A 57,671-nucleotide genomic window follows, 5' to 3' on the forward strand; every position below is an offset into this window, starting at 1 on the left:
TCAAGCTTTGGGAGGTTTTATGCGCTCATTTTTGATACTTAACGGTCCAAACCTGAACTTACTCGGGACACGCCAACCCGAGATTTATGGCCATACGACTTTATCGGACGTCGAAGACATGTGCCGGACACATGCCGAGAAAATCGGTGTCTCTGTCACCTGTGCCCAATCCAATCACGAAGGCGCGCTCGTCGACCTTGTTCAGGATGCGCGCGGCAAACATGACGGCATTATTTTGAATGCCGGTGCCTACACCCACACGTCGATTGCGCTGATGGATGCGATCAAAGGATGTGAGGCCAAAGTTGTGGAGCTTCACTTGTCCAATATACATGCCCGCGAAAGCTTTCGTCACACATCATTTATCTCGCCTGTGGCTATCGGTCTGATATGCGGGTTTGGTGCTCAGGGCTATATTTTGGCTATGGATGCCTTGAACAACGATTTGGAGGCTTGATCATGAAAGCCAATTTGCGTGTCTATCTGACCGAGCTTACCAATGTCGACAATGTCGAAGACCTTTGGGCGCTGCATTGTGAAAAAATGGCCGAGTTTGGTTTCGATCGTCTGATTTATGGATTTACACAATTCATGACCCCGACGTCTTTCGGCGATCCCAATGACTTCGTTGTTCTCAGCAATCATACACCTGAGTACCGCAAAGGGTTTGTCGAAGGTGGCTTGTATCGCAATGCACCTATGGTGCGTTGGGCCTTGGAAAATGAAGGCCACGCAAGTTGGCGTGTCATGGCAGAACAGATTTCGCGCGGGACATTGGACGAGAAAGTACAACAGGTCATTGCTTTCAACCTGACGCACAAGGTTCATGCTGGCTACACCGTGAGTTTTAAATCCGTTTCCAGCCGTGCCAAAGGGGCAATATCGCTCTGTGCGCGCGCGGACATCAATCAGGATCAGCTTGACGAAATGTGGGAAGACCATGGTGGTGACATCGTATTGATGAACAACCTTGTGCACCTCAAAATCATGACGCTACCAATTCCGTTGCAAAACCAAAACCTGACACCACGTCAGCGTGAGGCCTTGGAATGGGTTGGAGATGGCAAAACAATGCAAGACATTGCGCAAATCATGGGGCTCACTCAGGCCACGATTGAAAAACATCTGCGATTGGCGCGCGACACGTTGAATGTGGAAACCACTGCGCAAGCGGTCGCCAAAGCAGCGTTCCACAATCAAATGTATATTATCCACGCCTAACCCCCCTACCCCAACCGCACCTCAGGTCGCTTTTTTTCGTCCAAATGGCACCTAAACAGGAAGCACAGATTTCCGAGCTTACTTAAGGTCCGGAAAACCTGACTTCCGTTGCGGAAAGATACCTGCGAACGTGGTGGTGTTCCGTGAGTGGTGGCCGTTTAGGCCATGGAACATAAGGAAAAATACCCCGCCTATTGACGGGCTCTTCTTTTCTGACGCGGGTTGGTTAATCGATTTACGAAGCGCCAATCAGCACCCTTTCGGGGCCTCCGCCTTCATCCCCAATGTCTCTGGCGGAGGTCCCGATTTCCCCAACACCGTCATGTATTGGCCCAAACAAAAAAGGCCGCTCAAAGAGCAGCCTTTTCTACGTCTATGAAAGACAGATTAGCCTTGAACGGCTTTGGCAACTTCCGCTGCGAAATCTTCTTCTTTTTTCTCGATGCCTTCGCCAACCTGCATACGCACATAGCCAACGATCTCGGCACCGGCTTCTTTGGCAGCTTGCTCAACGGTCAGGTCAGTGTTCATGACGAACTGCTGGCCCAGCAAAGTGACTTCGGCCAGGAATTTCTTCATGCGGCCAACGATCATCTTTTCGATAACCTGCTCAGGTTTGCCGGATTCACGAGCGATGTCGATTTGAACCTGACGTTCTTTTTCAACAACAGCCGCGTCCAGATCCGCTTCGGAAAGCGACTGAGGATTGGCCGCTGCGATGTGCATGGCAACCTGCTTGCCGAACGCTTCGTCGCCGCCCTTAAGCGCAACCAGAACACCGATCTGGCCCATGCCAGTTGTCGCAGCGTTGTGGATATAGGATGTCACAACGTCGCCTTCGACGGTCGCCATGCGGCGGACCGACATGTTTTCACCGATGGTGGCGATTTTGTCGGTGATGGTGTCGGCAACTGTTTTGCCACCCAAATCGGCGGCGGTCAGCGCGTCAACATCGGCAACATTCAGAGCTGCGGCAGCAATGCCACCAACCATTTCCTGGAACTCGGCGTTCTTGGAAACGAAGTCGGTTTCGGAGTTCACTTCAACAGCAACACCTTTGCCACCGTCAACAGCCACGGCCACAAGACCTTCGGCGGCGGTACGGCCGGATTTTTTGGCGGCTTTCGCCAGACCTTTGGTACGCAGCCAGTCAATGGCGGCTTCCATGTCACCGTCGGTTGCTACCAACGCTTTTTTCGCGTCCATCATGCCCGCGGCAGTGATTTCGCGCAGTTCTTTTACCTGTGCAGCAGTGATCGCCATGATTTGGCTTCCTCTTCTGAAAATGCAATGCGGGTGGCTCTGCGCCACCCGTTTTGGTCATGCGCGCCCTGTTTCATCAGGTTTAGTGTCACCTTGATGACACCTGCGCATTAGCCGAGCGGCTTAAGCTTCGGCAGGAGCTTCTTCGGCAACAGCTTCTTCAGCTGGAGCTTCTTCCAAAGCACCCAGATCGATGCCTGCGGCTTCCATTTGGCCGGTCATACCGTCCAGAGCAGCGCGCGATGCCAGATCTGTGTAAAGGGCGATAGCGCGGGCCGCGTCATCGTTACCTGGGATGATGTAGTCAACGCCGTCAGGCGAGCAGTTGGTGTCAACGATCGCAACAACTGGAATACCCAGTTTGTTGGCTTCGGCAACGGCCAGTGCTTCTTTTTTAACGTCGATGACGAACAGCATGTCAGGAACGCCGCCCATTTCGCGGATACCGCCAAGCGATGCCTGCAGTTTGGTCTGGTCACGTTCCATGCCAAGACGCTCTTTCTTGGTCAGGCCTTCGGCGCCAGTTTCCATCAGCTCGTCAATGGTGCGCAGGCGCTGGATCGACTTGGAAACGGTCTGCCAGTTGGTCAGCGTGCCGCCGAGCCAACGGTGGTTCATGTAATACTGGGCGCATTTTTCAGCAGCATCTGCAACAGGCTGAGCTGCCTGACGCTTGGTGCCTACAAAAAGAACGCGGCCACCTTTGGCAACGCAATCGCGGATCGCTTTGAGCGCCTGGTCCAGCATGGGAACAGTTTGCGTCAGGTCCATGATGTGGATGCCATTGCGCGAGCCGTAGATGAACTCGCCCATACGGGGGTTCCAGCGCTGGGTTTGGTGACCAAAGTGAACGCCCGCTTCAAGCAGCTGACGCATGGTGAACTCAGGAAGAGCCATGTCTTTATCCTTTCCGGTTTCATATCCTCAGCGGGGGATCAAAGGGCATCAATGTGGCCTTCAACCGGTGGACTTTGAGGATGTCTCCCTCAAACGCCCGCCCCCGCCTGTGGGGTTCGTGGGCGCGCTTTACCCCGGCTGGCAACATCCTGCAAGAGCGAAAGGGCTAAAACGCTATATTTCTTTGATCATTGGTGGTGTGATCGAACACTCTGGTCATTGGGTTATCCCAGGGCATAGCCGGCACCACGGACCGTGCGCAGCGGATCGTCGCCGCCGTGTTGGCACAACGCTTTGCGCAAGCGACCGATATGAACGTCTACGGTGCGGGTATCAACATAGATGTCGCGGCCCCACACCCGGTCAAGTAGCTGATCACGAGACCACACCCTGCCCGGCTTTTCCATAAAGGTGCTGAGCAAGCGAAATTCGGTTGGGCCAAGTTTGAGCGCCGCACCGCTTCGCGTCACGCGATGGGTTTCAGGATCAAGCATAATATCCTGATAATCAAGCTGAACCCCGACGGCGGCCGGTCGCGTACGGCGCAATTGCGCGCGCACCCGCGCCATCAATTCGACCACGGAATAGGGTTTGACCACATAGTCATCGGCCCCGGTTTCAAGCCCCCTCACCCGATCAACCTCTTCGGATCGGGCCGAAAGCATGATAATTGGTACATTGCGGGTTTCGGGGCGTGTCTTAATTTGGCGACAGACTTCGATACCCGACACATTCGGCATCATCCAATCCAGCACAATGATGTCCGGGTTTTCCTCGGCCACAATCACCAGCGCCTCTTCGCCATTTTCGGCCCGGACAACCCGAAAGCCTTCGGCCTCAAGGTTGTAGGCTAAAATCTCGCGTTGCGCCGCCTCGTCTTCGACCACCAATACCGTTGGTTGCTCGCTGGACATGGTTAGGCTCCGTTACCTGCGTGCTGCGGCCCAAGTGTTGTCGAGGTCTTGTCCTTCTTCAACCGTGCTTCATCCGGTTTGCTTCCGGTCGCCAAAAACACCACCTGTTCGGCGATCGAGGTCACATGGTCGCCCATGCGTTCGATATTTTTGGCGATAAAGTGAAGGTGCATACAGGCGGTGATGTTGCTTGGATCTTCCAACATAAAGGTTAGGAATTCGCGGAACATGGTGTTGTGCATCTTGTCCACGTCTTCATCACGGGCAATCACATCAAGCGCCAGCGCCTCGTCACGTTGGATATAGGCATCCAGCGCATCCTTGAGCATCAGCTCAACCTCACGCGCCATGCGGCGCAATGAGGCTGGCGTGTCGCCCACCGGTGGCATTTGCACCAATACGCCGGTGCGTTTGGCGATGTTCTTGGACAGATCCCCAATGCGTTCCAGATTCGCCGACATCCGCATGACGGACAAAACAACCCGCAAATCCGTTGCCGTGGGCGAGCGCAGCGCAATCACCCGCGCCGCTTCTTCGTTCAGAACGTCTTCAAGATCATCAATGATTTTATCCCCGGCGCGGACTTTTTCGGCCAGTTCAATATCACGCGTCTCAAGCGAGGCTGCGGCGTCCATGATCGAGGCTTCGACCAAACCACCCATCTTCATGATCTGCGCCTGAATACCTTCCAGTTCCCGGTCAAAGGCACTGACAATGTGGTTGTTTAGATCGTTCATCAGCCAATCCGTCCTGTAATATAGCTCTCGGTACGCGGGTCTTCTGGGTTTGTGAAAATTTTGCCCGTTTCGCCAAATTCCACCAAATTACCAAGGTGGAAGAAGGCTGTTTTCTGGCTGACACGCGCAGCCTGCTGCATCGAGTGGGTCACGATAACCACCGAGTATTCTTGACGCAGCTCATCAATCAATTCTTCGACTTGAGCGGTCGCAATCGGGTCAAGCGCCGAACACGGTTCATCCATGAGTAAGACTTCGGGTTCTGTGGCAACCGCACGGGCGATGCAAAGGCGCTGTTGCTGACCACCGGACAAGCCGGTGCCGGGCGCATGCAGGCGATCTTTGACCTCATCCCAAATCGCACCGCGACGCAGGGATTTTTCGACGATCTCGTCTAGCTCGGCCTTGTTGCGGGCAAGTCCGTGGATGCGCGGCCCATAGGCGATATTATCATAGATCGACTTGGGGAATGGGTTGGGTTTCTGGAACACCATCCCAACCTTGGCGCGCAATTGCACCGGGTCGACACGCTTGTCATAGATATTGTCACCATCCAAGAGAATTTCCCCCTGAACCCGGCAAATATCAATAGTGTCATTCATCCGGTTCAAACAGCGCAGGAAGGTGGATTTGCCACACCCCGAGGGGCCGATAAATGCGGTGACACATTTGTCTTCGATCTCGACGTTCACATCTTTGATCGCGTGGGTGTCGCCATAATGAACCTGCACGTTATTTGCGCTGATTTTGATGTCGTTCACGATGAGGTCTTTCTCTGCGCGGTGTGTTTGTACGTCATACATGGTGTCTTACTCCCTCTTACCACCGGCGCTCAAAGCGGCGGCGCAGGATGATGGCGATGATGTTCATGGTCAAAAGGAACACCAATAGAATGATGATGCCGCCCCAGGCGCGTTCATAGTAGGCCGGGTCAGCGCGCTTTGCCCATTCATAGATTTGCGCCGGCATGGCCGAGTTTGGATCAAGGAAACCGGAGCCGATGCCGCTTGGGTAGTTGGTGGCAATATACCCCACCATCCCGATCAACAACAAAGGTGCGGTTTCGCCCAAGGCCTGAGCCACGCCAATGATAGTGCCGGTCAAGATGCCCGGCATCGCCAGCGGCAGCACATGGTGAAACACCGCCTGCATCTTTGAAGCCCCAATTCCAAGCGCCGCGTCACGAATGCTTGGCGGGACTGATTTTAGCGACGCGCGGGTCGAGATGATGATCGTCGGCAAGGTCATCAGGGTCAGAACAAGACCACCCACCAACGGGGCCGATTGTGGCAGATGCGCGAACTGGATGAACACAGCCAGACCCAGGATACCAAAGACAATCGAGGGAACCGCCGCCAGATTGGAGATGTTGACTTCGATCACATCGGTCCAGCGGTTTTGCGGGGCAAATTCCTCAAGGTAGATCGAGGCCGCGACGCCAATTGGCAAAGACAATCCCAACACAACCAGCATCATGAAGAACGACCCAAGGATCGACACGCCCATGCCCGCCTGTTCGGCCCGGCTTTCCGACGCATCTGCACCGATGATAAAGTCGATGTTGAACTGTTTTTGGATCACATCGGCTTTGGTCAAAGCGTCAACCAGATCGAGGTGCGTCGGCTTGATGTTTTTGTCGCGTGCCACGGAGTCGCGGGTGACGCGATCTTTGAGGTATCCGTCGACCCGAGATGAGGCGAGAATACGAAACGTAACGGTTTCACCGATCTGCATCGGGTTCGCGATCACATAGTCACGGACCTGCGCTGCGGCCGAGGCCGAAATCAGCGCCTTCATGTCCTTGCGCTTTTTCAACGGTGTCTCAACGCCAAGCTCGGCGACTTTGTCAAACAAGGCCTGTTGAACCAGAGGCGTATAGCCAAAGGTCGAAACCTTCTTGATGTTTTCAATCTGGCGCCCGCCCTTTTTGTCAAGCTTGGCCGGATCAAGGTACACATCCACCGAGATAAAGGTCTGTTGAAATGCCCCAACCCCGTTCGACAGGATCGCGCCCAGCAAAACCACCAGAAAGAAGACACCGGCGGCCACGGCGGCAATGCCATACATCCGAAAACGTGTTTCCGAGGCGTTGCGGCGTTTGGTGCGTGCATCCACTGTCATCAAGGATGACTTGGCGCGCGGCTCGTGCCCAGTGTTGGGCGTGTTTAGGCTTGCATCGGTCATTAGTCGTACTGCTCCCGATATTTGCGCACGATATATAGGGCAAAGACGTTCAATCCGAGCGTCAGAATGAATAGGGTCATGCCAAGGGCAAAGGCGACAAGCGCCTCGGGCGAGGCAAAGTCCGCGTCACCGGTCAGCTGGCTGACGATTTTTGCGGTCACGGTTGTCATGGCTTCAAAGGGGTTCAGGCTAAGACGGGCGGCGGCCCCTGCCCCAAGCACCACAATCATGGTTTCCCCAATGGCCCGCGAGGCCGCTAGCAAAACCGCCCCCACGATACCGGGCAAGGCAGCGGGCAAAACAACCTGTTTGATGGTTTCGGATTTGGTTGCGCCAAGCCCAAAGGACCCATCGCGCATCGCCTGCGGCACCGCATTGATGATGTCATCAGACAGCGAGCTCACAAAGGGGATCAACATGATGCCCATGACCAAACCGGCGGTCATCACCGCGGTTCCGGCCTGCATCCAGCCCAATCCTTCGTCTCCAAAGACACCAATCAAAAGTGGGCCAACAGTCAGCAAGGCAAACAGACCATACACAATGGTCGGGATGCCGGCCAAAACTTCGAGCATCGGCTTGGCAATCGAGCGGACCTTGGAGCCTGCATATTCAGACAAGTAAATCGCCGCAAACAACCCAATCGGTACGGCGACCAGCAAGGCAATCAGCGAGATGTACAACGTGCCCCAAAGCAAGGGCAAAATCCCGAGTTTGGACAGCGGGTTGCCATCACTATCAATCCCGCCACCAAAGCTTGGCAGCCAAGTCGGTTCAAAGAAAAACGCGGTGATCGGATAGAGGCGGAAGAACTCGACCGTATTAAATATCAGCGACAGGATAATTCCAACGGTGGTCAAAACCGCAATCGACGCCGCCGCAACAAGCAACATGCGGATCGATTTTTCGACGACGTTGCGGGCGCGGAAATCAGCTTGGGTTCCTCGCATTCCCCAAACCAATCCGGAGGCCGCAATGATCAATACCGCAATTGTCATATAAAGCGCACTCATACTTCTTAAGACGCGGTATTCTTGGGCGGCCAAAAGAATGGGCTGCGTGATGGTCGATGTCACGATCTGGCCCGCGTCCTTGAGGCGCGCCGTCATATCAGACACATCAGCGCGAGCGTTTCGCGCGTCATCTTCTGACATCACGCCCGCAGCGACGGCGTTGTCCAATCCATCGGCAGTTCGGCGCACCTCGGCCATAACAAGGCTTGCGCTTGATCCTTCGCGAATTTCGCTATCTGGGATCATTCCGATTACGCGACTGTCGACAACAAAAGGCTGCACAAGCAACCAAATCACCAACAGCAAAAGCGCGGGAACCACGGTTTTGATCGCGACGTTAGAGCCGTAATAAGACGGCAGTGAATGCAAGTGGCGGCTGTCGCCCCCTGCGTTTGCAAGCGCGCGTTGTCGACCAAAAACATAGCCGAGTGCCGCGAGCCCGAGCACGATCATAACAAGCCAGAAAACAGGCATCTGCCCCCCTGCGGGTTGGTTTAGGAAGAATTTGGAAAAGGTCCTAAAAGACAAATGGGGCGGCGAAATATGCCGCCCCGTCCGTAACGTAAGGCTTACATGCCTTCCATCATGGTTTTCTCATCGGCAACTGCCGCCTGAGTGGCTTCCAGCTCTGGGTCAGACACGAGGCCATACTCGGACAAAGGACCGTCGGAGCCAGCAATCTCTTCGGAAACGAAGAACTCAGCATATTCTTTCAGGCCAGGAATAACACCGATGTGGGCTTTCTTGACGTAGAAGAACAGTGGGCGAGACACAGGGTATTCACCGGTCGAGATGCTCTCGGTCGATGGTGCAACGCCGCCCATTGTGGCCACTTTCAACGTGTCTGTGTTGTTCTCATAGAAGGCCAGACCGAATACGCCGATGCCGTTCGGGTTGGCGTCAACACGGGCAAGGGTCTCGGTGTAGTCGCCGTCGATGTCGACAGAAACGCCATCAGTACGCACTTCGTAGCAGGCTTTGCCAGCGGCTTTCTTGTCGCCACCGTTTTCGGCCATATAGAGGTCAAATGCGCCGGCTTCTTTACAGCCTTCAACCAGGACCTTTTCTTCGAACACTTCGCGTGTGCCGTGCTTGGTGCCGGGGATGAACGCGGCGATGTCGGCGGCTGGCAGGTCAGCGTTGAAATCGGCCCACTGCTTGTGGGTGTTTTCAACCAGAGCGCCGTCTTTGACAACTTTAGCGGCCAGACCGTTGAAGATGTCGACCGGCTGGAAGGATGTGTAGGCTGGGCCGTCGATTTGCGAGGCAAATACAATGCCATCATACCCGATGCGCACTTCGATGATGTCGGTCACACCGGCTTCGGCACAGGCTTTGATCTCTTTGTCTTTGATTTTGCGCGACGCGTTGGCAACGTCGATGGTGTTTTCGCCAACACCTTCGCAGAAACGCTTGAGGCCAGCAGAAGAACCACCAGATTCAACAACAGGTGTAGGGAAGTCGAAGTTTTCGCCAAAGGCTTCGGCAACGATCGAAGCATAAGGAAGAACGGTCGAAGAACCGGCGACCTGCACGTTGTCACGAGCAAAAGCGGCAGAAGCAGAAACGGCGGCGATTGCCAGCACGGAAGCGGTCAGTTTCACGGTCATGGTGAACTCCTGAAAAGTTACTTAACTGCGATCATCCCTGTGATGATCTCCGGGGCCTGAACTATTAACGTCTCGCAATGCTTTTGTGACAGGTATGTAACAGTTTTATGAAACACCCTCGAGTGACGTCAGGTGACCGAAGTAAGGCACTGTAAAACAAAAGTTTAAAAGAAATTCTCGGGTTTGCAGGTTCAACAAATTAGACCGCCAAATGTCGGTCAAATCCGTTTGGTGACGCCTTTTGTGACAGCAAAGACGACAACAAGAATCGAAAGCCCGCTCTTATTAGCACCAACGATTTAGAAACCGGTGGTCCAAAACCGAGCAAGGAACGCCAATGGCCACGACATACCGTATTTGGCGTGCGGCGGATTCTATGTGACAGGCAGGATGACCGTGAAACAGGTGCCCCGCCCTTTTTCGCTCACCACCTCAAGACGTCCGCGATGGCGATTTACGATGTGCTTCACAATCGCAAGCCCAAGGCCGGTGCCCCCCATCTCGCGCGAACGGTGGCTATCAACCCGGTAAAACCGTTCTGTCAAACGTGGGATGTGATGTACGTCAATCCCCTGACCCGTATCGTAAACGGCCAAGCGCACCGCTTGACACCTCAGGCGCGGTTCATAGGTCGGACCCGTCAAGGACAAGGTGACAACGGACCCAGCACCAGAATACTTGATGGCGTTTTCCGCCAAGTTATTGAGAACTTGCCGGATTTGATCCCGGTCCCCAACCATCGACACATCTGTATCGGGCAGGTCGGTTTTTAACTCAACGCCAGAATCTTTTGCCAAAGCGTTCAAACTATGCGCCGTCGTTCGAATAACATCCGCCGGAGACATGATTTCGGTCGGACGTACCCGCTCTTCGGCTTCAACCCGACTAAGTGACAGAAGGTCGCCCACCAGTCGGTTCATCCGTTTGGATTCGTCGTCCATAATATCAAGGAACCGCATCCGCGCCCCGGCATCATCACGGGCCGGTCCTTTGAGGGTTTCGATAAACCCGATCAAAGCGGTCAAAGGCGTGCGCAACTCATGGCTGACATTGGCAACAAAATCCCGGCGCATCTGCCCGGCTTGTTCAAAGGCCGTGACATCCTCAAAACATACCAAAACCGCCGGTTCGGGTGTCGATTCCACAAAGCGGACCGACACCTTGTATGTGGTGTCCTGTTGGCCGTCGTTGGTGAGGTATTCGCTTTTGCGCGGCTTTGCGTCCCTGAGCGAGGCTTCGATGGCCTCGATCAACATCGGCTGACGCAGCGCCGTAATGAAATGCCGCCCCTCAATCCCCGCGCCCAACAGTTTCAGGGCCGGTTCATTTGCCGCCTCAATCCGTTCGTTTGCCCGGATTAGAAGCGCGGGCCAGGGAACTGCGGACACAAACGGGGCGGCATCACATTGCATTATCGGGTCCTTGTTGCCTTTAGGCCCTTATCAAAAACGGCGATCAAAGCGTCCGGGTCTTCGAGCCCAACAGAGACGCGAAAGAACCCTTCGGTGATGCCATTCTCAAGGCGCTCGGCCTCGGGGATGTTACGATGGGATGAGGAGTTGGGGTGCGAAATCGTTGTTCCGACATCGCCCAAAGTCGGCGCAAAGGCCAACTCGGCTGCGGTCGCGGTAAAGGCGTTGGCCGCTTCGCGACCGCCTTCGATTTCAAAGCTAACCATATTGGCCCCTTTGCCACGCAAAAGGCTTTGGGCACGGGCGCATTCCGGGTGATCGGGACGGGTCGGATAGGCAACCATTTTGACACCGGGTTGAACCGCCAAGAAGTCCGCCAATCTTTGTGCGGTTTGCTGGGCCCGATCATAGCGCAGTTCAAACGTTGCCAATCCACGTTCGGCCAGCCAGCAATCAAAGGGGCTCCCTGTTAGACCATGGGTCACCGCATAAATGGTCATCCGCTCCATCAAGGCGGGGTCTTTGGCCGCAACCCAGCCCAAAGTCACATCCGCATGTCCCGCGAGCAATTTGGTGACCGAATGCAAAACAATGTCGGCCCCATGTTCAATCGGTTTCAATGCGGCCGGTGTGGTAAAGGTGTTGTCGACGACAAGAAGAACACCCTTGGCGGCACACACCTCGGCGATACCGTTAAGATCGGCAATACGGATTGTTGGGTTCGAAACCACTTCGACCAAGACAAGTTTGGTGTTGGGCTTGATCGCATCGGCGACGGCCTTGGCATTTGTGGTATCGGCAAGCGATGTTTCTATCCCGTAGCGCGGCAAATCTTCGGCCAGCATTCGCAAGGACCGGCCATAAAGCTGGCTACCGCCGATCACATGATCGCCTTGTTCGCACAATCCCATCAATGCCGCGCTCACCGCCGCCATGCCTGATCCGACGATAATACCGCCTTCCATGCCTTCGAGCGCATCAATGCGACGGGCCAAAACATCCGCATTTGGGTGACCTTCGCGGGCATAGGTATAGCCCTGAACCTCACCAACATATTGCGAATCCAGCTCATCAGGTGTTTGCGAGGCATAAACAACCGATGGCATGATCGGTGTGGCCACGGCCTTGGATTGGCTCGTTGGAATCGCGACGGGACGTTGCAGGGTGGATTTCATTCCATGACCTTCATTTCAGGGCCAAAAATGACCCTAGCGCAAGAGTGTAACGGTGAAATGACAGTTAAACTTCTGTCAGCTCCTTGGCAAAGAGCGCCGCGTTTTTTTGGTAATGCAGAGCGGACAATTTGTTTTTCTCAATCACGGTATCATCGAGCTGACGCACGACTTTGCCCGGCATCCCCATGACCAAACTGCCATCGGGAATCTCTTTGCCTTCGGTGATCAAGGCCCCTGCCCCAATCAAACAATTCTTGCCAATCTTGGCCCCGTTCAAAATGGTTGCGCCCATACCAATTAGGCTGTTTTCACCAATGGTACAGCCGTGAAGCATGACTTTGTGACCAATGGTACAGCCTGCGCCGATTTGCAAAGGAAAGCCAAGGTCGGTGTGACAGACCACATTCTCTTGAATGTTGCTTCCGGCCCCAATGCGAATTTCTTCGTTGTCGCCACGGATGGTACAGCCGAACCAGATGCTTGTTTTGTCTTCCATCACCACACGGCCAATCACATTGGCATCCGGCGCAACCCAAGCGGTGTCAGCGATATCAGGCGCAACGCCTGCCAGAGAATAAACGGTCATGATAGCTCCTGAAATTCAGTCTGAAGGTTACGCGCATGTTCAACAAGGCTTGGCTGTTGCAAGCGACGCAGGCGTGTGGCTGTGACGATGGTTTTCAGATCGGCAAATGTCTTGTCAAGATCGTCATTCACCAAAACATAGTCATAGCTGCCCCAATGGCTAATCTCGTCCCAGCTTTTTTGCATGCGTTTGGCAATCACGTCATCGCTATCTTGTCCACGGCCAATCAAACGGCGCCGTAATTCAACGATAGATGGCGGAAGAATGAACACCGAAAGCGTGTGTTGCCCAAGCGAGGAATTCACAATCTGCTGCGCGCCTTGCCAGTCAATGTCGAACAACACATCGCGGCCGGATTCAATCGCCTCTTGAACCGGAGCTTTGGGCGAGCCGTAGAAGTTTCCAAATACGTGGGCGTGTTCCAACATACCGTCATCGGCCACTTGCCGTTTAAAGGCATCCTCTTGCAGGAAATGATAATGCTCACCGTCTACCTCACCGGGGCGCGGCGCCCGTGTGGTGGCCGAAACGGAAAAACTCAGGCTCGGATCCCAGTCTAGCAACCGGCGCGACAGGGTCGATTTGCCGGCGCCCGACGGGCTAGACAGGATAATCAGTAGGCCACGCCGATTGTTTTGGCGGTCGCTCATGTCTTACTCCACATTCTGAACTTGTTCGCGCATCTGGTCGATCAGCGTCTTGAGCGACAGACCCAGGCGCGTCAACTCGGCATCGCCGGATTTTGAACACAGCGTATTCGCCTCACGGTTAAATTCCTGCATCAGAAAGTCGAATTTCCGGCCAATCGCGCCTTTGGTCTCCATCAACTCGCGTGCGGCGGCGACATGGGCATTCAGACGGTCAATTTCTTCGGTCACATCGGCCTTGACCGCAATCATGGCCAATTCCTGCGCAATACGCGCCTCGTCAACGGCATCCACATTGTCAAGAACGCGGGCCAATTGAATCTTGAGTCGCTCGGCGTGTTGCGGCGCGCGCATTTCTGCCAGATTTGCCGCCTCGTTAACCAATGAGTCGACTTCAGACAGCTGCCGATCAAGGATTTCGGCAAGTTTTTGCCCCTCTGAATCGCGCATTTTTTTGAAATCCGACACAGCATGGTCAAAATCGGTCAAAATTGTGGCACGCAACGCGGCATGGTCCACATCCCCCGCCTCGGTGGTCAAAACCCCGCGCAATCCGACGATATCGGCGGCGGTTGACGGTGCCAAAGACAGCCCCTTGTTCATCGCCTCATTTTCGATCTCGGTCATGGCATCTAGAACGGCTTTTAACTGTCTGGTATCCAGCCGCGGGGCCCCCTCGCTCCCTTCGGAAGATACGCGCAAAGAAACCTGTATATTTCCGCGACTTAGCGCCGCGTTTAGGCGTTTTCGAACCTCAATTTCCAGTCCCTCAATCCAGTCTGGCAATCGTAAGCGAAGGTCAAGCCCCTTGCCGTTGACGCCGCGCAGTTCCAGCCCCCAGACAAACCCATGTCCAGAGCCTTGTTTGCTCGCGAACCCTGTCATTGATTGCCGCATATAAGGAGCCTCCACTTGTGCCTGAAATGGGGTATCGGCTCCTCGCCCTCAAGGCAAGCGTCTGAAGGTTGTGTTAACCTATAGGACACAATTGAGGCGAATTTGCGTCAAAGCTCTGATAGTAATACTTCAGTAACGAAGATTACGCAGGCTTGGTGGACGGGGGCCCTCCAACGACGCGCCAGACGATAGGAGCGGAAACATGTTGGGCAATGGTGGAAACGGTCGGGATATCGTGCAGATGTCTGAACGCGACAAAAACAGAAGACTGGCACCTCTACGCAACGTAGAGTCCTATTGGCTTGGCCTGTGTCAGGACAATCAAGTGCCGCTGCGCAGCCAGATTGACCCGCGCGGCATGGAAAACGCCCTTGAGTATGCGTTTTTGATGGAACGGATTGCGCCCAGCATGGCCAAAATTCGCGTGGCTGGCTCCCATTTGTCCGACCTGATGGGAATGCAGATCGCTGGCATGCCGCTCTCTAGCCTGATTGCCCCATCTGATCGCGACCGTTTTGGTCAGGCTGTAACAAAGCTTTTCGGTGATCCGGCGATCATCAAGATTGATCTCAAAGCCGAAGGTGGCTTTGGCAAGCCCGACCTCGAAGGTCACATGCTTCTCTTGCCGCTGCGCTCTGACTTTGGCGATATGAGCCGCGCCTTGGGTGTGTTTGTCAGCAACGGTAAAATCGGGCGCACGCCGCGTCGTTTCACCATCACAAATGTAGCGGTCAAACAGGCTGTGTCTTCCGGTATTATTGATCGCCGCCCGGTCAAAGTAACCGAACCAGAGCCGACACCAGAGCGTGCCTTTCGCGAACCTGCGACGCCGTTCCGGGGCATGATGAGCAAAAAAGCGACAGAGGACGCCGCAAAATCACAAGGTGTGCCCAAAGTTGGCAAAGCCATTCAGGGCAAATCTAGTCCCCCAACAATCAAACGCGGGCACCTGCGATTGGTTGTCTCAAACGACGACTAGGTGTTAAAAGCGGCCCAAAGGCCAGACTGACAGACTGAGGAATTCAGGGCCATCAAGAGCCCAAGTGAGAAACGCTCGCCATGTCGCGGGCGTTTTTCTATTTTTGCTAGGCTGTTCGCCATGCCGTAGCCCGCGCTTCCCACCGTTGCACGATTAGGTATTCAACCGCCAACATCACGGTTGTAAAGCTCACTGCATAGGCCAAAACAGACGCCGTATCAAAGAGTTGGAAGTACAAGTGAATCTGAAAGCCAACCCCATTTGAGCGCCCCAAAAACTCGACCACCAAAACAATCTTCCAGATTACGGCCAAACCATTGCGGGTGCTGGCGGCGACAAAGGGGCCAAGTTGCGGCCAAATCACATGTCGTAAACGGCTCCACAACGACATGCGATAGACCTGCGCCATGTCGCCCACTCCGCGATCAAGGGCGCGCACACCTTCACGAATGGTCACAGTCACCATGGCGGTTTTGTTAAGAGCAACCGCAACTATGGCCGCTAACTCGTTGAGGCCAATCCACAAATAGCAAAGAACGATGATCACCAAGGCCGGCAAGTTCAACATCACTGTCACCCATGGATCAAGCCAGCGATTGGCGCGCGGGCTGCTCCCGAGCCAAATTCCCAGCGCCGCCCCAACGCACATGGCCAAACAAAACGCAGCCATCACACGTCCAAAGGTCTGGGACATGTGAAACCAAAGCTTGCCATTTTGAGTTTCCGACAAAATCACCTGCCAAACAGCCGCCGGACCAGGCAAAATATCGGGATCATTGCCGATTTTCGCGGCAACATACCAAACAATGCCAAGACCCAACAAAGACAGGGCGGTGATATGAGCCGGTGCTCGGGTGGTTGCTGTCATTTTTGTCTCCCTAACAGTAACCATATCGTGACGCGCCTGCCCTGCCCCTTGCACCAAGGTCGCATATCTGGCGCGGCGACGGCTGCTTAGATTTTGTGCATGAAACATACACTTTTCCTTGCAACCATCCTTTGGTGTCTTAGCACATTTGGCCTTTGGGCCGAGCCCGCGACCGAGGAAGACATCAGCGCCCGAATATTTGCCCCTATGTCGCTTGGCGCACAGCTATCTGATGACGGCATTTACGAATTGCTAAACTCTGGCGGTGCCCACGCAGGTTATGTTTTTCAAACCGAACCCATGGCCCCGCTACCCGGATTTTCCGGCGCGCCTATCAATATTTTGGTGGTCTTAGACCTTGAGGGGCGGTTTTTGGACGTTCAGTTGATTGACCACAATGAGCCAATCTTCGTATCCGGTCTTGGCCAAGCTCCTTTTCACGCGTTTTTTGAACAATATCGCGGCCATTCCATCTCAGATAGCCTTGTTGTCGGCACGCCCTATGGCAGCGGTTCAGATGGCAGTGGTCTTGTCTATTTGGACGGTGTCACCAAGGCCACGGCATCGGTCCGGATCGCCCATGAAACGATATTGGCGTCGGCCCTTCAGGTCGCGCGCGAAAAAATGGGCGGGATTGCCTCCGGCCCTCCGGCCTTCCCAAATCCTGACATAAATGAACCCCTTAGCTGGCAAGATGCGGTCGAACAGGGCTTGATCAACCGCCACACTGTTTCAAACGCCAAGGTTCAGGAGCTTTTCAAGGGAACAACTTGGGAAGACGACGATCCCGACGCTGTTGATTTCCCTGATGCCCCCTACCTCGACCTTTGGGTGGCCGATCTGGGGCCCAGCTCGATTGCGCGCGCCTTGCTATCAGAGGACACATTGGAAGAACTCGACCTCTTTACGTCGATCTCAACCTTTGATGAGCCAATCTTGGTGGTCGAAACTGCTCGCCACGGGCTGGTATCACCGGACTTTGTACGAAATACCGCCCCGGATTGGATCGGTGCAGAACAAGGCGGTTTTCCGATCGCGCTGCGTGATGCAGATTTGTTTGTTGAATTGCATGACGATGCTCCGGATGAGCTTCATGATGGTGTTGCGCTGATTTTGCGCACCGACAGACGGCTTGGCTTTGATCCAGCGTCGCCTTGGACCATGAATGTTACCGCCATTCGCGAACATGGTATGTTCCAACCTGAGACCGGGTCTGTAACGCTCGCCGTTGAGCACAGCACCGATGCTCGGTTCTTTACCCGTCCCGGAAAAGTTGAGCGCCTGTCGCCCTTCGAAGAAGCAATCCGCAGTCGTCAAAACGACCTGATCACACTGGCGATTGGCCTGGCTGTCCTCCTTCCATCACTGCTGTTTGCCCAATCTCGCCTTGCAGGATTGGGTGCCTTTACCCCCATTCGATTGGCGGTTCTGGCAGCGGTTTTGGGGTTCGTTGGTTGGTGGGGCCAAGGGCAACTGTCTATCGTGACCCCTTTGGCATCCTTGCAAACAGCCATGACCGGCGGCAGCTTTGCTTTCCTGCTCTATGATCCATTTTCGCTCTTGGTTTGGATAGCGGCCATTGTTGGATTTGTCCTTTGGGGACGCGGTTTGTTTTGCGGCTGGCTCTGTCCCTTTGGTGCAATGCAGGAATTTCTGCATCATATCGGTCGTTTGCTGCGCATTCCGACCTATGATGTGCCCCGCCACATCGACCAACACCTTAAAAAGCTGAAATATGTTGCCTTGGCCGGATTGATCGGGGTCACGGTTTACGCCCCCGAACACATGGACAAAGCGGCGGAGATTGAACCGTTCAAAACCGCGATCACAACCTTCTTTGTGCGTGAATGGTATTATGTCGCCTATGCTGCGCTTTGGTTGGTCCTAGGCTTGTTTGTTTTCAAAGGCTTCTGCCGCTATCTTTGCCCATTGGGTGCATTGATGGCGATCGGTGGTTTCCTACGCATCCGCAAATGGATTCCGCGCCGGATAGAATGCGGTAGCCCCTGCCAATTGTGCAAAGTGAAATGCAACTACGGTGCTATTCGTCAAACTGGGGCGATTCAGTATGACGAATGTTTTCAATGTCTGGACTGCGTCACCATTCACGATGATGACCAACAATGTGTGCCGTTGATCCTCAAGGCCAAAGCCGCAAAACGCGCCCCGCGTGTTACCGGCCATCCCAATCAAGTTCCGGCCGAGTGATGAGATCACTTTAAGACATCCATCTAAGCCATTGATAAAAAAACGCCCCGCAAATTTGCGGGGCGTTTCATAATCATTTCATTAGGTTTAGCTCGCGGCGGCAACGGCCCGTTTGGTCATAACCTTCACCAGATGAGCGCGGTAATCACCCGACCCGTGTAGGTCTGAGATCATCCCATCACCCGATACCGAAAGCCCTTCCAAGGCATCGGCGCTGAAGTTGCCCGAAAGCGCTGCCTCGGCTTCGCTCCACCGGAACACACCTTCTTCGGAGGCACCTGTCACAGCGACGCGCACACCGTCAGCGTATTTGGCAACAAACACACCCACGAGCGAGAAACGCGACGCTGGCTGTTCGAACTTCTGATAGGACGCGGCCTCAGGCACCGGGAAGCTAACCGAAGTGACAATCTCGCCCTCGTCCAGCGCCGTGGTGAACATGCCTTGGAAATAATCGTCCGCGGCGATGTCACGGTTGTTGGTGGTGATCGTCGCACCAGACGCCAAAGCAGCTGCCGGGTAACAGGCCGAGGGGTCATTATTGGCCAAAGAGCCGCCAATTGTCCCTCGGTTGCGCACCGCAGGATCACCGATATTGTTGGCGAGATCCGCCAGCGCCGCATAGGCCCCCGCTTCTGCCGCAACGGTCGCGTGATTTGTGCCGCCGCCAATGGTGATTTTGCCACCATCAGACGAAACGCCTTTGATCTCATCAATGCCAGACAAGCTGACCAGAACCGATGGTGATGCCAAGCGCTGTTTCAGGGTTGGGATAAGCGTTTGCCCGCCCCCCAATGCCTGTGCATCTTCTTTGCCCAACGCGGTGGCTGCATCTGCAACGCTGGTCGGACGCTCTACGTCAAAAGAATACATTCTTTCATTCCTCCCTTGGCAATCAAAGCGGCTCTCGCCTCTTCATCTTGCCAAATAAACTCCGGGGGTCCGGGGTTGCCCCCGGACCACACCTCTCATCCATTAGCCGTTCATGGCTTCCCAAACGCGGCTCGGCGACACCGGCATGTCGATATGCTCGACATTGTGGTTGCCCGAGTTCAACGCATCAAGCACCGCATTCACAACGGTCGGCGGGGAGCCGATGGCACCGGCCTCACCACAGCCCTTCACCCCAAGCGGGTTGTGGGTGCATGGGGTCTGGCAGGAATGATCCACCACGTAATTTGCCATATGCGGCAAATCATCGGCGCGCGGCATGGCGTAGTCCATGTAGGACGCGCTCAACAGCTGACCATTTTCATCATAGGCACAGTTTTCCAACAGCGCCTGACCGATGCCCTGAGCGATCCCGCCATGCACTTGGCCCTCGACGATCATCGGGTTGACCACATTGCCGAAGTCATCTGCCGAAACGAACTTTTCGATGGTCACCTTGCCGGTCTCCGGGTCCACCTCGACCTCGCACGCATAAGCGCCCGCTGGATAGGTGAAGTTGGCCGGATCATAGAACGCGGTCTCTTCGAGGCCTGGCTCAATGTCTTCGAGCGGGTAGTTATGGGGCACATAGGCCGCCAAAGTCACATCTCCCCAAGCCACGGATTTATCCGTCCCTGCAACCGAGAACTGACCATCTTTCAACTCGATATCGCCCTCAGACGCTTCGAGAAGGTGGGCCGCGATCTTCTTGGCCTTGTTGATGATTTTCTCGGTCGCCCGAACCATGGCCGATCCACAGACCGCGAGCGACCGCGAGCCATATGTCCCCATGCCAAATGGGATCTTGGATGTATCACCATGTACGATGTCGATCATGCCCTCATCGATGCCCAGCATCTCGGCCACAACCTGCGGGAACACGGTTTCATGGCCCTGGCCATGGCTATGCGCCCCAACCATGACGCTGATCGAGCCGGTGGCATTCACCCGCACAGTCGCCGCATCATAGAGACCGGCCCGCGCGCCAAGCTGCCCCACTAGGTTCGACGGAGCAATCCCGCAAGCCTCGATGAAACAGTTCACACCACGGCCACGCAGCATCCCCTTGGCTTCCGACGCGGCACGGCGTGCGGCAAAACCCGGGAAGTCCATCAGCTCTTCCATCTTGTCCATGGTGGCGTTGTAGTCACCGGTGTCATATTCCACCGCGACAGGGGTGGCATATGGGAAGGACGTGATGAAGTTCTGACGGCGCAGTGCCATCGGATCGACGCTTAGTTCACGCGCGGCTTTGTCGATCAACCGCTCCAGCTGATAGGTCGCCTCGGGGCGGCCAGCGCCACGATAGGCATCCACCGGAACCGTGGTGGTGAACACCGCCTTGACGTTCACCTGTACGGCGGGCGTCTTGTAGTTACCGGCCATCAGCGTGCCATGCAGCCAGGTCGGAACCGAGGAGGCAAAGGTCGACAGATAGGCGCCCATATTGGCATAGGTATCCGTGCGCAGCCCAACAAAATTATTGTCAGCATCCAGCGCCAGTTCGATCTTGGATACGTGGTCACGACCATGCGCGTCAGACATGAACGCCTCTGAACGCGACGAGGTCCATTTGACCGCGCGGTTACAGGCTTTGGCCGCAAAGGTCACAAAGGCTTCTTCCGCATAGTGGAAGATCTTGGTGCCAAACCCGCCACCCACATCGGGGGCCACAACTGTCAGCTTGTGCTCGGGGATGCCCAAGACAAACGCGCCCATCAAGAGCCGGATCACATGCGGGTTCTGCGACGTGGTGTGCAGGGTCGAATGGTCACCTGCCCGGTTGTAATCACCAACAGCGACACGCGGCTCCATCGGGTTGGCCACCAGACGGTTGTTGGTTAGCTCCAGCGTGGTGACATGTGCCGCCCCGGCAAAGGCCGCATCCACTTCCGCGGTTTCCGTGCCGAATTGCCAGTCATAACACAGGTTGCTTGTCAGATCGTCGTGCACTTTGGTTGCGCCATCTTCCAGCGCGGCCTTCATGTCGACAACGGCCGGCAGCTCTTCTAGATCGACCTCGATGGCTTCGGCAGCATTGCGGGCCTCTTCGAGGCTATCGGCCACGACGGCTGCGATCGGGTCGCCCACATGGCGCACCTTGCCAATGGCCAGAACCGGGTGGGCCGGTTCCTGCATCGCGTCACCGTTCTTGTCGGTGATTTCCCAACCACAGGGAATGCCACCCACACCTTCGAAATCTGCGCCGGTGAAAATTTTCACCACGCCGGACATCGCTTCGGCGGCGGATGTGTCGATGTTTTTGATGTTGCCGTGCGCCATGTCGGAGCGCAGGAAATAAACGTAGGCTTGGCCGTAAACGTTTATATCGTCAGTATAATTGCCAGTGCCAGTCAAAAAGCGGACGTCTTCGCGCCGCTTTGGGCTTGCACCAATGCCATGATCCTTGGGCATGGTCTGTTCCCTCCCTTGGGTCGACGGGGGTATCCCCCATCTTACGGAAATCATTCCCGTGGCGGGCCTCCCCGCCGCGAACTCAAATCAAGTGGGCTTATTCAGCCGCGATGTTCGAAACATCCTGACCGCTGGCGGCCATGATCGATTTCACGATGTTATGGTACCCGGTGCAGCGGCAAATATTGCCTTCAAGGTAATCGCGAATTTCGGTTTCGCTTGGCTTTGGATTATCCTTGAGCAGCGCAGCCGCGGACATCACCATGCCGGGGGTGCAAAAACCGCACTGAAGGCCGTGATGATCCTGGAACGCCTGTTGGATCACCCCAAGAGAGCCGTCTGGGTTTTCCATGCTTTCGATGGTGTTCACCTCGGCGCCATTGGCCTCGGCTGCGAACATTGTGCAGCTTTTGACCGCTTCGCCGTTCACATGCACAACACAAGCACCACACTGTGAGGTGTCACAGCCCACATGGGTGCCAGTCAATCGAAGCTCTTCGCGCAGAAATTCGGTCATGAGCGTATTGCCCTTGACCGACTTGGTGACGGACTTGCCGTTCACCACCATGGTCACTTCTGTCATTTCTCTCCTCCCTTGAAGTCTAAATTCGTGCCCCCAGAGCAATTCTCCGGGGGTCATTTCCTTGGCTTAGCTCACGATACGTTTGAGCCAGCCCTTTTTCTTTTCGCCAGTCTCTTCGCTGGCCTCACCCTCTTCGGATGGGCCTTCGACGGCGTCTTTAAAGTTGTTAAAGAACTGGTCAGCCATCTTTTTGGCGAAACCGTCGACGATACGGCTCCCCAACTGGGCCAATTTTCCGCCTACTTTTGCCTCGACTTCGTAATGCAACAAAGTCCCACCATTTTCAGTCGCGGTTAGGGTCACATCGGCACCGCCTTTGGCAAAACCAGCGGCCCCGCCTTTGCCCTCACCAGCGAGATGCAGGCTGTTGGGTTCATCTAGATCCGACAGGGTAACATGCCCCTTGAAGGTCGCTTTGACCGGTCCGACTTTCTGTACAACTGTGGCGTCGAACCCGTCACTGGCATTGCCTGCCATTTCGGTACAGCCCGGAACACATTGCTTTAGAACGTCTGCATCCAGGATCGCGGCCCACACTTCCGACGTGGGTGCGTTGATCTCACGGGAATCGCTCATATGCATGGTTTTATCCTTTCCGTTAGCGCCAAGCCTAGGCGCACTGCCCCAAAGGGCATATTAGACTAATGGCCTAAGCCATGGGTTGAATTTCACCATTGCGGTGGATGAAAGCTGAGGCCGTAGTCGTGAAAAATCGCTTCGATACGGCCATCAGACAGGCCTTCGGTGATGGCGTCGCCAACCGAATAGGCCAAAGGTCGATAGGCAAAATGTACGCCGGTCCCCAATACCCAACTGGCACGAGAAAAACCCGGCAGCGGCGGTTCATGGATAGCAACGCTATCTCCTGCGTGGAATTCCAACTGCGCCCGAGGGCCCATTGCCGCCATGACGTCCCCCTTGTTTAGGGCTTCCATGGCCTCGGCCATGGTCTCAAAACGGCGCACGCCCTTGGCGGTTTGACCGCGCCCAAGGCTGGTCAGGTAAAAGTCGGCTATAGAATCGTTTTCGACCGCAACTGTGTCAAATCGAAAATAGGCCGGAACCGGTTTGTCATCCTCTTCATAGGCTGTTGTCGAATAAGCAATAGCCACACCTTCGTCGTGGTATTGACCGGGAAAGACCACCTGCTCAACCCGACAACGAAACGCACTATCATAGGGGACGCGCATCATAACATTGCTGACCGCGCCACCAACGATTGGACCTTTCCAAAGATTGTTGCGCAAATCTGCTTCTAGATTTTCACCTGCAGCCACGAATTTGAAACGTGGCTCAACCCCGATATACTCGGCAACCAAACGCGCGACATCAACATCGACACCGCGCGCCTTGCCCTTGTCTTGCCAAGAGTAGGGTGGATAATCCGAATAAAGCGCAAAAGTCATAAACCCTTGATCAATAATCTGATCGAGCTCCTGCCCCACAATGTCGCGACCAGCGTTTTGCGGTTTAGGCTGAGGTGCAAAATCGGCGCAGGGGTCAGCGGCGACCCCTGCGACGGGCACCACCAAAACTGTTGCGCAGACCATCAGCTTCGCGCGCAAAAGTTTTGCAAAACTTTTGCAAATCTCATGCATGAGATTTGAGCCCGCTCTCCTCTGATCGGTCATGTGATCGGCCCTCCTCCCTTACTTCAACCCGATCAGTTTGCCGCTGACAGCCCAATGGTCAAGGCCTCGGCAGCGCGGGTGATGCCTTCATCACTTCCGTCTAGCAACTTGGCCGCCCGGCTTGCCGCACTGTCCGCAATAGGAGCGCCAGACACAGTTTCGATCTTGGCAGCAATGTCATCCAATCGTGCCTTGATGCTATCGACATCTGCACCACCGGCCGCCAAAGCATCACGAATGGTTTTCAGCTCACTTGCCGCATCTGCCATCGAATCATCATCAGGACGGGTTTCGATATAGGTCCGGATCGCCCAGGCCGCATCTTGGCCTAGCAACTCGCCGAAGGCCGGCATTTTTGTGATTCCGTTTTGCGTGTAGCCGAATTGGAACCTCTCAACATACCACTCGTCGCCATATTCTTCGGCCTCAAGAAAGCGCAAATCGGGTGCAAGCCCCCCTGAGATCACTTCGAGACCATGACAGCGCGCGCAGTTCTGATTGTAACCGGATGACCCGATCTCAACGGCTAGGGCCCATGCCTCTTCCCCAATAGATTCGACGCGATAAGGGTTTTCCGTCAGCCATTCTTCACCGGTTTCCGGCAAGCCAGTAGTGTCCACCGCCTGGGGTGCAACATCACCATGCGCTTGAGCAAGCCCTGGTGCGAGTATCCCCGGTGTAATAATCAATGTCGAGGCCGCAAGAACAGCCGTGCGTAGTTTGAGTTTGGTCATGATGTCTCCTCCCGGATCGTCTCCGTTCCCGTTGCTCAAGGAGTAGGCCAAGCACCGCCACAAGCACCATTGGACTTTCGTGTCGCGCAGCCCGTCCTAATGAGGCCAATTTCCGACGTAGGTCGTATTGAGCCTGCCTAACCAGCGCGTACCTTAGTCGCTAACGGGAGGACACCATGAACAAGTTTTTGACCGCAGCCTGCGCTGCGATCATTGGTATTTCGTCGCAAGCGTCTGCCTTGGATGTCGAGATTCACTATATCCATCAAGAAGTTGAACAGCTGCCGACGTTGTCAAACCTCGACCCGATTCCCCATGACCTTGGGGCACAAGGTGCGCTGCTCGCATTGGAAGACAATGCAACCACGGGCCGGTTTCTAGGACAAAACTATATATTAGAGGTCACCACCGTCCCGATTGGCGGCGACTTTTCTCTGGCAATATCAGACGCCTTGAGCAAAACGGATCTTCTAGTTTTGGACGCCCCCTCCGAACAGCTCATCGCGGCGGCCGATCAGGCCCAAAGCAGCGCGGCCCTGGTGTTCAACGTCTCTGCGGCCGACACCGCTTTGCGCAGTGAACATTGCCGTGCCAACCTTTTGCACACCCTGCCCAGTCGCGCGATGCAGACCGACGCATTGATGCAGTTTTTTGTCAAACGTCGCTGGTCCGACATCGCCATGATCGCAGGGACACAGCCCGAAGATCTAGCCTATGCGACGGCCATGGACGCCTCGGCGCGCAAATTCGGAATGGCGATAGAGGCGCGCAAGACCTGGGCCTTTGATGCGGATATGCGCCGCAATGCCGCCCAAGAAGTCCCTCTCTTTACCCAAGAGCTTGGCGACTATGATGTTTTGGTTGTCGCGGATGAAGCCAATGATTTTGCCCGCTACATTCCATTTAACACATGGCATCCGCGCCCGGTTGCGGGGGCCGAAGGGTTAATAGCCACTGCCTGGGATCGCGTTGTTGAACAATGGGGCGCGGCTCAATTGCAATCTCGTTTTGAAGAGCAAGCCGGGCGTGCGATGTTGCCCCGCGACTATGCCGCCTGGGCCGCGGTCCGCTCAATTGGCGAGGCCGTGACGCGGACGCAATCCCAAGATGCCCAAACTCTTCGATCCTTTTTGTTGTCCGATCAATTCGAACTGGCCGGGTTTAAAGGCCGCCCCCTAACCTATCGGAGCTGGAACGGACAGTTGCGCCAACCAATCACCCTATCCCATCGCGGTGCGCTTGTGGCCTCGGCCCCGCTCGAGGGATTCTTACACCAACGCAGTGAGTTAGACACGCTCGGTCTCGATCAACCCGAAACCGCTTGTACGCAGTTTAACTAACCCCTCACCATTCCGGGCCCGCCCGCCCGCTCATTCAAAAAGGAAGCTCTCGATGAAAAAGCTCTCCGTTCTTGCGGCCTTGCTTCTGTCTACCACTCCGGTCAGCGCCGATGAAATGTGGATCACCAATGAAAAAGATGACACGATTAGTGTCATTGATCTCGAAACGTTGGAAGTGTCGCGAACCCTCGCAACTGGGGAGCGCCCGCGTGGTATCACCTTTTCCAAGGACTACTCTGTTGTGTATATCTGTGCCTCCGATAGTGACGCGGTTCAGGTGATGAACCCGACCACCGGAGAGATCCTGTACGATCTTCCCTCCGGAGAAGATCCGGAACAATTTGTGCTCCACCCGGATGACCGACATCTATATATCGCCAACGAAGATGACGCGATCACCACCGTTGTCGACACCCAATCACGGACAGTTGTCGCGCAAATTGACGTCGGCATCGAACCCGAAGGCATGGCCGTTTCCCCCGATGGTAAGATCGCCATCACCACGTCCGAAACCACCAACATGGCCCATTGGATCGACACCGACACCCAAAAGCTATTCGCCAATACACTGGTCGACAGCCGCCCGCGTCATGCGGAATTTGTCAAAGACGGCAGCGAGCTTTGGGTCAGTTCAGAAATCGGCGGAACCATCACTGTTTTCGACGTCGCGTCCCAAGCCGAAAAGGCCAAGATTGAGTTCAAGGTCAAAGGAGTCCACCCGGACCGGGTACAACCAGTTGGGTTCGAGCTCACCCAAGGCGACACCCATGCTTTTGTCGCCCTTGGACCATCAAATCATTTGGCCGTCGTGAATGCCGACACTTATGAGGTCGAAGACTACATTCTTGTCGGGCGGCGCGTTTGGCACATGGATTTCAACGCCGATCGTAGCAAACTTTTCACCACCAATGGCGTGTCAGGCGATGTCACTATGGTCGATGTCGCAAGCCGCAAAGCCGAAAAAACCATCAAGGTTGGACGCTTTCCATGGGGCGCGGCCTTTCGGCCAACAAACTGATCCCAAACTCCCTCAATTTGCATATTTCGCGCGAAAAAGGACCAATACTATGCATAGATTTCTCCTCACGGCAGTGCTCGCCGCCGCCCTCCCCTTTGGGGCTTTGGCGGATAATGACGACGATGATGATGACAAATTCGGCCTTGCCGGTGTTCTTTCCGCCAAAAACAAAGAAGACCTCGAGCCGATCCAATTGGGCGCCGGCATCCCCCTAACGTCCGCCCCATGGGTTCTCAAATCCGGCACTTATTATGAGTTCGAAATCCAGGGCGATGGCAGTCAGGAATTGGCTTTGGTAGGGCCGGAATTCTTCCGCGCCATTTGGATTGATGAAATCGTCGTGGAGGGGCTGGAAATCCGCCCTCTTGGTTTGGATTCGGTCGAGTTTGATGAAGCCGGCGAAATGGAGATCGGTTTTTTGGCAATCAAGCCGGGGTCATATTATCTCAAAATTCCGGGTTCGACCGGTGAAACACAACGGTTGGAAATCACCATTGAATAATCGCCGAAACACGGCACAGTTGGGTGGCCATGAGCGGCGACCCAACTCAGGATTGTCATGACACTCCAGATTTCAAATCTATCGTTTTCCTATGGTCCAAAACAGGCCCTACAGGACATCAACCTAACGGTTGACCAAGGGCTCTTTGCCGCCTTGCTGGGTCCAAATGGTGCCGGGAAATCAACTCTGTTCGCATTACTGACCCGCCTCTTGACGGCCAAGTCAGGTGAAATAACGATTGCCGGTCACGATTTGTCCGCTCAGCCTCAGGCTGCTTTGGCACAGATGGGGATTGTTTTTCAAAAACCCACTTTGGATTTGGATCTAACCGTACGCCAAAACCTGTCCTATTTCGCGGCGCTGCATGGGCTGTCTGGGAAACCGGCCGAAATGAAAATTGAGGACGCCTTGGACCGTTTGAACATGCGGGAACGCGCCTCTGAAAAGGTCCGTGCCCTAAACGGTGGCCATCGCCGACGGACAGAACTCGCGCGTGCTTTAATCCACGATCCATCAGTGCTCTTTCTAGACGAACCCACCGTCGGGCTTGATGCGGAAAGCCGCCGGGACATAACCGACCATGTCCATGCGCTGGCCTCTGAGGGGATGACAGTCCTTTGGGCAACGCACCTTACGGATGAAATTGAGATGTCGGACCAACTGATTCTGTTGCACCAAGGTCGGGTTCTGAAAAACGACACAGCGGGCAATCTCTGTCACGGTCGTGATTTGCGAACATGGTTTTTGGACCAGACCAAGGCCCCCGTATGACCGGATTTTCGCACTATAAAACTGCATTTCAGGCCATTTCCACGCGCGAAATTCTGAGATTTGTCCATCAACGTGAACGGTTTGTTGCAGCGCTCGTACGCCCTTTGGTTTGGCTTTTGGTCTTTGCGGCCGGTTTTCGCGCCGCACTTGGGCTATCAATCACACCGCCTTACCAAACCTACATCACCTACGAGACCTATATCCTGCCTGGTTTGTGCGGAATGATCCTTCTTTTCAATGGCATGCAAAGCTCTTTGTCTTTGGTCTATGATCGGGAAATGGGGTCAATGCGCCTGTTGCTTACAGCACCGTTACCACGATGGTTTCTTTTGTTTTCAAAGCTTTGCGGCGCGACATTTATTGGGATTCTCCAATGTTATGCGTTTCTAGGAATCGCTGCGCTCTTTGGGATCACTCTACCTGCCTTGGGATACTTAAACGCCCTACCAGCTTTGCTTCTGGCGGGCATCATGCTCGGCGCTTTAGGATTGGCTTTGTCGAGTTTCATCAGACAGTTAGAAAATTTCGCTGGTGTGATGAATTTTGTCATTTTCCCAATGTTTTTCCTAAGCTCTGCGCTTTATCCACTGTGGAAGATGGCAGAATCTTCTGAGCTTTTGCACGATATTTGCGCAGTAAACCCATTTACACACGCTGTCGAACTCATCCGATTTGCATTGTATCAACAAATGAATTTGGCCGCATTGGGATGGACTTGCCTGGCGGCGATCTTCTTTTTGGCTCTAGCAATGTGGGGATATGACCCTTCTCGCGCTAAGTCGTCTTGATTCAAGAGCTTGAATTGCAAATCTAAACCAAAACGGCGGGTGATCCTTCTAGGCGTATCGCCCGATTGCACAACCGTTTTGCTTCGCTCTCGGAATGGGTCACAATCAAGGTTGTGGTGTCACTCCGTGCCCTAAGCGTTTCAAATAACGACATCATTTCGTCGGCCAAATGATCATCCAGAGAGACAAATGGCTCATCCATCAACAATAACTCGGGTTTGGCGGCAAAAGCACGCGCCAGAGACAATCGGCGTTGTTGGCCCAAGCTGAGGTGACCGGGAAAGGAGGCTCCGCGTCCGTCCAGCCCGACATCATCAAGCGCTTGTTTGGCCTCAGCGCCTGTCACCCCAAGCGTTAGGCATAGATTGTCGATCAAATTCCGCCACAAAAGAAGTGTAGGCTCTTGAAAAACAACTGCAATCTTTTCTGGCCTTGAGATATTTCCGTCAAAACGTGTTTCCAGCCCTGCCAAAATGCGCAAAAGGCTGGTTTTTCCTATTCCAGACGGTCCGGTTAAGGCCAATGTGTCCCCTGACCGCAAAGAAAATTCGACATTTCCGAGGATAGCACGCCCACCCAAAGACAAACGTTGCAACGCGATACGGGCGACCTCGGGCCGCCCGTCCGTTTGTTGATCATGCACCAATTGCAGAGCCATCAAGAGCCCGGCTGCACAAAGATACCGTCAGGAAGGTCTTGCGCCTTGCCGACCAGGTCTTCGCCACCAAGCTTGGCCATCAATGCCAACATTTTCGCGGCTGCCTCTTCGTCAACCGGCCCGGCATCCGGGATTCCGGCGCGGAAACCGGCCTTGAGCGCGTCAAACTGCGCGTCTGTTTTGGCTTTCATCCGCGGGCGCAACCGATCCCATTCCGCATCGTCTTTTGCCAGCAAATCCTTGGCGTTACGCGAAGCGTTTGCCATAGCGTTCACCAATTCAGGGTTGTCGCGCAGCAAATCACCCTTGAGGACATAGCCCAAAAGCGGGGTTTGCGTGTCCAACCCCAAGGCTTCGGCCGCCTGATCAACAGTCACCAATGGTTTCATCCCACCGGCTTCCATTTTTGCCAAGAAGTGCCAAAAATTGATGGCACCACCAAGTTCACCTTGGAGCGCGGTCTTAAAGATCAAGGGCGGCGCGCCAAAGACTTGTTCAGTTTCGCCGGCAAGGTCAACACCGTGTTCTTGCTCGGCATAAGCCTGCAAAATCAGCCACGACTTGTCCAAAGGTCCCCCTGCGATGCCGATTTTCTGGCCTTTGAGATCGGCCAATGACTTGGCGTCGCTATCACCGGGCACCATCAAAGCCCCAACCGCGCGGCTATAGGGAATGAATACGAAATCCTTTCCAGCGGCGCGCTGACGCGCAACCCAGAGCCAGTCAGATACGATAACATCAGCTTCGCCGCCCTGAAAAGCGACTTTGGCTGCGGAACCGCCCGCAACCCCCTGAACTTCCAATGTAAAACCGTTTTTCGCGTCAAACTGATTGTGCTTGATTACGTCCAGTTCCCAGTTCACGGTACCATATTGTAGCACCGCGGCCCGCAACACCGGGGCCTCGGCCCAAGCGGCACCGGCCAGTGTGATCAAAGCTGCGGCACTCCCGCGTAAAACCTTCATAAATGACATGCCAACCTCCCTAGGCTTGTTAAGCTAATCGTAACAGCAGCCCTTGGGATAGGTATACGACCATTGGACAGGCCATGCAGGGCCCCGCCGTTGATATGCATCAAGTTAGCCCACCCGGCCCCGAATTATGCTTGTGCCAATGCCAAGCTTATCAAAAGGAGAATGCGCATGAACCGCTTTCTAACTATGGCCGTCGCCTGTTTGCCCCTCGTTGGATTTTCCGCTGCTCCCGCTGCGGCCGCCGACGTGTTTGAGAAAATCAAAATTGATGCGGGCCAGACGTTGTATGATCGCTCTTGCCGCCGCTGTCATGCCGCGGATTCCGATGATCCATCTTATGGGCCGCCCTTGGAAAACATTCTATATCGCGCGGCGGGCTCTTATGAGGGCTATGATTACTCCATAGCAATGGAGGCATCGGGTATTGTTTGGACACCCGGTGCCGTACGCGCATGGATGGAAGACAATGACGGGTTTATGCCCGGAACGAAAATGCGCCATGTCGGCATTGAAGACCGAACAGTTCAAGACTTTATCCTAGCCTATCTTGGGTCGATCAGCCCTCAGGACAATAAACAGATTTCTGAGTAACCTACCGGATGATTATACTTGGCCGCGCGGATGTTTCGCGCGGCTTTTGACTGTCTTGAGGACCTGCACAGTTCATCCTTTTGGTCCGATTACAAGCTTGGGTAGCCAATGGCTGTCCGGATCGCCCAGTTCCAAATCAGTCGGTTTTAAAGGACGTAAAACGCCAGCCTCTGGTGGTACGGACAACACGTTCATGTCCATCTCATGCAGACTTCCAACCAGGTTGCCATCTTGCTCTGACAGCTCATAGTAAACGCCGTTCCACATATCGATTCCATAGCTTCCGGCTTTCTTCCACAGGAAGAGGAAATCATATTCTAAATCGGTCGGCTCTACCGAAATATCGCGTTTTATTTCATATGGATATGGCACATGGCACCAAAGCATTTCCGGCCCCTCGACGCATTTAAATGGTCGCATAGAGAGGAAATGGTCGGTAAACGGCGCATCTTCTAACGTCAGCGCATACGCCCCCTCTTTGATATCTACAGACGCGATTTGAATGCGGACACCGTCTTGGTCTAGCAACCAAACACCATGTGGCCCATCTTCCAATGCCATCCCCGGACCGGCGCAAATTGCGGCAACACATAAGAGAATCGATTTTCTCATCTTGGCACTCCTTTATCTTGGCGAATCCCCTTTAGGCTGGGACGAATCACGACAGTCCTGTCAAGTCTGCAAGGGTCGTACGACCTATGGCGCGTTCCGGGAAATCACGTTCTCTTTATAGTGTTGAGCTAGGGAGAAGACCGTCTCAGCTTTCGATAGCTTCTAGTCGGGCGGTCCCATCACGACTGAATGTTCACGGGAGGACTGACATGAACAAATTCGTCGCCGCTGTCGCAGTAAGCCTAATTGGTGCCACGGGCGCCATGGCCAATGTGACCGAAGAAATGCTGGCCAATGACCAAACCATCACCGATCAGGTGGTCACAAATGGTATGGGCCGCCACTTGCAGCGCTACAGCCCGCTCGACACGTTGAACAAAGACAACGTCAAAAGCTTGGTGCCCGCATGGGCCTTTTCGCTTGGGGGGGAAAAGCAGCGTGGTCAAGAAACCCAGCCGCTGATTTATGACGGTGTGATGTATATCACCGGGTCTTATTCGCGGATGTATGCGATTGACGTCAAAACCGGCAAAGAGCTTTGGCAGTACGATGCCCGCCTGCCCGAAGGCATTTTGCCTTGCTGTGACGTGATCAACCGTGGTGCTGCCATTTATGGTGACAAGGTTGTCTTTGGTACGCTGGACGCCCGGATTGTTGCGCTTGACGCCAAGACCGGTGACGTTGTTTGGCGTGACAAGATCGCCAACTACAAAGAAGGTTATTCCTATACTGCCGCTCCTTTGATTGTGAACGGCCTTGTCATCACCGGCAACTCGGGTGGTGAATTTGGCATCGTCGGTACGGTTCAGGCGCGTGACGTCAACACTGGCGACATGGTTTGGGAACGACCCGTGATCGAAGGTCACATGGGCACGCTAAACGGCGAACCATCGACCATGACCGGTGAGCTGAACGCGACTTGGCCCGGTGACATGTGGAAAACCGGTGGTGGTGCCACATGGTTGGGTGGCTCGTATGATGCGCGGACTGACACGCTGATCTTTGGGGCCGGTAACCCTGCCCCTTGGAACAGCTGGCTTCGTGACGCGGGTCAGGACAATTCCGGCAAGGGTGACAACCTTTATGCCGCTAGCCGTATCGGCATTGACCCGGCCACAGGCGAAATCAAATGGCACTATCAGACCACGCCGCGTGAAGGTTGGGACTATGATGGTGTGAACGAAGTGGTCGCCTATGACGCCCGCGACGGCAGCCAGCGTTTGGCCACAGCAGACCGCAATGGGTTCTTCTACACCTTGAAGGCCGAAGATGGCGGCTTTATTTCGGCGGCCCCCTTTGTCAAAGACATCAGCTGGGCCGACGGCATTGATGAGACCGGTCGTCCGATCTTTAACGAAGCCAACCGCCCTGGTGATCCAACTGCTGCTGCTGATGGTAAAAAGGGTGAAGTCATCTTTGCGTCACCATCTTTCTTGGGTGGCAAAAACTGGATGCCAATGGCGTTTAGCCAAAAGACCGGCAACTTCTATGTTCCGTCAAATGAATGGGGCATGGACATCTGGAACGAGCCGATTTCCTACAAAAAGGGCGCGGCCTATCTGGGGGCTGGTTTCACCATCAAACCAAACTACGAAGACCATATCGGTAGCCTCAAAGCGATTGACCCGGACACCGGTGAATGGGTTTGGGAATACAAGAACGATGCACCTCTTTGGGGTGGGGTTATGACCACCGCTGGCGGTCTGGTGTTCTTTGGCACACCCGAGGGTGAGTTCATTGCGTTGGATGATGAAACCGGTGAAAAACTGTGGTCCTTCCAGACCGGCTCCGGCATCGTCGGTCAGCCAGTCACATGGGAACAGGACGGCGAACAGTATGTGTCGATCATGTCCGGTTGGGGTGGCGCGGTTCCACTCTGGGGTGGTGAAGTTGCCAAAAAGGTCAACTACCTGAACCAAGGTGGTCTGATGTGGACTTTCCGTCTGCCAAAGGAAATGGCGTCTAACTAAAGCGCACCAGCATTAGAAATGAAAACGCCCGGGGCCTTGCTCCGGGCGTTTTTCATTTGGTGATGTCGCACAATGTGACGAACCTGTCAGATCGAACAATCCGTTTTGGAAACCGTGTAATTCTTGTGGCTGCGATCCTCTTTTGAGGAAACAGAAAAGATCAGGCTCCCGCCTTTGTCAACAACGGTGCCAAACACTTCTGGCTGGCAATACTGTTCCGACAGCCAAGGAAAGTGACCATATTGGAAATCATCCATTGGGCCGTCGACGACAAAGTGAAACAATAATTTCTGACCGCTGTTCGACAAGGATTGGAGCGTTAAACCATAGTCGATTTGCTCAGGAAGTCCGGGACTCGTTAAAAGGACTTCTTGCGCAAAAAACTCTTCGATCGTTTGGCCACGTTCAGCCAGTTTCACAATGGCGGCCTCTGCCGCATATTCGGGTGGCGCCACCTTCTCCAAATATGTGTCAATCGATCGGCTTGTGAAGAACAAAGCTATGGCCATGAGCACAAAAGCCGGGTCATTCGCATAGTTGCCAAAACCGGATCTTTTGTGGTCATCGCTTGTCGTTCCATGGTCCCTCCCCGCAAACAGCAGCCAGAAAACGCCAAACGGAACAAAGGCAGCCCAAGCTTTCTTGGGACTGCCGGTAATATTCAGGCTCCTTGCGGCACTGATGTGGTACACCAAGTAGCCAAACAAAACAGCCGTTCCCCAAATCACAAGCGAAAGTGCGGAAAACAAACCATATTCGGCTTCGAGGCCAATGTACAACCACCCAAATTGGACCGCCGACATTAGAAAATGCCCCCGGCAAGATAACACCAATGCTTTACCCGGCGCATGGGAATTTGGTGGTTTGCAAACAAAAAACCTAGAAACCCGCCGACATAAACCACGGCCACTGCCAGCAAAATCACTTGAATTTCGCTCAGCAAGAGCAACTTAAAAAAGATTACGTCAATCATAATAAACTCGAGTATGTGCAGGGGTTTCCCCTGCACGTCTCCTTACCGCCCCTTAAAAAGTCCACCTAGAATACCGCGGACAATGCGCCGCCCGGTTGTTCCGGTTAATTCTTTGACCACCATTTTGGTCATCGCATCGCCAAAGCTTTGGGTTTTGCGAGTGCGCCGCGATGATGATCGGGCCACGCGGGTTCCGGAATAGCGCCGGCCTGCCCGGTACTCGCGCTGTGCGGTCTCAAGCTCTTCTTCTTCGGCCTCGGCCTTTTCGGCGGCGCGGGCTGCGGCCTCGGCCTGCGCTTTCAGGATTTCAAAGGCGGATTTACGATCCAGCGTTTGATCATATTTCCCTGCCAAATCTGACCCTGCCACTACGGCCCGACGTTCGGAAACCGAAATTGGCCCCAATTGCGATGATGGTGGGCGGATCAACGTGCGTTGAACAATACCGGGCACGCCCTTTTTCTGGAGCATTGAGGTCACGGCCTCACCGACGCCAACTTCGCGAATGGCCTGCTCTGTGTCAAAGTCTGGATTGGGCCGATAGGTTTCCGCCGCCATGCGCAACGCCTTTTTGTCCCGCGCCGTAAAGGCCCGCAACGCGTGTTGGATGCGGTTTCCAAGCTGGCCGAGAATGTCTTCGGGCACATCATCAGGATTTTGCGTGATGAAATAAACGCCAACCCCCTTAGAGCGAATCAAACGCGCAACTTGTTCAACCTTGTCGACCAAAGCCTTGGGGGCACCATCAAACAACAAATGCGCTTCGTCGAAAAAGAAAACCAGCTTGGGTTTCTCCGGATCGCCCACTTCGGGCAATTCTTCGAATAGCTCAGACAGCAACCACAAAAGGAACGTCGAATAAAGCCGAGGCGAGGACATTAGTTCATCTGCCGCCAATATGTTGACCTGCCCACGCCCCTCCTCATCAACGCGCATGAGATCAGACAACGCCAGCGCCGGTTCGCCAAAGAAATTGCCACCGCCCTGATTCTCAATCACCAAAAGACGGCGCTGGATTGCCCCAATCGACGCGGTCGAGATGTTGCCGTAGCGCAAAGACAGGTCTTTGCGATTCTCTCCCATCCAGACCAACATGGCCCGAATGTCTGAGAGATCGAGCAGAGGCAGCCCTTCTTCGTCCGACAGACGAAAAGCAATATTCAAAATCCCCTCTTGGGCTTCGGACAAGTCCAAGAGACGCGACAACAAAAGGGGTCCCATTTCGGCGACTGTCGTGCGCACCGGATGGCCTTGCTTGGCGAACAGGTCCCAGAACGTTACCGGGAAGGAGTCATATATATAGTCGTCAAAACCAATGGTTTCAGCACGTTCCATAAAGGCATTATGAAGCTTGTGCGCCGCGCTGCCCGCAACGGCCATGCCCGATAGATCGCCCTTCACATCCGCCATAAACACCGGGACGCCAGCGTTGGAAAACCCTTCGGCAAGGATCTGAAGCGTGACGGTTTTTCCAGTCCCGGTTGCCCCGGCGACGAGCCCATGCCGGTTGGCATACTTATGGCTGAGCCATTGCTTTTCGGCGTAGTCTGGACCACCGCCACCAAGGAAAGTTCCATTTGTCATCAAAGTTCTCCACAAGCGTACGGTGGCAAACATACATCCTTAACTATTGCTCGCCAGTATCATCTGCAGTTCCGGGGCGACATGTCCTCTCCTGCCCTGGACAGACTTCCTCCCTGTCAGACTGGCCGCGCCTTTGGGCGCGGCTCTTTTTTTTCTGCTATCTTGCGAAATTCACATGGAAAATTCTGAGAAAACCTGTTGACCCCCGGCCAAGACTTTCGTAGCGTCCCCTCAATGACAAAGTCGGCCAGTCCGACAGGGAGTGAAATGGAAAGGGGCCGCACTGGCCCCTTTCCTTTTGGGAACTCCAAATTTTGAATTTCACGAACATTTCGAAAACGGGCGGCAAATCGCGCATCTTGCTGCAAGGTCGGGTTTTTCTGGACTGACACCGCCGTCTCATCATGTTAATCGGTGCTTCAGCAATGATCGGATTTCAGGGGATTTCCATGAACAAACCGCTTCTCACCATGTCTTTGATAGCAGCCGTAACTGCTGCACCCTTATTTGCGCAAAGCGAAGAACCTGCCCAACCTGTCGCCGACGAAGCGGCTGACGTTGCGGAAGGTGCTGTTATCAAGGCTGATGTTCCAGAATTGGATATGGGCGAAGACCCAAATGCACCCAAGCCACAACAGGCCGGCCCAAATACCTACACCCAAGACGGGTTTGATGACTGGCAATTGCAGTGCTTGGAAGTGCCCGAAGGCGATGATGTCTGCCAGATGTACCAGTTGCTCAAAGATGCCGCCGGTAATAGCGTCGCCGAGGTCAATATCTTTAAAATCAAAGATGGTGGAAAAGCCGTTGCTGGTGGCACATTCATCGTTCCATTGGAAACTCTTCTGCCACAAAAACTAACCATCACAGTCGATGGTGGGTCCGCGCGCCGCTATGACTATTCTTTCTGTAGCCAGATTGGATGTTACGCCCGTGTTGGTCTGACTGCAGAGGACATCCAGCGTTTCAAAGCCGGTGCCAAAGCCGAGGTCACCATCGTTCCCGCGGTTGCGGCCAACAAAAAGGTCGTTGTGGAAATGTCCTTGAAAGGCTTCACCGCCGCGTACAAAGCTGCATCTACTATCGCGCAGTAAAAGGCGACATGAGATAGAAAAGAGGCGCGTCAAGTGATTGGCGCGCCTCTTTTTGTTTTGATGTTGATGGTTTTTACTGCGGCTGGTTTTCACCACCAAACAATTTGCCATAGACCGGCGCGACGATTTTTGTCCCAATCGGGATCAAAACCAACCCAACAAGAAAGCCCAAAACAAAATCAATACCGGCTGTGATCAACCATTCAAGGCTTGGATTTTGCTGACCATAGGCCACGGCGATATGGTGGATTTGTTCCTCGGGATAATGCCACCCCATCTCATGCAACGAATGGACAATAATTGATCCACCGACCCAAAGCATGGCGGCGGTGCCGATGATGGTCAGCGCTTTGAGCAACCAAGGCATAAACTGAACAATCGCCCGTCCAAAGGCCCGCGTCGCTCCAATGCGGCCGTTTTCATTCAGCCACAGGCCAACATCATCCATCTTAACGATGATCGCCACGGCACCATACACCACGGCGGTGATCAATATCGCGACAACCGCCAGTGTTGCGGCCTGCATATAAAAATTGGGGGCTTCGATGGCCGAGAGCGAGATCACCATGATCTCGGCCGATAGAATGAAGTCGGTCTTGATCGCGCCTTTGACCTTTTCCTCTTCGAGCCGGTTGGGGTCTTTGACGTCATGACTTCCGTCTGGCCCGCCGCTATGGTCGTCATGAGGCATCAAGACATGCACAATCTTTTCCGCCCCCTCGAAACACAGGTAACCCCCGCCCAAGATCAACAATGGCCAGACCATCCACGGTGCAAAGGCCGCCATCAACAACACCGCCGGCATCAAAAGCACCAGCTTGTTGATCACCGACCCGCGTGCGATGCGCCATATGATTGGCAGTTCCCGCGCCGGGGCAAACCCCTGCACATATTTTGGGGTGACGGCGGCGTCGTCAATGATGACGCCCGCGGTTTTGGACCCCGCCTTCATCGCCGCCGCGCCAATATCATCCACCGATGCCGCTGCAACCTTGGCAATGGCCGACACGTCATCCAACAGAGCCAACAATCCGCTCATCTATGTTGTTCCTTTATCCGCAGGATGCATAGACACCCCCAGTTTCCCGTTCTGGGCAACTCTATCTGGATCGCGCCATAGTGTTAACAGGGAAACGATTCTGTCTTTTCCCGAAGGATTGATTTTCCGTTAACGCAAACCCTTGCAATTCGTTAGCGCAACCAAGGTGGCAATCGGCAGGTTTACCGCTAACATATTGTCAGAAAACACTTTTTGCTTGGCCCCCTCGGTGCCCCACCGTATACGCATCGCCAAGGATCACACCCAAAGATCACGAGCCAGGAGACCGCATTCATGACCGTTACTGTAGGTATCAACGGATTTGGCCGCATCGGCCGCTGCACCTTGTCCCACATTGCGGAATCTGCGCGCAATGATGTTCAGGTCGTTAAGATCAACGCCACCGGCCCCATCGAAACCGCCGCGCACCTGCTGCGCTACGACAGTGTCCACGGTCGGTTCCCCGGCAACATTCAGGTCTCTGGCAATTCGATGGACCTGGGCCGTGGCCCGATCGACGTCATGTCGACCTATAAAATGGAAGAGCTGGATTGGACCGGTTGTGACGTTGTTCTGGAATGTACCGGTAATTTCAATGACGGCACCAAGGCCAACCAGCACCTAACTCAGGGGGCAAAATCGGTTCTGATCTCTGCCCCGGCGAAGAACGTTCAGCGGACCGTCGTTTACGGTGTGAACCATCGCGATCTCGTCAAGGGTGAGACGATGATTTCCAACGGGTCATGCACAACCAACTGCCTCGCCCCTCTGGCCAAAGTTTTGGACGAAGCAATTGGCATCGAAAGCGGGATCATGACCACGATCCACAGCTACACCGGTGACCAACCGACTTTGGACCGCCGCCATGACGATCTCTATCGCGCCCGCGCCGCGGCCATGGCGATGATCCCAACCTCAACAGGTGCAGCCAAAGCGCTTGGCGAAGTTCTTCCGAACCTCAAAGGCAAGCTGGATGGGTCCGCCGTACGCGTTCCGACACCAAATGTCTCGGCTGTTGACCTAACCTTCTATGCCAAGAAAGAGGTCACCGTTGCCGATGTGAACGAAGTCATGGCCGAAGCCGCCAATGGCCACATGGGTATGGTGCTTGACTATGATCCGGAGAAGAAGGTTTCCATCGACTTCAACCACACAACCGCCAGCTCGATCTTTGCGCCAGATCAGACCAAAGTCACCGGCGGCCGCTTGGTCCGCGTTCTGGCATGGTATGACAATGAATGGGGGTTCTCGGCGCGCATGGCCGATGTTGCCGCTGCCATGGGCCGCTTGCTTCACTAAGTTCAAAACCCCACCCAATAGAAAAGCCCCGGATCTCCGGGGCTTTTTTTATTTTGGCATCCAGTAGCCGGATCACAGATGGTGTTTTTGGTGATCCAAAAGCAAGACGTCTAACCGCTCCTCAAAGAGCCGAAGCTACTGTCAAAGATAGTCGGCGCGTTGCAACCCGTACTTGGCCATTTTTTCATTCAGGGTCCGGCGTGGCAGGCAAAGTTCTTCCATGACCGATGCAATCGACCCCTTGTGGCGGCGCATGGTGTTGTCGATCAACATCCGTTCAAATGCCTCGACATATTCCTTGAGAGGTTTGCCTTCGGTCGTCATCACCGGCTGCATTTGATCGTGATCGCTCATCAAAAGTGATGCAATGGTTCCCTGCCCACGGCGCGCTTGTAACACCGCGCGCTCGGCCAGATTGATCAACTGACGGACATTGCCAGGCCACGGCGCTTGCAACAATTGCGCTGCTTCTTGCGCCGACACTTTCGGTGCATCACAACCGTACTCCTCGGAAAATTGTTCAGACAGGCGCGTGAACAACGTCAGGATATCTTCGCCCCGCGATCGCAGCGGCGGAACAACAATTTTGAGCGCCGCCAAGCGGTAATAAAGATCAGACCGCAAGACGCTTTCACAGGTGCGCCCTTCGTCCTGAAGGTTGCAAATCGCCACGATCCGCGTCTCAGGAGGGTTGCCTTGATCGTTGATAACACTCAACAAACGTGCTTGTGCCGCGTCGGAAAGAGCTTCGATGTCTTCTAGAACCAAAGTGCCGCCGCGGGCTTCTTCGATCGCGGGCAACCGCGTGTCATCCGGTTGCATCGGGCCAAACAAACGCTGCATCAACGCGTTTTCGTCATGGGCCCCACAAGAGATCAGCACAAACTTTTTTCCGGCCCGCGCGCCAACCGAATGCAACGCATGAGCAACCAGTGTTTTGCCGGTCCCGGTTTCCCCTTCGATCAAGACATGGCCGTCGGCTTGTCCCAAATCCAAGATGTCTTCGCGCAAGCGTTCCATCACCGGGCTGGCCCCGATCAGCTTGCTCATGATCTGACCACCATCTGATAGCTCGCGCCGCAAGGCGCGGGTGTCCAAGGTCAAACGGCGGGCATTGGTGGCCTTTTTGGCCAGCTCAGACATGCGATCCGGGTTGAACGGTTTCTCAAGGAAATCAAACGCCCCGATGCGCATGGCCTCAACGGCAATTGGCACATCGCCATGGCCGGTGATCATGATAACCGGCAGCGAACTGTCCGATCCCATCAGCTTTTTCAAAAGCTGGATACCGTCCATGCCGGGCATCTTGATGTCTGATATGACAATCCCGGGGTATTCCGGCCCAAGCGTGCCAAGCGCCTCTTCGGCCGAGGCAAAGGTCTCCGTGTCGTAGCCGGAGAGCGCCAACCACTGGCTGATCGATTGCCGCATGTCCTGTTCGTCATCGACGATGGCGATCTTCATTGCGTTTGCCATGTTACCCTTACTCCGCTGCCTGCGTGTTTTCGTTTAAAACCGGAAGCTGCATCTCAAACACTGCGCCGCCGTTTTCACCATTGCGGGCGGTCAAACGACCCCCGAGTTCCGATACAATACCGGATGAAATTGCCAGACCGAGGCCAACGCCGTCACCCGGCTGTTTGGTTGTGTAGAACGGCTCAAACAGCGCATCCAAATCCTCAATCCCATGTCCATTGTCGCGCACGCTTAACGTGGCGGTTTCCCCAGAGGCCAAAATAATTTCCACTTGCGGGTCATCTACTGATTTGGTGGCGTCGAGCGCATTGCGCAAGAGGTTGACCAAAACCTGTTCGATGCGCATGCGATCGCCCATGACCAAAACCGGCTCATCGGGGAGGATACGCGAAATCCGTACCCGACGCACCTTGAGCTGCGGTTCCATCATCGACATCGCGCTCCCCAAGGCAGCCCCCATGTCAACGGGGCTAAAGGTTTCCTGACCTTTGCGGGCATAGGATTTCAGCTGTTTGGTGATCGCGCCCATGCGTTCAATCAAATCATCAATCCGGTGAAACGCGCTTAGGGCTTCGTCTGGTCGGTTGCGCCGCAGCAAAAGCCGCGCGCCCGCCAGATAGGTTTTCATCGCTGCAAGCGGTTGGTTAAGCTCATGGCTCACCGCCGCGGACATCTCGCCTAGCGCGGCAAGTTTTGAGCTTTGCGCCAGAGATTGTTCGGCCACGGCCAGGTTCTTCTGGACCTTTTCGCGCTCTGAAATCTCACGCTGTAACCGCGCATTCAACGCCCGCAATTCGGCGGATTCACGTTGGAAAAGCGCCATACGAACGGCCGTTCTACGCGACAGGGCATAGAATACCAGGGCCGCCAAAATCGCAAACCCCATGATTTCTATCGCCAAAAACGCGTTCACGCGTTCACGTACCGAGGCGTAGGTCGTAAAGGTTGTCAGTGTCCAACCACGAAATGGAATCCGCCCATCAACCCGCATCACGGCTTCGCCCTTGAGATAGACATCCGCGTCTTTGGCTGTCCAATCGGTCGTGGCTTGAATGGCGCGCTCAATGGCGCTGTCGGGGGGTTGGCGTTCAAGCGCTGCGTCCGGGGTCAAGCCACGCCAGCGCGGTTCCGTCGCCAACACGATGACACTTTCGGAGTTGGTGACAAACACCGCATCCGAAATCCCCGCCCAGGCCCGTTCGAACTTGGCCAAGTCGACCTCGACCATAATAACACCGATGGTTTCATTGCCGCTTTCGACCTGACGGGAATAGGTAAAGCGATAGCCTCCTGCCTCACGTTCGGTTGTGGTAAATACAGTGGCGTTGGACCGGATCGCATTGACAAAATAGCCATCCTGACGATGGTTTTCGCCCAAACGGCTGCGATCCGTGGCGGCGACGGTGCGACCATCGCGATCTAACAACATCAAGGAGGCCGCGCCGATTTCATCAACGAATGAAATCAATCGTTGCGAGCTTTGGGTGTATTCTCCCGAGTTCAACGCCCCGATCAACGCCGGGTCGCGGGCCAGAAGCTGGGGCACAATCGCGTTTCGACGCAGCTCTGAAATCAGGTTCCCCGAATAAAGCGCCAAGCGCAATTCGGCCCGGTTTTGCGTCGTTTCGGTAAAACGTTGGGTCAGCAAACGGTTGGTAAAATACACCGTGCCAACGGCCACAACCACAAGCACCAACAACGCCCAACGGACCCGCCCCGATAACGGGCCAGACCGACGGGGGCCGGATGTTTGGGTGGGAGACGTCTCTGACATATCAGGCAGGATACGCGCGCCCTGCCCCAGCCTCAAGCCATCGCGGTTACGCCGTAGCGAGCAAAGAGGTCAAATTGGCGAAAAGACGCGCACCATCTTCGTTGCCATGAGCGGCTTCTGACGCACGTTCGGGGTGAGGCATCATGCCAAGCACCCGCTTGTTCGCCGACAGGATTCCCGCCATGTCGCGCGCCGACCCGTTGGGGTTGTCGGTATAGCGAAAGGCCACGCGGCCGTCACCTTCGAGCATATCCAAGGTCGCGTCATCCGCATGATAGTTGCCATCGTGATGCGCAATCGGCAGCGCGATTTCTTCGCCCTTGTCATAGCCTTGGGTGAAAACGCTGTCGCCATCAACGCGCAGAGCAACGGTGCGACAGATGTATTTGAGCTCAGAGTTGCGCAGCAACGCGCCGGGCAACAACCCGGTTTCGGTCAACACCTGAAAGCCGTTACACACTCCGAGGACATAGCCGCCGCTATCGCCAAACGCCTTGACGTCTCGCACAATCGGCGCATTCGCCGCAATCGCTCCGCACCGCAGGTAGTCGCCAAAAGAAAAGCCCCCCGGTACGCCGACCAAGTCAATGCCCGATGGCAGCGCGGTCTCTTTGTGCCAAACCATCTCGACGTCGAAACCGGCCTGTTCAAAGGCAACGGCCATATCACGGTCGCAGTTGGATCCGGGAAAGACAATGACGGCGGCTTTCATGGGCTGGCTCCTGTCGAGAATTGGGTCAAGAATTGGGTCGAAATTCTGTGGCCCCGTCCCTACCCTCGTGTTGGGATTGGATCAAGGGCGCGAAAAGTGGCGGTGGTCATTCGGGCACATTCACACGCCCGAACGGATATTAGATCGGATCGAAACGCGCTTAAAGCTGCTCGATCCGGTAGCTTTCGATCACAGTATTGGCGAGCAGCTTTTCGCACATCTCACCAATTGTGGCCTCGGTGGTGCCGTCTGCCAGCTCCATCTCGATCACTTTGCCCTGACGGACCGAAGATACACCTTCGAACCCCAAAGCCCCCAGCGCGTGGCGCACGGCCTCACCCTGTGGATCAAGAACACCTTGCTTGAGCATCACATGCACCCGAACCTTCATGACCGTCCTCCTGATTGACGTCTGAAACAGTTGTAGCCGTTTGGCTGCGGAGGAACCCGATTGCGCCGGAAAATGCAAGCCCTAGCACCACGGTTCTTGGGGATTTCCTGCAAAAACCCACCCAAAACCAAAAAACGCCCCGGTTTTGAGCCGGGACGTTTCATTTGCCGTTGGGCCAAAACCCAAAAGCTACTCTTTGTTCCCCATGCGGAGCAGCTCGCCGGCGTCTTCTTCGATGAGGAATGCTCCGGCCTTATTGCCGCTCAGATCATTGTTTTCATAGGTCCCCGCCGCACTCAGACGCACGCGAATACCTTCGTAAACATTGTCAAAGATCTTGTTTTCACGAATGATTGGTCGGCTATTGGGGTCGCGCACCGAAATTCCATAAAAGGCATTGTTGTGGATAATGTTTTCTTCCAAAACCCCCTTGCCGCCTTCATGGATATAGACCGCGCTTTGATGTCCATCGCGCAGGGTGTTGTTCCACACCACCGGGTTGGCTCCGGATTTGATTTCCAATCCGGCAAACGCGTTGGCGTAGATCGTGTTGCTTTCGATCCGGGCCGTCGATTTTTGCGATACCAAAATCCCCCCCTGAAGACCGTTTCGTACAATATTGCTGGTGATCAGAGGGTCTTTTCCGCCTTTGACTTCGATCCCGGCCAAGGCATTGTTGTAGACTGTGTTGTTTTCATAACGGCCGGTTCCGCCTTCGTTTACAAAAATACCACTGCCTTCCCCGTCATAAAGCGAGTTGCCGCGAACGATCGGCGCTGCACCGTCTTTGACCTCAATCGCGGCAAGCCGATGACCAAAGAGGTCGTTGTCTTCGATGGTGGCCTTGCCCTTTTCGAATAGGAAAATGCCGCCCTGCGCACCGTCATGAATGGTGTTGCGACGTATGGTGCCTCCCTCGTTTCCGCGCACACCAATCACACCCAGACCTTTGGAACTAATGTCATTGTCTTCCAAAATCATGGCCCCGCCCGCAAGGTGAATGCCGAAATATTGTCCGCCCTCTTGGATCATGGTTAGACCAGACACCCGACCCGAACTTGCCGTCCATTCAATCACGTTATCGTCTTTGACGGCCAAAACGACGTCTTTCAACGCCCCCACGCCGATAATCTCGACTGGGCGAGTGACGTCGATACCCTTGGCATAACGACCGGGATGCACTTCGATCCGAGCCCCATCTGGTGCCGCGCTGACCGCGTCGGCAATTTCGAAATAATCGCCGCCGCCATTGGCTTTAACGGTGATCGCAGTCCCGTCAGAGCTTTCGGCGGGAGCCACAGTAGGTATGCTACATTCGCGTTCAATCACCCGGCGTGCCATCGACGCAAAGGTGTGGTTCCCACATTCTGCGACATAGGCTTCGTAGCCTGCACAACCAACCGCTTTGGCTTCGTTCCAAAGTGCAGAACAAGCGTTTCCAGTTGACGGTGGTGGTGTCGCCACCGGGGTTGCCCGTGGCGCAACGGGCGCAGGCGCGGCGGCAACAACGGCCCCACCGGCCGCGGCTTTTAGGACTTTGCTTTGCGGCAAAATCCGCGTCATCGGGATTGCCATGTTGAATCCGGTGCGATTGTCGCCCGCATGATGCAGGCCCACAACCCGTTTGTCGCTGAGACGAATAACCGGCGACCCAGAGTTGCCGCCAAGCGTGTCACAGCTATGAACAAGCTTGCCCTCTTCGGAAATTGCTGGTGTCGCTGCGGCACATCCTTCTCGCGAAATATGCTGTGCCTGACCTTGGGGGTGCCCAATAATCCAAAGGAATTCAGCATCTTCGGGATCGGCCATAGCCAATTCCAACTTGCCATATTTGGTCGATGGATTGCCAAAAACCCGCAGCACTGTGTAATCCAACTCACGGTTGGTTTCGACGATCTGTGGCGAAACAGTATACCGGTCTGTGCCCTCGGCGCGGCCCGGCTTGATAAATCCGGCGACAAATTGCGCCGCTTGCACGCCGCTAACCTGACCGCTCGGATCGCCATCCATGCCCGGAATACAATGGTGATTGGTCAGAATATGTTGATCATCAACGATAAAGGCAGTGCAAAAGCCGGTTTTGCCATTGTTGAACAACATATCAAGCCGCCCGATGGGCCGGCCAAGGCGAACGGCGGGGCTGTTTTCACCATACTCGATGATCGGCTCGTTTTGGTAATCACCAAACGCCTGCTCCAACACGAAACCACCGCTATCACTGCCGCCTCCGCCACCGGCGACCTGCCGGGGTTGAATGACAATTTTTCCGAAATCATTTGGATCAAATTCAGCCGGTGCCTGAGCCGATGCCTGAGCGGCGAACGCGCCAATACCGGTCAATAAGGTTAAGGCAGTAACAACCTGTCTCATGGCAATGTTCCCTGTTGTCTAAAATTACAAACAGCCTAAGCCTGCCTCATCCTTCCGCCAAGTAAAGAATACCATGCCCTCGGGCGATCACGACGCCAACACCGGGTCAATACGGACTAAGGTTGAGCCGCAACTCCTCAAGCACCTCGGGAAGTTGATCAGGATGTTTCTGGGCCTCTTGCACATAGGCCATGATATCTTCTTTCTGGACCCGCGTAAGGTACGGCGTCGCATCAAGAAGTTTGGGCAAAAGCGCGACCTGAAACCCGTCTGGCCGCAACAAAACCTCGGCATGATATCCTTCCTCTCGGGCGCGCGCGTCCTCGGCAATGGCCTCTTTCACGGCCTCCAAACCACCTTGGGCTCTCTCCAAGGCGCGTTGCCCCCGGATAAGCTCATCCCGCACAGTTTTAGCACCATACCCAACGCTCTCCACGACCTTGGCAATGTCCTTTTCCCCCTTCAACGAGTCGATTTTTCGATAGGATATCCACATCGAGTCCAGCCGCTTGTTTAGCTCGGTTTTGCCGATTTCCGACATCTCTTGTAAAAAGGTGATTTCCGCTTGCAAGGACTCCAAATCATCCTGCAAAAACCTAGGCTTTTGTTCCAACCCGTTAAGTTTTTCAACCATTGCCCCCACAACAAGGTCAAGCTTTTTGAGCGCCCGGTCCGTTGCTCGTAGATCGACATGGTGTTCTTCGGCGTCGGCCAACCGCATAGCACCCCAGCTTTTCGCCCGCTCCCGTGTCTCTTCAAGTGACGGCGTAGCCGATTTTGCCCGACTGGCTGCCCCTCCGGCATCAAAAAAGGGTTTGGTGATCTGATCATATTTCTCTTCAAGCGCCGCGCCTTCGTCCTGAGCTGTGACAAGGGCCGCCTTCATCAATTCCGGATGGTAAACGACGAAATGTGGACCATCATGATACGAGACATCGTTGCTAAACGACTTAATGTCGCGCAACCGGCCTTCGATGTCTTGGAAGGCATCAAACAAATCCAAAAACAGCGGATTCATGTCCCGTTCGGTATCAAACCAGACTATTTTTACCTCAACTTGATCACTGGCGAACAGCCGTTCGATGATAGAATTTCTAATGTCATCAGTGCGTTCTTTGGTGCTGTTGATCCTCAACCTGAGCAAGTCCGCCTGAGATTGGTAATCGCGTACTGATGCTTTGATCTCGGAAAACTGCTGCCTATCGAGCTTAGCTTCAACCTCCTCGGCCTCGATCCGGCACATCTGAACTGCCAATTCAGAGGCGGCCAATGCCATGGGATGATCGCCGCAGGTTTCGACGAAACTTCCCAACTCTGCACAGCTTGTTTTTGGTGTTTGTTCCCAGGAGACTGTGCATTCTTCGCTAGGTTCCAATGCCGCAGACAGCGCCGGAGCTGCTTTGGGTAACGCCGCCCGCAAAACCGGGCTGTGATCTAAAATGGCCCGCATCGGGATGGCGTAATTGTATCCCGTCCGGCTATCTCCGGCATGATGCAACCCGATAACAGATTGATTTTGTATATCAAAAACCGGAGATCCAGAATTCCCTGTCAATGTGTCACAGGTGTGAACCAGTTTGCCTTCTTGGGACACCGCAGGATCAGAGGCGGCACAACCTTCACGACTGATATGTTGCGCTTGACCAGATGGATGGCCGATGATCCACAAAAAGCTTCCATCCGTGGGGGCGGCATCGCTAAGGCGCACTTTCCCAAAGGTCTCGGACGGATTGCCAAACACCTCAAGCACCGCAAAATCAAGCTCTTGCGATCCATCAACCGGGTCTGTCAAAACCTGAAATTTCTCTGCGCCGCGCCCCAACCCTTGATCGGTGTAACCCATGACCAGTTGCGCCGCTTTGATGTCAAAGCTGCCCGTGCCCGGAATACAGTGGTGGTTGGTGACGATATGTTTGGAATCAACAATAAACGCCGTACAAAAAGCCAATTTGTCGTTTGCCAACAACAGGTCCAACCGTCCAACGGGCCGCCCCAAAACCCGCGCCGCACTGTTTTCGGAATAATTTGCAACGGGTTCGTTTTGGTAAGACCCAAAGGCCTGTTCCAAAAGCAAAGTTCCGTCCGTTGACTGCCGTGGTGCGACGACGATTTTGCCAAAATCAGCCGGGTCAAATTCTAGCGATTGGGCAAAACCGGGCGACACAAAACCAGCAGAAACAAGAAAGGACCAAAGAAAAAGGCGCATCGAAACCTCCTAGGTTCAATGCGCCCATTCTAGCAAAAGCCGGATAATCGACCAAACTGATTAATTAATCAGGGTCGGCTTGCTGATGGGTGTCGATTGTTTGGGCATAACCCCCAAGCGGGTCGCCACTTCGGTATAGGCGTCCGTCAAGCTTCCCAAATCGCGGCGGAACACGTCTTTGTCGAGCTTTTGACCTGTCTCGATATCCCACAAACGACAGCTGTCCGGGCTGATTTCATCGGCCACGACAAGGCGCTGGAAATCACCGTCAAACACGCGACCAATTTCGATTTTGAAATCAACCAATTTGATGCCGACACCAAACATAACGCCGGACAGGAAATCATTGACCCGCAGCGCCAGCGCGATGATGTCGTCCATGTCCTGCTGACTGGCCCAACCAAAAGCGGCGATATGTTCTTCGGTCACCAAAGGATCGCCAAGGCCGTCATCTTTATAGCAGTATTCTACGATCGGGCGCGGCATGGCAGTGCCTTCTTCGATCCCCAAACGTTTTGAAATCGAGCCGGCGGCATAGTTGCGCACAATCACCTCAAGCGGGATGATTTCGCAACTGCGCACCAGTTGTTCACGCATATTGAGGCGTTTGATGAAATGGGTCGGAACACCAACAGAGCCCAAACCGGTCATGAAATACTCGGACAGCATGTTGTTCAAAACACCCTTGCCTTCGATCACGTCCTTTTTCTCGGCATTAAAGGCCGTAGCATCATCTTTGAAATACTGAACAATCGTGCCCGGTTCAGGACCTTCAAAAAGGGTTTTTGCCTTGCCTTCGTAGATTTTCTTGCGCCGTGTCATCGGGGACCTTTCCAAAAAACACAAAAAGCGCGCAGGGTCGCGCGCGTTGTTTAACGCCCTCTTACTGTATGGGCTGGCATCCCGCAAGCGCTAGACCGTGCCTTTGCGCCCCCAAGGATCAGCGCAAAAAGTCGCGCACTGATATTTTCGGCTATACAATCGCGAGGGGCTTTTCTATCAGTCAATTAAAGATACTTGAGGAGGGATGATCCCATGACCACCTTCGACGATCGCGAAAGCGCATTCGAGAACAAATTCGCCCATGACGAAGAAATGAACTTCAAGGCGCAGGCACGGGCCAACAAACTGTTGGGTCTTTGGGCGGCTGAAAAGCTCGGTAAAACCGGCGACGACGCCAACGCTTATGCCGTGGAAGTTGTTAAATCCGATTTCGAAGAAGCCGGCCACGAAGACGTTGTGCGTAAGGTTGTAGGCGACCTTGGCAACGTGACCGCCGACGAAATCCGCGCCAAAGCCGCGGCGTTTTTGATCGAAGCCAAGGGCCAAATCATCAACGAAGTTTAACACGACCATATAGTTCGTTTTAAAGGGGGCTGCGTGGCCCCCTTTTTGCTGCGTTTGGTGGTGTTTCCCTGAGGGACTTCATTGATCCCGAAAGCGGGCCGATTGGACCAAAGGCCGCCGTAATCCGCCTCGTTTTCGTCAATCACCAACCCGCTATATTAAGACCGGCCATTAAGCCACCCAAGACATGGGGCCACACAACACGTGCCGGTACGAACCTTTTGAAAACCCTCAAGTTTGAATTGCGAACAATTTCAAATATTCAAAATGTAGCATTAACCTGAAGACAGTGACGCCTTTGCTAAACCATTGAAAGAAATGAGTGAGGTTCGTGGTGGTCAAAGACATTCTTGTACAACCGTCAGACGCGTTGCGGCGCATTTTGCCATTGGCCATGGGCACGGTTTTCATCTGGCTGCTTTGGAGCAATGCCAAAGACCTGGATTGGCGCGCGGTTCAGGCCTCCTTTGACGCAATTCCGCGTTGGCGTTGGATGGCCGCCGCGATAGCAACGTTTATAAGTTTTTGGGCCGTGGCCCAATACGACGTCATCGCCCATCAGCATTTTCAAACCGCCATTCCAAGTCGTGCTGCCCGTCATGCGGGGGGGGCCGCAATTGCCATTGGGCAAACAACGGGTTTCGGCCCTCTTGTCGGGGGGGCTGTTCGTTGGCGCTTGATGCCTGCCCTTGGGCATAAAACCGCGGCCAAAATCACCGGTTTTGTCACTTTGGGTTTTTTTGCGGCATGGGCCATTTTAACGGTAAGTGTCGGGATTCCAGTGTTGCTTGGACTGCCATGGCTGTCCTTGCTGTTGGTGCCGATCATTGGGACCTTGGTTGCAGCGGTATTGTTGGTCTATCCCAAGCATCAATTGTTTCGCGTCAATGTGACGGTGCCAAGCCTTCGCGCCATGTTCCACATGACAGCTTTGGCGGCCTGCGACCTCTTGTTTGCTGGCCTGGCTCTCTACCTGTTGCTACCACCGGATATTGCTCCGCCGGTTTTAACACTTGTTGCTGCGTTTAGTGTTGCGCTGGGGGCCGGAATGATTGGAGGTACTCCGGGTGGTGTTGGACCATTTGAAATGGCCCTTGTCTCTCTCATTCCCAGCTCTGACATTGCCCCATTGGCTGCTGCGCTCATTGCTTTTCGGCTTGTATACTATTTCTCGCCCTGTGTGATTGGCTTGCTCTATGCTGGGGGTGCCCCAACCACCGCCCCCAAGGCCGAACCTCACATCGCATCCTGCTTTGATGCGCCACGCGCAGAACACCAGATTTCGACGCAATCTCACTGTCAACACATTGAGAAAGAAGGGAGTTCGGCGACCCTTTTGGACACCCCCCAAGCTTTGACCCTTTTTCTTGGCGCAACCGCCGGGCCACTTAAACCGCTTTTGCACGCCGTGAAACACCGCGCCACAAGACAAAACCGGTGCGCGGCCCTTTACAAAATCACCGGTCGCGACGCTGTTGTTGCCCGATCAAACGGATGGAGGGTTGCGGCCCTTGCGCTAGAAGCTGTTATCACCCCTGAAACCTATGGCGATACCGGTCCCGAGCGGCGGCAATTGCGCCGCTTTCTACGCAAGGCAGAGAAGGCCGACTTGCGGTTTGAACGCCTCACCACACCTGATTGGGCCCGCATGGCCGACATTCATCACGACTGGGAAAAATCACATGGTGCGGAACGCGGGTTAACCATGGGGCGATTTTGCCCTTTGTATCTCAAGGATAAACCACTTTTTGGCGCCTATAACGGCGACACATTGATCGCCTTTGCCTCTCTGGTTGAAATCCCCGGTGTCCAAAGTTTGGATGTCATGCGCCATATTGATGATCTTCCGACCGGCGCGATGCACGGTTTGGTTCACCACATGATAGGCCAAGCCCGCCAGAGCAAAGTGCAAGAGTTCAATCTTGCCGCAGTTCCTCATCCGGCATTGTCTCGCACCCTGCGTCTTAAGCCCGGATTGACCCGCTTCAAAGCCAGCTTTGGGCCCTCTTGGCGATCGCTTTATATGGCGGCGCCAAACCGGCGCTCCTTGATCATTTCGGCCCTTGATCTTTGGTTATCCATCCTCCGCCCAGAACCGATCCGGTATGGTCCGATGGATGCCTGGCACATAGATGCCATGCTCACCGGTGAAACCCCGACGGTGCCCGAGAAAACCAACCTCCGTCTGACGGGTTAAATGCTTGCCTTTGTGACCTGGCTCTGCACAGTAGCGAGGTACGGCAGGTCAAGGGCTCCCTTTCATGAACAACACTCTCCAAGCTTGTCTTTGGATGATCGGCGCCATTGTGTCCTTTACCACGATGGCCATTGCTGGCCGCGCCGTGAGTCTTGAGCTCGATACGTTTGAAATCATGATGTACCGCTCTTTGATCGGTGTTGTCGTCGTCTTGTCCATCGCCCAGATCACTGGCAACCGACAAGACATTGCACCTACGCGGTTTGGGCTCCACTGGGCGCGCAATATCGCCCATTTCGCCGGGCAAAACTTATGGTTCTATGCCATCACGGTCATCCCCTTGGCCCAAGTGTTTGCGATAGAATTCACCTCCCCCATCTGGGTGCTCTTGCTAAGTCCTTTGGTTTTGAACGAACGCCTTACCGTAAACCGCATATTTGCGGCCCTTGTCGGATTTATCGGCATACTCATCGTGACCCGCCCGGGCATCGAAAGCCTAAGTTTTGGTCAAATCGCAGCCGCCCTCGCCGCGATCGGCTTTGCTGGCTCCGCCGTATTCACCCGGCTTTTGACCAGAACCGAAAAAATCACCAACATCATGTTCTGGCTCACCGCCATGCAGGCCGTCATGGGGATGATCTGCGCCGGACTGGATGGCGATATCGCCCTGCCCTCTTTGGCAAGCTGGCCTTGGGTCATTTTGATCTCACTCGCGGGTCTCATTGCGCATTTCTGCCTGACAACGGCCCTGGGCTTGGCCCCGGCCACCGTTGTCATTCCAATTGATTTCACCCGGTTGCCGGTGGTCGCCCTTGTGGGTATGGCTTTGTACAGCGAACCACTTGATCGCTACGTGTTTTTAGGGGCGGCATTAATCTTTGCCGCGAATTACACCAACATCTGGTTGGAGACGCGTCGCTCCACTGTTACAAAAACGTGACGCAGCGTCGAACCACGTCACCTTGACGTACAGTCAAAATTGACCGGACTTTAAATCAAGACTTACCATAATGTCCGGAGACAACCCGAAAACGGGACGAGGGATAACATGAAAAAGACAATACTGACCGCTGGTGCGGTCGCTATGACTGCATCGGCGGCATCAGCCGCTGGTATCGAACGAACCGCAAACGACTATGGAATTTTGTTTCAAGACGGTGATCAGGCCAATGTGTCTATCAGCATCGTCAACCCAACGATTTCAGGCAAATATACGGATGAAGTTCGCGGCGCGGGGCGTAACTTGGGTGTTGAAGGCGGGGGTAAAAAATCCTCTGGCAACATGGCCAACTCATATGTTTCGGTTTCGGCATCCTACAAAAAAGACCTGGGTGAAAACCTGTCATTTGGCCTGTTCCTCACGGATGGGTACGGGGCGAATGCCGCCTATGAAGAAGGGTTTTACACTGGCTTGACGGCTGAGTGGGACAGCAGTCAGATTTCTGCAGTCCTACGGTATGGCATTAGTGATCGCATCAGCGTTTACGGCGGTCCTCGCTATGTCAAAAGCTCGGCAGATATTGCAATCCCCGGTCAATTCTTTGCCGCAAGTGCCGCTTCGTCGGCCCAAGACGCGCAAACGGCCATTGCCGCATTGACCGCTGCAGGTGCTCCGGAAGATCACCCTGATTTACTTCGTGCCCAAGAAGGTCTTCAACGTGCTGGTGCCGTTTTGGCAGGATACGCAGCAAACCCAGACGCCTTTAACTACACCGCTGAGGGTGAAGAAAGCGGTGACTGGGGCTACATCTTGGGTGCGGCGTATGAAATCCCGGATATCGCGCTTCGTGTTGCTTTAACATACGAAAGCTCAATCACGCACGAGTTCGATACGACCGAAGTCTTGACCGGGCTTGGTGTTCTTGGAGCTAAATCCAAAACAAAAGTGGAAATGCCACAATCGGTCAAACTTGATTTTCAAACAGGTGTTGCAAAGGATACTTTGGTATTCGGTAGCGTCAAATGGACGGAGTGGTCCAAATGGGAAGTGCGCACGGAGAAATACGACGAGATCACCGGAAGCGAAATCACCGGCTTTGACAATGACGTGGTCACATGGCGTTTGGGTGTCGGTCGGAAATTCAACGAACAAGCCTCCGGTTTCGCTCAGGTGCGGTATGAAAAAGCAGATGGCGGCGAAGCGTCTCGGTTGGCGCCAACCGACGGGATGCTCGCCTTTGGCTTGGGTGGTCAGTATACAAATGACAACGTGAGCATGCGCGGTGGCATCGAATATGTAAAACTCGGCGATGCAGAGGTTGCAGACGGAAGCAAATTCGAAGGCAACTCCGCGTTTGGTTTCGGCTTGTCGGTCAAAGTGACGTTCTAATTGGCCAACTGGCCTACAAACTAGGAAACCTCGAAACAATGTTTCGGGGTTTTTTCTTTGAAATCAGATGGGTTGCCATGTCAAAGACCCAACAAACCAACCGTTTGGGCATCCAAAACGGCCCCGCCTACAAAACCTGTTGAACTTCGATCCTATTTTGGGTCGCGTTGTTTGGGCATCTCGTGTGTGACTGAGCCAGCGGGTGTTGCCGGCATGGCTGCCCCCCCACGCCGTTCCAAAAGGCCAATCGTGCCAGATCAGCGCTCAGGCAGCGATATGAAAACAAAGCCGGGGTTTGACCTCCTCGGCTCAGGCGCGTAATTCAAAAGGAACACGCGCCGCAAGGGGTTGAGAATGCGATATAACACCGAAAACGATTGGAACACCGCCGCGCAGAAACGCGTGGTGATTTTTGCGATGTCTGGGCTTGGCAAAACCACCGTGTCCAACCTGTTGCGCGACAGCGGAGATTGGTTTCACTACTCGGTCGATTACCGCATTGGCACGCGATATATGGGTGAATACATTGCCGATAACGCCAAACGCGAAGCGATGAAAAACCCGTTTTTACGGCAATTATTGATGTCCGATTCCATCTATATTGGCTCCAACCTCAGTTTTGACAACCTGACGCCGGTTTCGACTTATCTTGGTAAACCCGGCGCATCTGAGCGTGGCGGGATGGGGATGGATGAATACAGACGTCGCCAGGCCCAATTTGAACGCGCCGAACGACAAGCGCTTTTGGATACGGAATATTTCATTTCCCGCGCTCAAAGCCTGTACGGTTATCCGCATTTTGTTTGTGACACTGGGGGGTCGATTTGCGAATGGGTTGATCCGCAGGACCCCAAGGATCCGATTTTGACAGCCCTGTCGGCGCAATCCCAAATGGTTTGGATCAAAGGAAGCGATGATCACACCGATGAGCTTATCCGCCGATTTGACAAAGACCCCAAACCGATGGCCTACCAGCCCGCGTTTTTAGAAACCGCCTGGGCGGATTATCTTGCACAAAACGACCTAAATGAAACAGAGGTCGATCCCGACGCCTTTATTCGGTGGACCTATGCCAAAGCCTTGGCGCACCGCCAACCTCTGTATCAATCCATGGCCGACAATTGGGGAATCACGGTTGAAGCCTCTGATATGGCCACTGTCCGCGATGCCAAAGATTTTACCGCCATCATCGGATCAGGTATCGCAAAAACCGGCTAAAGCCTTGTTCGTTAGTCACCAGTCACTTATCTAGGTTCTTCACTCTAATAGGAAAAATCCAATGCCTATCAAACTGCCCTCTGACTTGCCCGCCTTCGACGTTCTAACGAACGAAGGTGTGATGGTTATGTCCGAGGACGCAGCCTCGCGGCAAGATATCCGGCCCTTGCGCATCGGATTGTTGAACCTGATGCCCAAGAAGATCCAGACCGAGAACCAATTCGCCCGGTTGATCGGCGCAACCCCGTTGCAAATTGAGCTGTCGCTTATTCGGATGAGTGAACACCAGACCCGCAACACAGCCGCGGAACATATGGAGGCGTTTTACCGTCCGTTTTCCGAAGTTCTTGCCAGTGGTGAGAAATTCGACGGGCTCATCATCACCGGCGCACCAATCGAACAAATGCCTTTCGAACAAGTGACTTACTGGCAAGAGTTAAAGCAGGTTTTTGACTGGACCCAAACCCATGTCCTGTCGACTTTCGGCGTGTGTTGGGGCGGGATGGCGATGCTTTACCATTTCCACGGTGTTGAAAAACACATTCTAGACGCCAAGGCCTTTGGCTGCATCCGACATCGCAATGATGAACCGGCGTCTCCTTATTTGCGCGGCTTTTCCGACGACATGGTGATCCCTGTGTCACGCTGGACCGAATTGAAGCGAGATGAAATCGGCGCAGCCGGTTTGCCGATCCTGATCGATTCTGACGAAACAGGCCCCTGCCTTGTTGAGGATCCAGATCATCGGGCGCTCTATATTTTCAACCATCTGGAATATGACAGCGGCACCTTGAAAGAGGAATATGACCGGGATGTTGAGGCTGGCAAGCCGATCAATGTACCGGCCAATTACTATCCGGACGATGACCCATCACAACAGCCACAGAACCGATGGCGGAGCCATGCGCATCTGCTCTACTGCAACTGGATCAACGAAATCTACCAGACCACGCCGTTCAAAATGTCAGATATCGGTCTGAAAACGAAAGATCGGCGGTTTTCGGGGGCATAACCTGCACGATTTGCGTTATGCGCCTGACCATCACATAGTGACAGGAAAATAAACAAGGAGCAGTCATGACCTTGCCTTTTGATGGTGCCATTTCGACCTATTACAACGATGTCGCCCCCAAAGACATTCGCGATGCCATCGCCTCGGCCAACAAGGACGACATACTCGATCCGTCGTTTCCTTATGCCCAACAGATGAAACGCAAAGCCTATGATCGGGAGATGGAGGCCTTGCAGATTGAGCTTGTCAAACTGCAGGCCTGGGCCAAGGAAAGCGGCGAACGGATTGCCATTGTTTTTGAGGGACGGGATGCCGCCGGAAAAGGCGGAACCATCAGCCGTTTTCGCACCAACCTAAACCCGCGTGGCGCGCGGGTTGTTGCCCTATCAAAACCGAGCGAAACGGAACGCAGCCAATGGTACTTTCAACGCTATATCGACCATCTCCCGTCGGGCGGAGAAGCCGTTTTCTTTGACCGCAGCTGGTACAATCGTGGCGTTGTCGAACATGTGTTTGAGTTTT

The 57,671-nt window shown here is 54.4% G+C and carries 53 protein-coding genes (1 of these 53 running past the window's edge); 20 read left to right on the forward strand and 33 right to left on the reverse strand.

Annotation, left to right across the window (positions count from 1 at the left end; genetic code table 11):
- Nucleotides 1–19: 19 nt before the first annotated feature.
- Nucleotides 20–457: a type II 3-dehydroquinate dehydratase gene (gene aroQ / locus AC5EFR_RS06180; protein WP_493575075.1), complete on the forward strand. Its 438-nt coding sequence runs from the start codon at nt 20–22 to the stop codon at nt 455–457.
- Nucleotides 458–459: 2 nt separating this feature from the next.
- On the forward strand, nt 460–1,221 hold the full coding sequence (locus tag AC5EFR_RS06185; protein ID WP_493575009.1) for a helix-turn-helix transcriptional regulator: 762 nt from the start codon (nt 460–462) through the stop codon (nt 1,219–1,221).
- 387 nt (nt 1,222–1,608) lie between these two features.
- Here AC5EFR_RS06185 and tsf read toward each other — a convergent pair whose 3' ends face one another.
- The 13 genes from tsf to AC5EFR_RS06250 form a co-directional block, all read right to left on the reverse strand.
- The gene (tsf, locus tag AC5EFR_RS06190) at nt 1,609–2,484 is read right to left on the reverse strand and encodes a translation elongation factor Ts (protein WP_493575010.1); all 876 of its coding nucleotides are present in this window, start codon (nt 2,482–2,484) and stop codon (nt 1,609–1,611) included.
- Between the two features lie 123 nt (nt 2,485–2,607).
- The gene (gene rpsB, locus AC5EFR_RS06195; RefSeq protein ID WP_493575011.1) at nt 2,608–3,381 is read right to left on the reverse strand and encodes a 30S ribosomal protein S2; all 774 of its coding nucleotides are present in this window, start codon (nt 3,379–3,381) and stop codon (nt 2,608–2,610) included.
- Between the two features lie 224 nt (nt 3,382–3,605).
- Nucleotides 3,606–4,295, reverse strand: a complete 690-nt coding sequence (gene phoB, locus AC5EFR_RS06200; RefSeq protein WP_493575012.1) for a phosphate regulon transcriptional regulator PhoB — start codon at nt 4,293–4,295, stop codon at nt 3,606–3,608.
- A gap of 2 nt (nt 4,296–4,297) precedes the next feature.
- Nucleotides 4,298–5,032, reverse strand: coding sequence for a phosphate signaling complex protein PhoU (gene phoU, locus AC5EFR_RS06205; protein ID WP_493575013.1), 735 nt, complete (start codon nt 5,030–5,032; stop codon nt 4,298–4,300).
- Nucleotides 5,032–5,835, reverse strand: coding sequence for a phosphate ABC transporter ATP-binding protein PstB (gene pstB, locus AC5EFR_RS06210; RefSeq protein WP_493575014.1), 804 nt, complete (start codon nt 5,833–5,835; stop codon nt 5,032–5,034). The genes phoU and pstB overlap by 1 nt, the downstream gene beginning before the upstream one ends.
- 16 nt (nt 5,836–5,851) lie before the next feature.
- The gene (pstA, locus tag AC5EFR_RS06215; protein WP_493575015.1) at nt 5,852–7,216 is read right to left on the reverse strand and encodes a phosphate ABC transporter permease PstA; all 1,365 of its coding nucleotides are present in this window, start codon (nt 7,214–7,216) and stop codon (nt 5,852–5,854) included.
- Nucleotides 7,216–8,703: a phosphate ABC transporter permease subunit PstC gene (gene pstC / locus AC5EFR_RS06220; RefSeq protein ID WP_493575016.1), complete on the reverse strand. Its 1,488-nt coding sequence runs from the start codon at nt 8,701–8,703 to the stop codon at nt 7,216–7,218. The genes pstA and pstC overlap by 1 nt, the downstream gene beginning before the upstream one ends.
- Before the next feature lie 95 nt (nt 8,704–8,798).
- On the reverse strand, nt 8,799–9,839 hold the full coding sequence (locus AC5EFR_RS06225) for a PstS family phosphate ABC transporter substrate-binding protein (RefSeq protein ID WP_493575017.1): 1,041 nt from the start codon (nt 9,837–9,839) through the stop codon (nt 8,799–8,801).
- 374 nt (nt 9,840–10,213) lie between these two features.
- Nucleotides 10,214–11,251, reverse strand: a complete 1,038-nt coding sequence (locus AC5EFR_RS06230; protein WP_493575018.1) for a sensor histidine kinase — start codon at nt 11,249–11,251, stop codon at nt 10,214–10,216.
- Nucleotides 11,251–12,426, reverse strand: coding sequence for a trans-sulfuration enzyme family protein (locus tag AC5EFR_RS06235; RefSeq protein ID WP_493575019.1), 1,176 nt, complete (start codon nt 12,424–12,426; stop codon nt 11,251–11,253). The genes AC5EFR_RS06230 and AC5EFR_RS06235 overlap by 1 nt, the downstream gene beginning before the upstream one ends.
- Nucleotides 12,427–12,490: 64 nt before the next feature.
- A complete protein-coding gene (locus tag AC5EFR_RS06240) occupies nt 12,491–13,012 on the reverse strand; it encodes a gamma carbonic anhydrase family protein (protein WP_493575020.1) in 522 nt (173 codons plus the stop codon).
- Nucleotides 13,009–13,662 carry a guanylate kinase gene (gene gmk / locus AC5EFR_RS06245; protein WP_493575021.1) on the reverse strand — a complete coding sequence of 218 codons (654 nt, stop codon included), beginning with the start codon at nt 13,660–13,662 and terminating at the stop codon, nt 13,009–13,011. Before gmk ends, AC5EFR_RS06240 begins: the two co-directional genes overlap by 4 nt.
- 3 nt (nt 13,663–13,665) lie before the next feature.
- Nucleotides 13,666–14,544, reverse strand: coding sequence for a YicC/YloC family endoribonuclease (locus tag AC5EFR_RS06250; RefSeq protein ID WP_493575022.1), 879 nt, complete (start codon nt 14,542–14,544; stop codon nt 13,666–13,668).
- Nucleotides 14,545–14,758: 214 nt separating this feature from the next.
- Here AC5EFR_RS06250 and AC5EFR_RS06255 point away from each other — a divergent pair, with 214 nt between their 5' ends.
- Nucleotides 14,759–15,535: a PAS domain-containing protein gene (locus tag AC5EFR_RS06255; protein WP_493575023.1), complete on the forward strand. Its 777-nt coding sequence runs from the start codon at nt 14,759–14,761 to the stop codon at nt 15,533–15,535.
- A 106-nt stretch (nt 15,536–15,641) separates the two neighbouring features.
- Here the strand turns inward: AC5EFR_RS06255 and AC5EFR_RS06260 are convergent, their stop codons facing one another.
- Complete coding sequence (locus tag AC5EFR_RS06260) at nt 15,642–16,403, reverse strand: ABC transporter permease (protein ID WP_493575024.1); 762 nt, start codon at nt 16,401–16,403, stop codon at nt 15,642–15,644.
- A gap of 99 nt (nt 16,404–16,502) precedes the next feature.
- Between AC5EFR_RS06260 and AC5EFR_RS06265 the strand changes: the two genes are divergently transcribed.
- On the forward strand, nt 16,503–18,611 hold the full coding sequence (locus AC5EFR_RS06265; RefSeq protein ID WP_493575025.1) for a 4Fe-4S binding protein: 2,109 nt from the start codon (nt 16,503–16,505) through the stop codon (nt 18,609–18,611).
- Nucleotides 18,612–18,698: 87 nt separating this feature from the next.
- Here AC5EFR_RS06265 and AC5EFR_RS06270 read toward each other — a convergent pair whose 3' ends face one another.
- From AC5EFR_RS06270 to pedF, 6 genes are all read right to left on the reverse strand, one after another.
- A complete protein-coding gene (locus tag AC5EFR_RS06270; protein WP_493575026.1) occupies nt 18,699–19,484 on the reverse strand; it encodes an FAD binding domain-containing protein in 786 nt (261 codons plus the stop codon).
- 102 nt (nt 19,485–19,586) lie between these two features.
- A complete protein-coding gene (locus tag AC5EFR_RS06275) occupies nt 19,587–21,956 on the reverse strand; it encodes a xanthine dehydrogenase family protein molybdopterin-binding subunit (RefSeq protein WP_493575027.1) in 2,370 nt (789 codons plus the stop codon).
- A gap of 97 nt (nt 21,957–22,053) precedes the next feature.
- Complete coding sequence (locus AC5EFR_RS06280) at nt 22,054–22,539, reverse strand: (2Fe-2S)-binding protein (RefSeq protein WP_493575028.1); 486 nt, start codon at nt 22,537–22,539, stop codon at nt 22,054–22,056.
- Nucleotides 22,540–22,605: 66 nt separating this feature from the next.
- Nucleotides 22,606–23,121: an SRPBCC family protein gene (locus AC5EFR_RS06285; RefSeq protein WP_493575029.1), complete on the reverse strand. Its 516-nt coding sequence runs from the start codon at nt 23,119–23,121 to the stop codon at nt 22,606–22,608.
- A gap of 86 nt (nt 23,122–23,207) precedes the next feature.
- Entirely contained in the window at nt 23,208–24,089 is an 882-nt protein-coding gene (locus AC5EFR_RS06290; RefSeq protein ID WP_493575030.1) for a substrate-binding periplasmic protein, read from the reverse strand.
- 113 nt (nt 24,090–24,202) lie between these two features.
- Nucleotides 24,203–24,904 (reverse strand): cytochrome c-550 PedF, encoded by a 702-nt coding sequence (pedF, locus tag AC5EFR_RS06295; protein WP_493575031.1) that lies wholly within the window; start codon nt 24,902–24,904, stop codon nt 24,203–24,205.
- A 176-nt stretch (nt 24,905–25,080) separates the two neighbouring features.
- Between pedF and AC5EFR_RS06300 the strand changes: the two genes are divergently transcribed.
- The 5 genes from AC5EFR_RS06300 to AC5EFR_RS06320 are packed head-to-tail and all read left to right on the forward strand — an operon-like array spanning nt 25,081 to nt 29,323.
- Nucleotides 25,081–26,244, forward strand: a complete 1,164-nt coding sequence (locus AC5EFR_RS06300; protein WP_493575032.1) for an ABC transporter substrate-binding protein — start codon at nt 25,081–25,083, stop codon at nt 26,242–26,244.
- Between the two features lie 52 nt (nt 26,245–26,296).
- Entirely contained in the window at nt 26,297–27,262 is a 966-nt protein-coding gene (locus AC5EFR_RS06305) for a YVTN family beta-propeller repeat protein (protein WP_493575033.1), read from the forward strand.
- 49 nt (nt 27,263–27,311) lie between these two features.
- Complete coding sequence (locus AC5EFR_RS06310) at nt 27,312–27,764, forward strand: hypothetical protein (protein ID WP_493575034.1); 453 nt, start codon at nt 27,312–27,314, stop codon at nt 27,762–27,764.
- Nucleotides 27,765–27,821: 57 nt separating this feature from the next.
- Nucleotides 27,822–28,535, forward strand: coding sequence for an ABC transporter ATP-binding protein (locus AC5EFR_RS06315; protein ID WP_493575035.1), 714 nt, complete (start codon nt 27,822–27,824; stop codon nt 28,533–28,535).
- Nucleotides 28,532–29,323 carry an ABC transporter permease gene (locus AC5EFR_RS06320; protein ID WP_493575036.1) on the forward strand — a complete coding sequence of 264 codons (792 nt, stop codon included), beginning with the start codon at nt 28,532–28,534 and terminating at the stop codon, nt 29,321–29,323. Before AC5EFR_RS06315 ends, AC5EFR_RS06320 begins: the two co-directional genes overlap by 4 nt.
- Before the next feature lie 22 nt (nt 29,324–29,345).
- On the opposite strand, the gene AC5EFR_RS06325 is transcribed toward AC5EFR_RS06320, so the two are convergent.
- Entirely contained in the window at nt 29,346–29,981 is a 636-nt protein-coding gene (locus tag AC5EFR_RS06325; protein WP_493575037.1) for an ATP-binding cassette domain-containing protein, read from the reverse strand.
- Entirely contained in the window at nt 29,981–30,955 is a 975-nt protein-coding gene (locus AC5EFR_RS06330; protein WP_493575038.1) for an ABC transporter substrate-binding protein, read from the reverse strand. Before AC5EFR_RS06330 ends, AC5EFR_RS06325 begins: the two co-directional genes overlap by 1 nt.
- Nucleotides 30,956–31,123: 168 nt before the next feature.
- Between AC5EFR_RS06330 and AC5EFR_RS06335 the strand changes: the two genes are divergently transcribed.
- Complete coding sequence (locus AC5EFR_RS06335) at nt 31,124–31,546, forward strand: c-type cytochrome (RefSeq protein ID WP_493575039.1); 423 nt, start codon at nt 31,124–31,126, stop codon at nt 31,544–31,546.
- 72 nt (nt 31,547–31,618) lie between these two features.
- Here the strand turns inward: AC5EFR_RS06335 and AC5EFR_RS06340 are convergent, their stop codons facing one another.
- Nucleotides 31,619–32,158, reverse strand: coding sequence for a hypothetical protein (locus AC5EFR_RS06340; RefSeq protein ID WP_493575040.1), 540 nt, complete (start codon nt 32,156–32,158; stop codon nt 31,619–31,621).
- Nucleotides 32,159–32,367: 209 nt separating this feature from the next.
- Between AC5EFR_RS06340 and AC5EFR_RS06345 the strand changes: the two genes are divergently transcribed.
- Nucleotides 32,368–34,128: a PQQ-dependent methanol/ethanol family dehydrogenase gene (locus AC5EFR_RS06345; protein ID WP_493575041.1), complete on the forward strand. Its 1,761-nt coding sequence runs from the start codon at nt 32,368–32,370 to the stop codon at nt 34,126–34,128.
- Between the two features lie 86 nt (nt 34,129–34,214).
- Here AC5EFR_RS06345 and AC5EFR_RS06350 read toward each other — a convergent pair whose 3' ends face one another.
- Nucleotides 34,215–34,637, reverse strand: a complete 423-nt coding sequence (locus tag AC5EFR_RS06350; protein WP_493575042.1) for a hypothetical protein — start codon at nt 34,635–34,637, stop codon at nt 34,215–34,217.
- A gap of 506 nt (nt 34,638–35,143) precedes the next feature.
- A complete protein-coding gene (locus AC5EFR_RS06355) occupies nt 35,144–36,685 on the reverse strand; it encodes a helicase HerA-like domain-containing protein (RefSeq protein WP_493575043.1) in 1,542 nt (513 codons plus the stop codon).
- Nucleotides 36,686–37,134: 449 nt separating this feature from the next.
- Between AC5EFR_RS06355 and AC5EFR_RS06360 the strand changes: the two genes are divergently transcribed.
- Nucleotides 37,135–37,779, forward strand: a complete 645-nt coding sequence (locus tag AC5EFR_RS06360; RefSeq protein ID WP_493575044.1) for an invasion associated locus B family protein — start codon at nt 37,135–37,137, stop codon at nt 37,777–37,779.
- A gap of 73 nt (nt 37,780–37,852) precedes the next feature.
- On the opposite strand, the gene AC5EFR_RS06365 is transcribed toward AC5EFR_RS06360, so the two are convergent.
- Entirely contained in the window at nt 37,853–38,818 is a 966-nt protein-coding gene (locus AC5EFR_RS06365) for a DUF808 domain-containing protein (protein WP_493575045.1), read from the reverse strand.
- Nucleotides 38,819–39,112: 294 nt separating this feature from the next.
- On the opposite strand from AC5EFR_RS06365, the gene gap reads away from it, so the two are divergent.
- Nucleotides 39,113–40,117, forward strand: a complete 1,005-nt coding sequence (gap, locus tag AC5EFR_RS06370; protein ID WP_299922347.1) for a type I glyceraldehyde-3-phosphate dehydrogenase — start codon at nt 39,113–39,115, stop codon at nt 40,115–40,117.
- Nucleotides 40,118–40,258: 141 nt separating this feature from the next.
- On the opposite strand, the gene AC5EFR_RS06375 is transcribed toward gap, so the two are convergent.
- The 7 genes from AC5EFR_RS06375 to purC all read right to left on the reverse strand — a co-directional run bounded on the left by AC5EFR_RS06375 (nt 40,259) and on the right by purC (nt 49,868).
- Nucleotides 40,259–41,593 (reverse strand): sigma-54-dependent transcriptional regulator, encoded by a 1,335-nt coding sequence (locus tag AC5EFR_RS06375; protein WP_493575046.1) that lies wholly within the window; start codon nt 41,591–41,593, stop codon nt 40,259–40,261.
- A gap of 7 nt (nt 41,594–41,600) precedes the next feature.
- Nucleotides 41,601–43,367: a sensor histidine kinase gene (locus tag AC5EFR_RS06380; protein ID WP_493575047.1), complete on the reverse strand. Its 1,767-nt coding sequence runs from the start codon at nt 43,365–43,367 to the stop codon at nt 41,601–41,603.
- A gap of 46 nt (nt 43,368–43,413) precedes the next feature.
- Nucleotides 43,414–44,079, reverse strand: a complete 666-nt coding sequence (purQ, locus tag AC5EFR_RS06385; protein ID WP_493575048.1) for a phosphoribosylformylglycinamidine synthase subunit PurQ — start codon at nt 44,077–44,079, stop codon at nt 43,414–43,416.
- A gap of 160 nt (nt 44,080–44,239) precedes the next feature.
- Nucleotides 44,240–44,470, reverse strand: coding sequence for a phosphoribosylformylglycinamidine synthase subunit PurS (purS, locus tag AC5EFR_RS06390; protein WP_299934188.1), 231 nt, complete (start codon nt 44,468–44,470; stop codon nt 44,240–44,242).
- A gap of 189 nt (nt 44,471–44,659) precedes the next feature.
- Nucleotides 44,660–46,840: a right-handed parallel beta-helix repeat-containing protein gene (locus tag AC5EFR_RS06395; RefSeq protein WP_493575049.1), complete on the reverse strand. Its 2,181-nt coding sequence runs from the start codon at nt 46,838–46,840 to the stop codon at nt 44,660–44,662.
- Between the two features lie 106 nt (nt 46,841–46,946).
- Nucleotides 46,947–49,046, reverse strand: coding sequence for a trypsin-like peptidase domain-containing protein (locus AC5EFR_RS06400; protein ID WP_493575050.1), 2,100 nt, complete (start codon nt 49,044–49,046; stop codon nt 46,947–46,949).
- A 60-nt stretch (nt 49,047–49,106) separates the two neighbouring features.
- The gene (gene purC, locus AC5EFR_RS06405; protein ID WP_493575051.1) at nt 49,107–49,868 is read right to left on the reverse strand and encodes a phosphoribosylaminoimidazolesuccinocarboxamide synthase; all 762 of its coding nucleotides are present in this window, start codon (nt 49,866–49,868) and stop codon (nt 49,107–49,109) included.
- Between the two features lie 213 nt (nt 49,869–50,081).
- On the opposite strand from purC, the gene AC5EFR_RS06410 reads away from it, so the two are divergent.
- The 7 genes from AC5EFR_RS06410 to ppk2 all read left to right on the forward strand — a co-directional run.
- Nucleotides 50,082–50,393: a DUF1476 domain-containing protein gene (locus AC5EFR_RS06410; RefSeq protein ID WP_493575052.1), complete on the forward strand. Its 312-nt coding sequence runs from the start codon at nt 50,082–50,084 to the stop codon at nt 50,391–50,393.
- 322 nt (nt 50,394–50,715) lie between these two features.
- Nucleotides 50,716–52,590, forward strand: coding sequence for a phosphatidylglycerol lysyltransferase domain-containing protein (locus AC5EFR_RS06415; protein WP_493575053.1), 1,875 nt, complete (start codon nt 50,716–50,718; stop codon nt 52,588–52,590).
- Nucleotides 52,591–52,654: 64 nt separating this feature from the next.
- Nucleotides 52,655–53,530: a DMT family transporter gene (locus tag AC5EFR_RS06420; protein ID WP_493575054.1), complete on the forward strand. Its 876-nt coding sequence runs from the start codon at nt 52,655–52,657 to the stop codon at nt 53,528–53,530.
- A 108-nt stretch (nt 53,531–53,638) separates the two neighbouring features.
- Complete coding sequence (locus tag AC5EFR_RS06425; protein ID WP_493575055.1) at nt 53,639–54,919, forward strand: OmpP1/FadL family transporter; 1,281 nt, start codon at nt 53,639–53,641, stop codon at nt 54,917–54,919.
- A 354-nt stretch (nt 54,920–55,273) separates the two neighbouring features.
- The gene (locus tag AC5EFR_RS06430) at nt 55,274–56,137 is read left to right on the forward strand and encodes an ATPase (RefSeq protein ID WP_493575056.1); all 864 of its coding nucleotides are present in this window, start codon (nt 55,274–55,276) and stop codon (nt 56,135–56,137) included.
- A gap of 61 nt (nt 56,138–56,198) precedes the next feature.
- The gene (gene metA / locus AC5EFR_RS06435; RefSeq protein ID WP_493575057.1) at nt 56,199–57,149 is read left to right on the forward strand and encodes a homoserine O-acetyltransferase MetA; all 951 of its coding nucleotides are present in this window, start codon (nt 56,199–56,201) and stop codon (nt 57,147–57,149) included.
- Nucleotides 57,150–57,214: 65 nt separating this feature from the next.
- Nucleotides 57,215–57,671, forward strand: partial view of a polyphosphate kinase 2 gene (ppk2, locus tag AC5EFR_RS06440; protein ID WP_493575058.1) — the 5' portion only. The gene runs 413 nt beyond the window's last position; 457 of the gene's 870 nt are visible here — the first part of the coding sequence; its start codon is at nt 57,215–57,217; its stop codon lies off the right edge, out of view.

Source organism: Pelagimonas sp. (genome assembly GCF_058892305.1).

Excerpts from the sequence above, each read along its gene's own strand:
- aroQ (WP_493575075.1), top strand. The coding sequence starts at position 20 with ATGCGCTCATTTTTGATACTTAACGGTCCAAACCTGAACTTACTCGGG.
- AC5EFR_RS06185 (WP_493575009.1), top strand. The coding sequence starts at position 460 with ATGAAAGCCAATTTGCGTGTCTATCTGACCGAGCTTACCAATGTCGAC.
- tsf (WP_493575010.1), bottom strand. The coding sequence starts at position 2,484 with ATGGCGATCACTGCTGCACAGGTAAAAGAACTGCGCGAAATCACTGCC.
- rpsB (WP_493575011.1), bottom strand. The coding sequence starts at position 3,381 with ATGGCTCTTCCTGAGTTCACCATGCGTCAGCTGCTTGAAGCGGGCGTT.
- phoB (WP_493575012.1), bottom strand. The coding sequence starts at position 4,295 with ATGTCCAGCGAGCAACCAACGGTATTGGTGGTCGAAGACGAGGCGGCG.
- phoU (WP_493575013.1), bottom strand. The coding sequence starts at position 5,032 with ATGAACGATCTAAACAACCACATTGTCAGTGCCTTTGACCGGGAACTG.
- pstB (WP_493575014.1), bottom strand. The coding sequence starts at position 5,835 with ATGTATGACGTACAAACACACCGCGCAGAGAAAGACCTCATCGTGAAC.
- pstA (WP_493575015.1), bottom strand. The coding sequence starts at position 7,216 with ATGACCGATGCAAGCCTAAACACGCCCAACACTGGGCACGAGCCGCGC.
- pstC (WP_493575016.1), bottom strand. The coding sequence starts at position 8,703 with ATGCCTGTTTTCTGGCTTGTTATGATCGTGCTCGGGCTCGCGGCACTC.
- AC5EFR_RS06225 (WP_493575017.1), bottom strand. The coding sequence starts at position 9,839 with ATGACCGTGAAACTGACCGCTTCCGTGCTGGCAATCGCCGCCGTTTCT.
- AC5EFR_RS06230 (WP_493575018.1), bottom strand. The coding sequence starts at position 11,251 with ATGCAATGTGATGCCGCCCCGTTTGTGTCCGCAGTTCCCTGGCCCGCG.
- AC5EFR_RS06235 (WP_493575019.1), bottom strand. The coding sequence starts at position 12,426 with ATGAAATCCACCCTGCAACGTCCCGTCGCGATTCCAACGAGCCAATCC.
- AC5EFR_RS06240 (WP_493575020.1), bottom strand. The coding sequence starts at position 13,012 with ATGACCGTTTATTCTCTGGCAGGCGTTGCGCCTGATATCGCTGACACC.
- gmk (WP_493575021.1), bottom strand. The coding sequence starts at position 13,662 with ATGAGCGACCGCCAAAACAATCGGCGTGGCCTACTGATTATCCTGTCT.
- AC5EFR_RS06250 (WP_493575022.1), bottom strand. The coding sequence starts at position 14,544 with ATGACAGGGTTCGCGAGCAAACAAGGCTCTGGACATGGGTTTGTCTGG.
- AC5EFR_RS06255 (WP_493575023.1), top strand. The coding sequence starts at position 14,759 with ATGTTGGGCAATGGTGGAAACGGTCGGGATATCGTGCAGATGTCTGAA.
- AC5EFR_RS06260 (WP_493575024.1), bottom strand. The coding sequence starts at position 16,403 with ATGACAGCAACCACCCGAGCACCGGCTCATATCACCGCCCTGTCTTTG.
- AC5EFR_RS06265 (WP_493575025.1), top strand. The coding sequence starts at position 16,503 with ATGAAACATACACTTTTCCTTGCAACCATCCTTTGGTGTCTTAGCACA.
- AC5EFR_RS06270 (WP_493575026.1), bottom strand. The coding sequence starts at position 19,484 with ATGTATTCTTTTGACGTAGAGCGTCCGACCAGCGTTGCAGATGCAGCC.
- AC5EFR_RS06275 (WP_493575027.1), bottom strand. The coding sequence starts at position 21,956 with ATGCCCAAGGATCATGGCATTGGTGCAAGCCCAAAGCGGCGCGAAGAC.
- AC5EFR_RS06280 (WP_493575028.1), bottom strand. The coding sequence starts at position 22,539 with ATGACAGAAGTGACCATGGTGGTGAACGGCAAGTCCGTCACCAAGTCG.
- AC5EFR_RS06285 (WP_493575029.1), bottom strand. The coding sequence starts at position 23,121 with ATGCATATGAGCGATTCCCGTGAGATCAACGCACCCACGTCGGAAGTG.
- AC5EFR_RS06290 (WP_493575030.1), bottom strand. The coding sequence starts at position 24,089 with ATGGTCTGCGCAACAGTTTTGGTGGTGCCCGTCGCAGGGGTCGCCGCT.
- pedF (WP_493575031.1), bottom strand. The coding sequence starts at position 24,904 with ATGACCAAACTCAAACTACGCACGGCTGTTCTTGCGGCCTCGACATTG.
- AC5EFR_RS06300 (WP_493575032.1), top strand. The coding sequence starts at position 25,081 with ATGAACAAGTTTTTGACCGCAGCCTGCGCTGCGATCATTGGTATTTCG.
- AC5EFR_RS06305 (WP_493575033.1), top strand. The coding sequence starts at position 26,297 with ATGAAAAAGCTCTCCGTTCTTGCGGCCTTGCTTCTGTCTACCACTCCG.
- AC5EFR_RS06310 (WP_493575034.1), top strand. The coding sequence starts at position 27,312 with ATGCATAGATTTCTCCTCACGGCAGTGCTCGCCGCCGCCCTCCCCTTT.
- AC5EFR_RS06315 (WP_493575035.1), top strand. The coding sequence starts at position 27,822 with ATGACACTCCAGATTTCAAATCTATCGTTTTCCTATGGTCCAAAACAG.
- AC5EFR_RS06320 (WP_493575036.1), top strand. The coding sequence starts at position 28,532 with ATGACCGGATTTTCGCACTATAAAACTGCATTTCAGGCCATTTCCACG.
- AC5EFR_RS06325 (WP_493575037.1), bottom strand. The coding sequence starts at position 29,981 with ATGGCTCTGCAATTGGTGCATGATCAACAAACGGACGGGCGGCCCGAG.
- AC5EFR_RS06330 (WP_493575038.1), bottom strand. The coding sequence starts at position 30,955 with ATGTCATTTATGAAGGTTTTACGCGGGAGTGCCGCAGCTTTGATCACA.
- AC5EFR_RS06335 (WP_493575039.1), top strand. The coding sequence starts at position 31,124 with ATGAACCGCTTTCTAACTATGGCCGTCGCCTGTTTGCCCCTCGTTGGA.
- AC5EFR_RS06340 (WP_493575040.1), bottom strand. The coding sequence starts at position 32,158 with ATGAGAAAATCGATTCTCTTATGTGTTGCCGCAATTTGCGCCGGTCCG.
- AC5EFR_RS06345 (WP_493575041.1), top strand. The coding sequence starts at position 32,368 with ATGAACAAATTCGTCGCCGCTGTCGCAGTAAGCCTAATTGGTGCCACG.
- AC5EFR_RS06350 (WP_493575042.1), bottom strand. The coding sequence starts at position 34,637 with ATGGCCATAGCTTTGTTCTTCACAAGCCGATCGATTGACACATATTTG.
- AC5EFR_RS06355 (WP_493575043.1), bottom strand. The coding sequence starts at position 36,685 with ATGACAAATGGAACTTTCCTTGGTGGCGGTGGTCCAGACTACGCCGAA.
- AC5EFR_RS06360 (WP_493575044.1), top strand. The coding sequence starts at position 37,135 with ATGAACAAACCGCTTCTCACCATGTCTTTGATAGCAGCCGTAACTGCT.
- AC5EFR_RS06365 (WP_493575045.1), bottom strand. The coding sequence starts at position 38,818 with ATGAGCGGATTGTTGGCTCTGTTGGATGACGTGTCGGCCATTGCCAAG.
- gap (WP_299922347.1), top strand. The coding sequence starts at position 39,113 with ATGACCGTTACTGTAGGTATCAACGGATTTGGCCGCATCGGCCGCTGC.
- AC5EFR_RS06375 (WP_493575046.1), bottom strand. The coding sequence starts at position 41,593 with ATGGCAAACGCAATGAAGATCGCCATCGTCGATGACGAACAGGACATG.
- AC5EFR_RS06380 (WP_493575047.1), bottom strand. The coding sequence starts at position 43,367 with ATGTCAGAGACGTCTCCCACCCAAACATCCGGCCCCCGTCGGTCTGGC.
- purQ (WP_493575048.1), bottom strand. The coding sequence starts at position 44,079 with ATGAAAGCCGCCGTCATTGTCTTTCCCGGATCCAACTGCGACCGTGAT.
- purS (WP_299934188.1), bottom strand. The coding sequence starts at position 44,470 with ATGAAGGTTCGGGTGCATGTGATGCTCAAGCAAGGTGTTCTTGATCCA.
- AC5EFR_RS06395 (WP_493575049.1), bottom strand. The coding sequence starts at position 46,840 with ATGAGACAGGTTGTTACTGCCTTAACCTTATTGACCGGTATTGGCGCG.
- AC5EFR_RS06400 (WP_493575050.1), bottom strand. The coding sequence starts at position 49,046 with ATGCGCCTTTTTCTTTGGTCCTTTCTTGTTTCTGCTGGTTTTGTGTCG.
- purC (WP_493575051.1), bottom strand. The coding sequence starts at position 49,868 with ATGACACGGCGCAAGAAAATCTACGAAGGCAAGGCAAAAACCCTTTTT.
- AC5EFR_RS06410 (WP_493575052.1), top strand. The coding sequence starts at position 50,082 with ATGACCACCTTCGACGATCGCGAAAGCGCATTCGAGAACAAATTCGCC.
- AC5EFR_RS06420 (WP_493575054.1), top strand. The coding sequence starts at position 52,655 with ATGAACAACACTCTCCAAGCTTGTCTTTGGATGATCGGCGCCATTGTG.
- AC5EFR_RS06425 (WP_493575055.1), top strand. The coding sequence starts at position 53,639 with ATGAAAAAGACAATACTGACCGCTGGTGCGGTCGCTATGACTGCATCG.
- AC5EFR_RS06430 (WP_493575056.1), top strand. The coding sequence starts at position 55,274 with ATGCGATATAACACCGAAAACGATTGGAACACCGCCGCGCAGAAACGC.
- metA (WP_493575057.1), top strand. The coding sequence starts at position 56,199 with ATGCCTATCAAACTGCCCTCTGACTTGCCCGCCTTCGACGTTCTAACG.